We start from the raw sequence: 57671 nt of genomic DNA, 5'->3' as shown, positions 1-57671 counted from the left end.
CCTCAAGCACATAGCCCAGTCCGCGCAGCGTGCGTATGGCCGCGCCGCTGCCCGCTATCTTGCGCCGCAGGCGCGAGAACGAGGCCTCCAGTGCGTTTTCGCCCACCACCTCTCCGCCGTCCGAAAGGCGCAAAGACAAGTCGCCCTTGCTCAGCACGCGGCCGGGCGGGGTCATCAGCTCCCACAGCAGGTCGAACTCGCGCGCGGGCAACTCCAGCGGCTGCCCAGCCACATTGACGCGGCGCGCCTGGCGGTCCAGCACCAACTGGCCCACGGTGACGATGTCGGCGGTGCCGCTGGCGCGCCGCTGCAGGGCGCGCAGGCGGGCTTCCACCTCTTTCAGCTCGTAGGGCTTGCCCAGGTAGTCGTCAGCGCCAGCGTCCAGCCCGGCAATGCGCTCCTCGGTGCTGTCGCGGGCGCTCAGCACCAGCACGGGGGTGCGGTCGCCGCGCGCGCGGGCGCTGCGCAGGGCCGTGAGGCCACTGCCCAGGCCGCTGCGCGCGTGCACGGCATGGGGCAGGTTCAGGTCCAGCAGCACGGCGTCGAAGGACTGCACGGCCCACCAGTGCTGGGCCTCTTCCACGGTATGTGCCAGCTCGACGCGGTGGCCCGCGTTTTCGAGTCCCTGGGCCATGGTGCGGCTGAGCACGGGGTCGTCTTCCACCAGGAGGAGGCGCATGGAGGTTGGGGTTCTACGTGAAATTACGCATGGCCTAGATCAGCCTGCGATCAGGTTCGATAGGGATAGTCCGCTCGTCAGCATACCCCAGCCCTGCGCGCCGTTTGCACAGACGAATGGGGTCGTCCAGCCTTTCAGGAGACAACCTTTTCATGATCAACCGCAATCTACTCAGAGGCTTTGCCCTCATGGCTCTGGCGCTGGGCTTTGGCCTGCCGTCCATGGGCTATTCGCTGGGGACGCTCGGCCGCGCCGGGCCGGGCATGTTCCCGTTCATTGTCAGCTGCATGCTGTTTGCCATAGGGGTCATCACCGTGGTGCGCGCGCGCCTGGTGGCACCGGTGCCCATGGATTTTCAGGTGCGCAACATCGCCATCATCCTGGGCAGCCTGTGCGGTTTTGCCGCGCTGTCGCACTTTGTGAACATGATCGCGGGCATCGTGTTTTTGGTGTTCTGCTCGGGTTTTGCTGGCACGTCGTACTCGTGGAAGCGCAACCTCAAGATCGCTGCGGTGCTGGTTGGCATTGCGTTTGCATTCCAAAAGCTGCTGGGCGTGAGCCTGCCGCTGTACTGAGGTCGCCGCTATGGAAGTTTTGAACAACCTCGCGTTTGGCTTCAGCCACGCACTGACGCTGCAGAACCTGATGTTCTGCGCCTTGGGCTGCACCGTGGGCACCCTGGTGGGCTTGCTGCCGGGCCTGGGCCCGCTGGCCACCATCAGCCTGTTGCTGCCGCTGACCTACTCCATCGACACCACCGGCGCACTCATCATGCTGGCCGGCATCTACTATGGTGCGCAATACGGTGACAGCGTGAGCGCCATCACCATGAAGATCCCGCACGCCAGCAGCATCGTGGCGTGTATCGACGGGTATGCGATGACGCTCAAGGGCAAGACCGGGCTGGCGTTGTTTACCGCCGGGTTCTCTAGCTTCATTGGCGGCACGGTGGCCATCGTGGTGCTGGCGTTCCTGGCGCCCAGCCTGGGCGAGGTGGCCTTTTTGTTCGGCCCTGCCGACTACTGCGCGCTGATGCTGGTGGGTTTTGTGTGCGTGAGCTTTGTGACCACGGGCAGCCTGCTCAATGGCCTGGCCATGTGCATGGTGGGCGTGCTGCTGGGTTCCATTGGTACCGACGTGAACAGCGGTCTGGCCCGCTTCACCTGGGACGCACCGTTCCTGGCCGACGGTGTGGGCATCGTGAGCATTGCGCTGGGCTGCTTCGGCATTGCCGAGATCGCCAAGAACCTCGACTCGCGTGAAGAGCGCTCGCCCTTCAACGGCAAGATCAAACTCATGCCCACCTGGCCCGAGTTCAAGCGCATCATCCCCAGCGCGCTGCGTGGCAGCGTGGTGGGCTCCATCCTGGGCATTCTGCCCGGCGGCGGCCCCGTGATCGCCCAGTTTGCGGCCTATGCGCTGGACAAGAAGGTCAGCAAGTACCGCCACGAGATCGGCACCGGCTGCATCGAAGGCGTGGCCGGCCAGGCTGCAGCTGACGAAGCGGCTGCACGCACCAGCTTCATCCCGCTGATGAGCATTGGCATCCCCGAGAACGCCGTGATGGCGCTGATGATGGCCGCGTTCATCATCAAGGGCATCCAGCCCGGCCCCAACATGATCGCCGGTCACCCCGAACTCTTCTGGGGCCTGGTGGCCAGCATGTGGATCGGCAACTGCTTCCTGCTGGTGTTGAACGTGCCGCTGGTGCGCTACTGGCTGTCGGTGTTCAAGATTCCGTACAACGTGTTGTTCCCGGCGATTTTGTTCTTCTGCTGCATCGGCACCTACAGCATCAACAACAACCTGGACGATGTGTTCATCACCGTGGCGTTTGGTGCGCTGGGTTATCTGTTCATGCGGCTGGAGATGGACCCGTCACCGCTGATGCTGGGTTTCATCCTGGGCCCCATGCTGGAAGAGAACTTCCGCCGCTCTATGCTGCTGTCGCGCGGCAGCTTTGAAGTGTTCATCAACCGCCCCATCAGCGGTACGCTGATCAGCCTGATCGCTGCGTTCATCCTGTGGCAGACCTTTGTGTTCTTTCGCCAGCGGGGCAAGGCCAAGGAGCTGGTGGTGACAGAGCCCGTTGCGTCCTGACGATTGACTCTCTGTGTGCCGCTTTGGCGGCCTTTTTTTATAGGTTAATCCACTCTCCACCAAGGTGGCAGCAGCTTACGCACCTGGGCCTGCGCAAACCGGTCGTCCATCAGGTGCACCACGCCCTCGTCTCTGGGCGTGCGGATCACGCGGCCTGCGGCCTGCACCACCTTTTGCAGGCCCGGATAAAGGTAGGTGTAGTCATAACCTGCACCAAACAGCGCCTGCATGCGTTCGCGGATCTGTTCGTTGACGGGGTTGACCTGCGGCAGTCCCAGCGTGGCCAGAAAGGCGCCGATGAGCCGCTTGCCCGGCAGATCGATGCCCTCGGCAAACGCGCCGCCCAGCACGGCAAAGGCAATGCCTTGGCTGCTGTCCGTAAAGCGCGCCAAAAAATCGCGCTGCTCGCCCTCCAACATGCGGCGCGACTGGCACCAGTGCGGCACATCGGGGTGCTGCTGCGCGAACAGGGCTGCGGCCTGTTGCAGGTAGTCATAGCTGCTGAAAAACGCCAGGTAGTTGCCGGGCCGCGCACGGAACTGCTGCGCTATCAGTGTTGCGATGGGGGCCAGCGATGCCGCGCGGTGCGGGTAGCGCGTGGAGATGTGGTGCGCCACTTGCACCTGCAATTGGTGCGCGGCAAAGGGCGATTCCACATCCACCCACACATGGTCATCAGGCAAGCCCAGCAGGTCGGCGTAGTAGCGCGCGGGCTGCAGCGTGGCCGAGAACAAGGTGCTGGTGTGCGCAGCGGCCAGCCGGGGTTGCAGGAAGGGCGCGGGCACCACGTTGCGGATGCAGACCACGGAATCGCCGGGCTTGAAGGTGCGGCGGTGGGTGGCAGAAGCCTGGGTGATGTCCACCATCGAATGCGCATCCAGCAGGTCGGCCATGCGCTGCAGGTGCAGGGCGTCGAAGTAGAACGTTTGCAGCGCGCCGTCTGGCTCGGTGGGATGGTCTGTGAAGTGCTCGGTGAGCGTTGTGGTGCACTGCTGCAGCGCGGCCAGCAGCTTGTCGGGGAAGGCTTCGAGCACCGTGTACGGGGCCGGGTGCGCCTTGTCCAGCGCCACCCAGGTGCGGCGTACCTTGTCCAGTGCCTTTTTCACCGGCGCGTGCTGCGCAGCGGTGGGGCTGCTGCGGGCCTGGGCGAGGGTGGCGGGGTGCAGCTCGGCGGTGAACATCTTGCGTCCGCGCTCCACCAGGTTGTGCGCCTCGTCCACCAGCAGCGCCGTGCGCCACTGGTTGGCCTGGGCCAAGCCGTGCAGCAGGCCGCCTTGGTCAAAGTAGTAGTTGTAGTCGCCCACCACCACGTCGGCCCAGCGGGCCAGCTCCTGGCTCAGGTAGTAGGGGCAGACCTCGTGCTGCAGGGCTACCTCACGCACGCGGGTTTGCAGCAGGGCAGGGGCGGGTTTGCCTTCGAGGGTGGAGGCGACAGCAGCGGCGCGCGCGGCGGGCAGCCGGTCGTAAAAGCCCCAGGCCAGCGGGCAGGACTCGCCGTGGCAGGCCTTGTCCGGGTGTTCACACGCCTTGTCGCGCGCCACCAGCTCCAGCACGCGCAGGGGGAGGGCCGGTGCGCTGTGCGACAGGCGCGCCAGTGCATCCAGCGCTGTCTGCCGCCCCGAGGTTTTGGCGGCCAGAAAGAACACCTTGTCGATGTGCTGTGCGGGCGCGGCCTTGAGCAGCGGGAACAGCGTGCCCATGGTCTTGCCAATGCCTGTGGGCGCCTGGGCCAGCAGGCAGCGCCCAGCCACCGCCGCCTTGTACACGGCCTCGGCCAGCGGGCGCTGGCCGGTGCGAAAGCCGCCAAATGGGAAGGCCAATGTTATCAATGCCGCATCTCGTTTAGCTCGGTGGGCCACCTGCTGTTCTGCCCAGGCGATAAAGCGCTGGCATTGCGCTTCAAAGTGCTGGCGCAGGTCGTCGGCGCTGCAGCGTTCGGTGAACACAGTCTCTTGCTGCGTGCCCACGTCCAGGTACACCAGCGCCACGTCGATGTGCGCCAACTGCTCTTGCTCGCACAGCAGCCAGCCATACACCTTGGCCTGTGCCCAGTGCAGGTGGCGGTGTGATGCGGGCTGCCGGTCCAGCCGACCCTTGAAGGTCTTGACCTCGTCGATGCGTTGCTGCGTGGGGTCATAGCCATCGGCCCGGCCCCGCACCTGCAAGCTCTGGTAGCTGCCGCTCAGCGCCACTTCGGCCCGGTAGCCCGTGCCCCGGCGCGATGCGGCCACTGCATGGCCTGCGATGCCTTCCAGTGCGGTGGGTGCGGGCGTGAAGCGCAGGTCCAGGTCGCCCTGCTTGGCGGTGAAATCGCACAGCTCGCGCACCGCCACGGTGTAGGTCATGGCGTGTCGGTGTGGGGTGTGCTGGGGGCCGTGCTCTGCGCCATGTCGGGTGCAGCGGGTGCGGGCGCTTCGCCCAGATGCGCCTGGGCCCGTTCCTCCTCGCTGCGCAGCGGCGTGGCCTTGCACAGGGCCATCCACACCGCAAAGGGCAGGGTGCAGCGGTTGTGCCGCGCGGGGCGCAGCAGCTCAAAGCGCCCGTCGTCCACGCTGCCGTGCAGCACCCAGATGCCGAAGTGTTCAGGGATCTCGTCGGGCTCGGCAATGCCCGCCGGGAACACGTAGTAGCACTCCTCGCACAGCCACTGGTAGGCCTGCCGCTTGGCGTCGTGCCGCAGGTCCGACAGCAAGTCAGCCCGGCTCGCCTTGACCTCGTGCACCATGGGCTGCAGGTAGGCGGGTACCGAGGTGTTGCGCACCGAGAAAAGGTCGGGCCGAGCCATGCGCCACACGTTGGCGGCAGTGCGGGCAGCGGGGGCGTGGTCGTCGTCGGCCCACAGCGGCGCCATGGCAGGCGCAGCGTTGGCGGGCGCATCGGGTGCGGCAGCAGGCGGCGCAACAGCCCCCACTGGCACGCTGTCGATCACCGCACGCAGCGACAGCTCGGCCCACACAATGCGGCCCGCTGCCAGCAACTGCGCCGCAAACTTCTGGCCCAGCCGGTCGTGCAAGCTCAGCGCGCGCACGCCGCGCTGGCGGGCCTGGGCCAGCGTGCGGATGCCTTCGTCGGTGAGGCGCAAGGTCTCGCAACCATCGGGCGCAATGTGCAGACTGATGAGGCCTGCAGCCAGCAGGTCAATCTCCAGCCCATCCTTGCACGGCCAGCCCGCCGAGCGCCAGATCTGCATCAGGCGGGTGCGGTGAAAGCGGGTGATGGGGATGGTGGGTGGGGAGTCCGAAGTGGAGGAGGGCAGCACCGTCATGACGGGGTGGGTGGGCTGGCGTGACACTGATTTTAATCACAGTGTCTGGCGGGTGCTGCTTTTTGGATAGGAGGATAAGGGGTCGTAGAGAAATTTTGGATCAAATTGGCCTCTACCGCCCAATAGTTATGCGCTGATAGCTATTGAAATATGAGCGTTTTCGCAGTGACATTGAGAGGGAAAAGAAATGGGTCCTCCGGGGCTTCAATGAGGATACCCATCGCAGTACCTACTGGAGTCGTGGAGCAGAAAACGATAGCCCGGACGCGCGTGCCGACGTTCCGTGTCCGCCTGACAGTTTGAAGAACGCTACGGCACCGACAAGTTCTGCGGCCTGATTGTTCAAGCTGCCTGCTGCGGCTGCCATCTCTTCAACCAGCGCGGCATTCTGCTGAGTGACCTGGTCCATCTGCGTCACCGCTTCACCCACCTGGGCCACCCCCTGGCTCTGCTCTTCACTGGCGGCGCTGATCTCACCCATGAGGTCCGTCACTCGCTTGATGGAGCTAACCACCTCTGTCATCGTCGTACCCGCCTGGTCCACCAGCGTCGTTCCCTGGCTCACTCGCGAAACGCTGTCATCAATCAACGTCTTGATCTCTTTGGCCGCTTCTGCACTGCGCTGCGCCAGGTTACGCACCTCGGTGGCCACCACGGCAAACCCACGTCCCTGCTCGCCTGCCCGTGCTGCCTCGACGGCTGCGTTCAGCGCCAGGATGTTCGTCTGGAAGGCTATGCCATCGATCACACTGATGATGTCTGCAATCCTCTTGCTGCTGTCGTTGATGCCCTTCATGGTCTCAACGACCTGGCTGACTACTTCTCCTCCATGCACGGCCACTGTCGAGGCGCTCATGGCCAACTGGTTGGCTTGGCGTGCGTTGTCCGCGTTCTGCCGTACGGTGGAGTTGAGCTCTTCCATAGAGGCCGCCGTCTCTTCCAATGCGCTGGCTTGTTGCTCTGTGCGCGCACTCAGATCGTTGTTGCCTTGGGCAATCTCGGAGGATGCCGTGGACACGTTTTCAGAGTTTTGCCGCACCATGCTCACGGTGTTGACCAGACTTTGCTGCATGCGGTCCAACGCAGCCATGAGCTGGCCAGTTTCGTCCGTGCTGGTGATATCGATGGTCGTACTCAGGTCGCCGTCAGCGACATGCTCTGCCAGTTGAACGGCTTGTGCCAGAGGGCGCGTGATAGAGCGCACCAGCCAGAGCGCAGCAACAACTGCCAAGGCGATAGCAATAGTCGAAATCGCAAGCAGAACCGCTCGTGCGTTGGAGTAAGTAGACGCAGCCATGGCGCGGGAAGCGTCCGAGCCATCACTGTTGATCTTGACCAGTTGATCGAGAGTCTCCATGGATGCCTCGAAGAACTTCTTGGAGTCGCCTTCCAACAAAGCACGGGCTTGGTCGTTTTCATTCTTGCGTGAGAGGGCAAGAACTCGATCATCCACTTCGAGGACGGAATTTCTCTGTTTTGAGAAGAGTTCGTAGGTTTTGCGTTCCTGATCGCTGCTGATCAGTTTTTCATAGTCAGTGCGCATCTTGGCCAGTTTTGCGCGATGTGCTGTCACCTGTTTGTCGATGGCCTCCATGACCGCCGGGTCCGTGTTCTGGACATGACTCATGATCGTCACGCGCAATTTGAGAACTTGGGCGTCCATTTCGTTGACAGCACGCACACTCGGAAGCCAGTTGTCGGCAATTTCATCCGTCGCAGCGTTGAGGGCGGAAAGCTGCAGCGCAGCAGCCCCTGCAAGCCCTAACAGCAGAAACACGAGTAAGGCAAAGGCCCCGTAGAGGCGGGTCGAGATTTTCAGATTCTTCATGTCGGCATCTTTCGTGAGGAGCGCGTTTCGACGGTATCTCTTGAACCGATCAAGCCAGGCCAGTCAAGGTTGGTTCTTGCTGGGGCACCTTCAATTTTGCGGCTTTCACCGGGTTGATGTGATATTGACTTGATGATTTGATCAAATGTATCACATTGATCATATTTTGCAAGGGCTTTGATGATGTCTTTTGCATCACTACGGCATCCAGACAAATGCGTGTAGCTCTTGCTGCCCCGGGATGTGTTGTAGGGGGCGACGCCAAGGCCTGTCGCACACGACAGCATGAAGTGAAAGAATTAACTTGGCCTTAAGGATCTTGTGGGTTGCCTACGCTGCCGCTGGCAGCTAGTGCAATGCCCCGTCCGGGGGACTAAGCAAGGGCTCCAGATCACAGCCGTGCTTGGCCCGCAAGATGGCTGAGCTGCGTCAATAGGCCCTGCCACAATGGTGGCGCAGGAGGAAACACACATGAACACAGGATTCCAGCACACGCGACGCTGCGCGCTCGTTTCCGCGGTGGCCGCAGTCTTGTCCGCATGCGGTGGCGGAGACTCCGGCGAGAGTCCTGCGCCTGCGGGGGGAGGCCAGGTGATCAACTCTACGATCAAGTCGGCGTCCAATGGCAACACCTACCCAATTCAGGTTTTCTTGCCAGAGTCATACGCTACGAGTACCGCGACTCTGCCAGTCATCTACGCGACCGAAGGTGATGCTCAGTACGGAGGCCCCAATCGCTCGCGATTCGACACCTTCAAGGAGGTGATGCAGCGACGCGGTACCCAGGCCGTGCTGGTCGGCATTGGTGGTACCGCATGGCGGGGCACAGACTTCCTCATGCCGGGCGCAGTCAAGTACCTCGACTTTCTTGTGAAAGAACTGGCGCCAGCCATTGAACGCCAGTACCGCGCAGACCCCAAACGAAGGGCGTTGTCGGGCTTGTCCCATGGCGGTTATTTTGTGCTGGCGGCGCTGATACTGGAGGCGCGTGCAGATGTACCGCCCAGCTTTTCATACTATCTATCGACAGAGTGCAGCGTGGGTGAGCACACCAGCCCTGCCGGAGTCTTGGCGTTTGAGAAGCAGATCGACGGCAAGACCTTGCCTGTGACCTTGTTCCTCGCGGGTGCGAGTGGTGGCAACCACCCACTGATAGGCATCCCTCTATTCGACCAAATTGCCTCGCAGAACCTACCGGGCCTGGTGACGCTCAAGGCCGAGTACAACACCTCGCACGTGGGGGCAGATGTGCCTGCATTTGAAGATGCGTTGAAGCGGTTCTTTTCTTGAACGTCTGGGTGCGATGCAATGGTCAAAGTCTGTGATCGGCTAGGAGCAGTCGTTGGTAGGAAATAGAAGCAGAAATTCAACGCTGATCGCTTCCGGAGGGCTAACAGGCTAGATTTCATGTTCGTGGTCATCCACGTAGTAAAAGTCTAGATCCAGCGCTAACCCCAGTTGAGCAGCTTTACGGACCTGCTCGCGGTCGAAGTGCATCCCATGCCCGCTTGGCGGAAAGTAGCCTACGCACTGCAAAGTAAGGTCATGCTCAACCCATAGTTGTCGGAGATCCGATGCTTTCGGCCGCAGCCAATGTAAAAGGGCGCCGATGTGCTCCGCGAGAGGACTGGTGTCGTCAAGGCCGCTACCCATACGCCAGCTCATTGACTTTCGTGGCCTTCCATTGCGCGGATTGGTGTCCCCAACATTCCATGCTTCTGAAGGTCTCAGACCGAGCAACGCTGTCACGTCCTCATGCGTGCCTGGCCCCGTGACATGAAAGTAGGCGTACTCACGGGTTGTAAGTGGTGGGGATGTCATGAGCGATGTGTGCGCAGGTGGAAAAATCCGCAAAACCCGGCTAACTTCAAGTAGGCAAACTATAGCCAGGAACTGGCTGGGTTCGGGCTGCGAGCCACCCGGTTGTAAATCGATGATCGCTTTGCGGTACTCTGACCTACTGTCGCCTTGGGGCCAACAGCAGCCCAGTCCGCTGAATCGGTTAACAAGGCGCTCAACCCCCTCACCACTCCGCAAAACTCCCATCCCGGTGCCGCCACACCGGGTTCCTCCACCGGTGCCCCTCCTGCGCCCGCTCGCGCACATAGTCCTCGTTCACTTCAATCCCCAGCCCCGGCCCGGTGGGGATGGCGACCATGCCGTCCTGGTACGCAAACACCCGGGGGTTGGACACATAGTCCATCAGGTCATTGGCCTGGTTGTAGTGGATGCCCAGGCTTTGCTCCTGGATGAAGGCGTTGTAGCAAACGGCGTCCAGCTGCAGGTTGGCGGCCAGAGCAATGGGGCCCAGCGGGCAGTGCAGGGCCAGGGCCACGTCGTAGGCCTCGGCCATGCTGGCGATCTTGCGGGTTTCGGTGATGCCGCCTGCATGCGAGGGGTCGGGCTGGATGATGTCCGCATAGCCGCCTTGCAGCACGCGCTTGAAGTCCCAGCGCGAGTACAGGCGCTCGCCCAGGGCGATGGGGGTGGACGAGATGCGGGCGATCTCCTTCAGCGCCTCTTCGTGTTCGCTCAGTACCGGCTCTTCGATGAACATGAGCTTGTAGGGCTCCAGCTCCTTGACCAGCACCTTGGCCATGGGCCGGTGCACACGGCCGTGGAAGTCCACGCCGATACCCACATTGGGGCCCACAGCCTCGCGCACGGCGGCCACGTTCTGCAGGCAGCGCTCCACCTTGTCGTAGCTGTCCACGTACTGCATTTCTTCGGTGCCGTTCATCTTGACGGCCGTGAAACCGCGCGCCACGGCGGCCTGGGCGGCGGCGGCTGTCTCGCTGGGGCGGTCGCCGCCGATCCAGCTGTAGACCTTGATGTGGCTGCGTACATTGCCACCCAGCAGCTCGGAAACGGGCACGCCCAGCGCCTTGCCCTTGATGTCCCACAGCGCCTGGTCGATGCCGGCCAGCGCGCTCATGTGTACTCCGCCGCCCCGGTAGAAGCCGCCCCGGTACAGCACTGTCCAGTGGTCTTCGATGTGGCGCGGGTCTTTGCCGACGAGGTAGTCGGCTAGCTCATCGACCGCAGCGGCCACGGTGTGCGCGCGGCCCTCCAGCACGGGCTCACCCCAGCCGGTGATGCCTTCGTCGGTTTCTATTTTGAGGAAGCACCAGCGCGGCGGGACGATGAACGTGGTGAGTCGGGTGATCTTCATGGGGGATGGGCAGTCGGTTCAGAAGTGCTGGGTTGTCTGGAACGAGTAGGGGGGCGGTTCAGGCCGTGGCGGGCGCTGTGCCAAAGGATGCCTGCCAGGCACGCGCGAACGCTGCGGCTTTGTGCGCCACCTCGGGGGCTTGGTCACCGGGCCGGTACAGGGCCGAGCCCAGGCCAAAGCCGCTGGCGCCAGCGGCGGCATAGGGCGCAATGCTCTCGGGCACGATGCCGCCCACGGGCACCAGCGCCATGGGCGGCGTGATGACGGCGCGCCAGGCCTTGAGCACATGGGGCGGCAGCGCCTCGGCCGGGAACAGCTTGAGCATGTTGGCCCCGGCGGCCAGCGCGGCATAGGCCTCGGTCAGCGTGGCCACGCCGGGCGCGCAGGCCATGCCGGCGGCGCGTGCGGCGCGGATCACGTCGGGGTCGCTGTGGGGCATGACGATGATCTGCCCACCGGCTGCGGCCACATCGGCCACGGCATCGATGGAGAGCACCGTGCCTGCACCCACGAGGCAGTCGGCGGGCAGCGCATCGCGCAGTGCGCGGATGCTGGCCAGCGGCTCGGGCGAGTTGAGCGGCACTTCGATGATGCGAAACCCTGCGTCGTACAGCGCGTGGCCGATGGCCACCACCTCATGCGGCTGCACGCCGCGCAGGATGGCGATGAGCCCGCAGCGCTGCAGGATGTGGAACAGGGCTTTGTCGATGGGGTTCATGCAGCCAGACTCCCGGCGGTGAAGGGGTGTGAGGAGGAGGGTGCTGGCGCAACGACCAGCCCTGCCGCCAGCGCGATCTGCCACAGCCCGGTGGCCGTGGCCTGCGTGGCGATGGTGGGTGTGGCAAAGCCATGGGTCTGCAGCGCGACGACGTAGCGGCGGCACAGGTCGGGCTCGCCGCACAGCACCAGCGTTTGTGGTGTTGTTGGGGTTTGATCCTGTGCGCGGCTCAGGCTCGCCACCTCGTGCCCGATCAGCAGGCCGGAGAGGTAGTCCGCTTGCGCGGTAGGCGCCAGCGCGCCGGTCAGCCCCAGCGTGCGGGTGCTGAAGATGTGCGAGAGCAGTCCCAGCGCGGCATCGCTGCCCCGCGCCACCTCCAGCCCGCGCGCAAAGGCATCGTCGTCGGGTGCCGCTGCGGCCTGCATGGTCTTGCCCAGAATCGTGTGGTCGCGCAGTGCGGCAAACACCTCGCCGGTCATGAAGGTGTGGAACTGTTCGATGGCGCCCCGGCGTGCCAGCACCCATTTGCTGTGGGTGCCGGGCAGGCCGATGAGCACGGGCGCATCCGCAGGCAGCGCAAGGCCCGCCAGCACGCCCAGCACCTGGGTTTCTTCGCCGCGCATCACGTTGGGCAGCGCGCCCTGCTGCAACAGGCCCGGCACGATGTGCAGCGGCGGGCCGTCGCGCCGCTCCACCAGCGTCAGGCCCCGCGCCAGTGCATCGAGCGAGGTGGGCGTGTGCAGGTACTTGGCCTCGCGCCAGCCTTGGGCGCTGCCCACCATGCCGCAGGCCAGCAGGGGCAGGCCGGGTGCGGCGGTCAGCCAGTCGCCGCAGGTGTCTTGCAGTGCGCTTTCAAACGCGGCGCCAGGCTCGCTGTCTGCTGCGCTCGCGGTGGCGGGGGGCAGGTTCATGATGCCCCAGGGGCGGTGCCGTGTCTCCAGCACCTCGCCATGCGCGCCCATGCGGAAGACTCGCAATGCGCTGGTGCCCCAGTCCAGGGCGATAAGGCCCGCTTCGGCGGGCACCAGAAAACGTGCGGGCACCATGCGTGTCCTGCTTAACGCGCCCAGCGCAGAACGAGCGGGTCCAGCCGCCGTGCGACGTCGATCAGGCCGCGCCGCACTTCGGGGTGCATGGCCGGGAAGGGGTGGCGACCCGCCTCGCAGGTGATCACACCGCCTTCCTTCATCAGCGCCTTGGCCGTGAGGATGCCGCCCTGGCGGTTCTCGTGGTTGATGAGCGGCAACCAGCGCTGGTACAGCGCAAAGGCCAGGTCGGCATCGCCCTGGCGGTGCGCCTCGATGATGGGGCGGATGCCATCGGGGAAGGCGCCGCCCGTCATCGCGCCTGTCGCACCGGCATCCAGGTCGGCCAGCAGGGTGATGGCTTCTTCGCCGTCCCACGGGCCTTCGATGGCGTCGCCGCCCAGGCGGATCAGCTCGCGTAGCTTGCTGGCGGCGCCGGGCACTTCGATCTTGAAGTAGGCCAGGTTCTCGATCTCTTGCGCCATGCGGGCCAGGAAGGGGGCCGACAGCACGGTGCCGCTGGCGGGCGCGTCCTGCACCATGATCGGGATGCCGATCGCATCGGACACGCGGGCATAGAACTCGTAAATCTGCGCCTCGGGCACGCGGAAAGTAGCGCCGTGGTAGGGCGGCATGATCATCACCATGGCGGCGCCCATGTCCTGCGCGGCGCGGCTGCGCTCGGCGCACACGCGGGTGCCGTAGTGGGTGGTGGTGACGATGACCGGTACACGGCCTGCCACATGCTCCAGCGATGTGCGGGTGATGACTTCGCGCTCGGCGTCGGACAGCGAGAACTGCTCGGAGAAGTTGGCCAGGATGCAGACGCCGTCCACACCGGCATCGATCATGAAGTCAAGGCAGCGCTTCTGGCTGTCGAGGTCGAGCGTGCCGTCTTCGTGGAAGGTGGTGGGCACCACGGGGAAGATGCCTCGGTAGCGAGGGTTCTGGAGGGAATGGGTGGCTGGCATGGCGGAGGAAAGGTGGAAATTGGAGTGGAATACGGCTCTGGCGCTTGTCTATCAAGCGCTAATAGCTATGAAATATGTAGCATTCCAACGAGCTGGTTAGCCGCCGACATCAGTGAGAGTGGCGAGGGACGGCGGCGCCACGGCAGCCGACGAGGAAGTCAAAGTCGCAGCCATCGTCGGCCTGCAGTACATGGTCCACATACAGGCGCTGGTAACCGCCGCGCCCGCCGTTGTCGGTGCCCGCCAATGCGGCCAGGCGCGCGGCCAGTTCCTCGTCGCTGATATCGAGGTGCAGGCGGCCCTGCTCGCAGTCGAGCTCGATGTAGTCGCCGTCGCGCACGGCGGCCAGCGGGCCGCCCGCGGCGGCCTCGGGTGCCACGTGCAGCACCACCGTGCCGTAGGCCGTGCCGCTCATGCGCGCGTCCGAAATGCGCACCATGTCCTTCACGCCCTGGCGCAGCAGCTTGGGCGGCAGGCCCATGTTGCCCACCTCGGCCATGCCGGGGTAGCCCTTGGGGCCGCAGTTCTTCATCACCATCACGCAGCTGGCGTCGATGTCCAGGTCCTCGTCGACGATGCGTTCCTTGTAGTGCTCCAGGTTCTCGAACACCACGGCGCGGCCCCGGTGCTTGAGCAGCTCGGGCGAGGCGGCCGAGGGCTTGAGTACCGCGCCGCGCGGCGACAGGTTGCCGCGCAGGATGCAGATGCCGCCATCGGCGATCAGTGGCTTGTCGATCGGGCGTATCACCTCGTCGTTGTACTGCGGCGCCTCGCGCACGTTGTCCCACAGGCTCTTGCCGTTGACGGTGAGGGCGTCGGGGTGCGGCAGCAGCCCGTTCTCCCCCAGGCGGCGCAGCACGGCGGGCAGGCCACCGGCGTAGTAGAACTCTTCCATCAGGAAGCGGCCCGAGGGCTGCAGGTCCACCAGGGTGGGCGTGCCGCGGCCGATGCGTGTCCAGTCCTCCAGGTCCAGCTGCACGCCGATGCGGCCGGCAATCGCCTTCAGGTGGATCACCGCGTTGGTCGAGCCGCCGATGGCGGCGTTGGTGCGGATGGCGTTCTCGAAGGCCTCGCGCGTGAGGATCTTGGAGAGCGTGAGCCCCTCGTGCGCCATCTCCACGATGCGCCGCCCCGACATGTGGGCCAGCACATAGCGGCGCGAGTCCACGGCCGGGATGGCTGCGTTGTGCGGCAGCGAGGTGCCCAGCGACTCGGCCATGCAGGCCATGGTGCTGGCCGTGCCCATGGTGTTGCAGGTGCCGGCCGAGCGCGACATGCCCGCTTCCGCCGCGAAGAACTGGTGCTCGTTGATCTCGCCCGCCTTCAGCGATTCGTGCAGCCGCCACACGGCCGTGCCCGAGCCGATGTCCTTGCCGTCGAGCTTGCCGTTGAGCATGGGCCCGCCCGTGACCACGATGGCCGGCACGTCGCAGCTGGCCGCGCCCATCAGCAGAGCCGGGGTGGTCTTGTCGCAGCCGACGAGCAGCACCACCGCGTCGATGGGGTTGCCGCGGATGGCTTCCTCCACGTCCATGCTGGCCAGGTTGCGCGTGAGCATGGCCGTGGGGCGCAGGTTGGATTCGCCGTTGGAGAACACCGGGAACTCGACCGGAAAGCCCCCGGCTTCGTAGATGCCGCGCTTGACGTGCTCGGCGATCTTGCGGAAGTGGGCGTTGCACGGGGTCAGCTCGGACCAGGTGTTGCAGATGCCGATCACCGGGCGGCCGTCAAAGACATGGTCGGGAAGGCCCTGGTTCTTCATCCAGCTGCGGTACATGAAGCCGTTCTTGTCGGCCGTGCCGAACCATTCGGCGGAGCGGAGTTTGCGCTTGGGGGTGGTCATGGTGGGGTGCGAGAGAAAGAGGAGAAATGAAGAGTCAATGGGCCTTGCCCGAGCGGCGCGAAAGCAGCCGCTGCAGCAGACAGAAAGCGAACAGCAGCACACCAACGACGATGCGTGTCCACCAGGAGCTGAGCGTGCCGTCGAAGGAAATCAGGGTCTGGATGATTCCGAGCATGAGCACGCCAAACAGCGTGCCCGCCACATAGCCCACACCACCGGTGAGCAGCGTGCCGCCAATGACCACGGCGGCAATCGCGTCCAGCTCCATGCCCACGGCATGCAGGCCATAGCCCGACAGCATGTAGAACGTGAACACCACCCCCGCCAGCGCAGAGCAAAAGCCCGAGAGCGTGTACACGCCAATCAGCGTGCGGCGCACCGGCAGGCCCATGAGCACAGCCGAGTGCTCGCTGCCGCCCACCGCATACACGCTGCGGCCAAACGGCGTGCAGTGCGCGACAAACAGGGCCACCAGCAGCACGACGATGGCGATGAGCGCGCCCAGCGAGAGCGATGCGCCTTCCCACAGCGGCAGTCGCCACTGGGCCAACTCCGAGTAGCCTTCGTGTGTGATGCTGATCGAGTCGATGCTGATCAGGTAGCAAAGCCCCCGCGCGAGGAACATGCCGGCCAGCGTCACGATGAAGGGCTGCAGTCGAAAGCGCTCGATGAGGAAACCCATGAACGCGCCAAACGCCGTGCCCATCAGCAGTACCAGCGGGATGGCGACCATCGGGTTCCAGCCCCGGTGTTCCACCAGCGCGGCCAGCACCATGGTGGTCAGCGCCACCACCGAGCCCACCGAGAGGTCGATGCCGCCCGACAGGATCACGAACGTCATGCCCACCGCCACGATGATGAGGAAGGCGTTGTCGATCAGCAGGTTGAGGAACACCTGGGCCGAGAAGAACCCGGTGTACAGCACCGAACCCAGCGTGGCCATGGCCACGAACAGCGAGATGGTGGCCGCCAGCGGCAGGTACTTGGGGTTGAACCGGGCGCGTGCAGCGGTGGCCTGTGGGGCAGGGCGGCTCACGCTGCTGAAGCCTGCGGTCTTGGGCACGGCGCTCATTGCAAGGCTCCCGCGCCGGGGCGGCGTGCCAGGGCGCCCAATTGCGCCCGAAACTCGGGCGACTGCAGCAGCATCACGATGAACACCACCACAGCTTTCACCACCAGGTTGATCTCGGGCGGCACGCCCAGCGAGTAGATGGCGTAGGTCAGCGTCTGGATGATGAGCGCACCAATCACGCTGCCCACCAGGCTGAAGCGGCCTCCGGTGAGGGCGGTGCCACCCAGCGTGACGGCCAGGATGGCGTCCAGCTCCAGCAGCTGCCCGGCGTTGTTGCCGTCTGCGCTCTTCACGTTGGAGCTGATGAGCAGCCCCGCAATGCCCGCGCACACACCGCAGAACACATAGGCCGCCACGATAAGCCGCCCCGCCTGCACGCCCGCAACCCGCGCCGCCGTAGGGTTGATACCCACTGCCTGGATGAACAGGCCCAGCGCCGTGCGCGTGATGGCCAGGTACAGCACGGCAAAGACCACGGCCACCACAAACAGCGAGAACGGCAGACCCGCCAGGTACCCGCCGCCCATGAAGAAGTAGGGCGTGTAGTAGATGGTGATGATCTGCCCATCGGTGATGAGCTGGGCAATGCCCCGGCCCGCCACCATGAGGATCAGCGTGGCAATGATGGGCTGCATGCCCACCTTGGCCACCAGCACGCCGTTCCACAGCCCGCACAGCAGTGCGATGCCGATGGCACCCAGAATGGCGACCGGCAGGGGAAACCGGCTTTCGGTGCCCGACACCGAGCCGCCGATCAGCCACGCTGCCACGGCCGCTGCAATGGCCACCGTCGCACCCACTGAGATGTCGATACCCCGAGTGGCGATCACCAGCGTCATGCCCAGCGATACCAGCACCAGCGGTGCGGCGCGGTTCAGGATGTCGATGAGGCTGCCGTACAGGTGGCCGTCGCGCCATTCGATGTGCAAGAAGCTCGCGTTGAAGGCCGTGTTGATGCCCAGCAACAACAGCAGCGTGATGATGGGCCAAGCCAATCGATGGTGCAGCAGCGCGGTAATGGGGGAGGGGGTATTGCGTTCTTCAGGCATGTTGTTCTGCGGCGATGAGTTCGTAGACGGCGTCTTCGCTGCTGCCCGCTGGCAGTTCGCCGACCTTTTTGCGGTCGCGGAGCACCACGATGCGGTGCGCCACGCGCACCACCTCGCTCATTTCGGAAGAGATGAACAACACGGCCATACCGGCCTGCGCCAGCTGCAGGATCTGCTCCATGATTTCTTGCTTGGCTGCGACATCGATGCCGCGCGTGGGTTCGTCCAGGATGAGCAGGCGCGGCTCGATGGCCATCCAGCGGGCGAGGATCGCCTTTTGCTGGTTACCGCCCGAGAGCAGGCCGATGGGCTTGTCCACACTCTCGGTCTTGATGCCCAGCAGCTTCACATAGCGCTCGGACAGCGCCGTTTGTTCGGCGCGTGAGAGAAATTTGCCCACGCCCATGCGGGCCTGCAGCGCCAGCGCAATGTTCTCGCGCACCGAGAGTTCGGCCACGATGCCGTCGGTCTTGCGCTCCTCGGGGCACAGGGCCAGGCCATGGCGGATCGCGTCCTTGGGGTTGGCAAACTTCACCACCTGCCCGTCGATGCGCAGCGCGCCCCGGTCGGGCTGCTCCAGGCCGAACAGCAGGCGCGCCAGCTCGGTGCGGCCCGAGCCCAGCAAGCCCGCCAGGCCTACCACCTCGCCAGCGCGGATCTGCAGGTCCAGCGGCTGCAGTTGCGTGTCTTGCCCCAGGCCCTCGGTTTGCAGCAGCGTGGCTTGACGGCTGTCCACGGTGGGCGCTGGTGCGGGTTGCTCCGACGCCGCGGCCAGGTCGCGGCCCAGCATGGCGGCGATCAGCGCTTGTGACCCCAGGTCTTTGGCCAGCCACTCGCCCACCCAGCTGCCGTTGCGCAGCACGGTGATGCGGTCGGACACGGCATACACCTGGTTCAGGAAATGCGTCACAAAGACGATAGACAGCCCCTCGCTGCGCAGGCGCCGCAGCACCTCGAAGAGCTTTTGCACTTCGTCGTCGTCCAGGCTGGAGGTGGGCTCATCCAGGATCAGCACACGCGATTCGATGCTGAGCGCCCGGGCAATCGCCACCAGCTGCTGCACGGCCACGGGGTAGTCCGACAGCAGGCGCGTCACGTCGATCTGAAGCCCGATGCGCGCCACCAGGTCGCGCGCGCGCTGGTGCAGCGTGGCCCAGTCGATGCGAAAGCCCTGCGCGATGCCGCAGCGCGGGTAGCGGCCCGCAAAGATGTTCTCGGCCACCGAGAGGTTGGGGCAGAGGTTGACCTCCTGGTACACCGTGCTGATGCCCAGGCGCTGCGCGGCCAGCGGCGAGTCAGGCCACACGGCTTCATTGCCCAGCCGCATCTGGCCGCCGCTGGCTTCCAGCACGCCCGTCAGCACCTTGATCAGTGTGGACTTGCCCGCACCGTTTTGCCCCATGAGCGCATGGATCTCGCCAGGGTAGAGGTTGAGCTGCACGTCGCGCAGCACGGGGATGCCCGCAAACTGTTTGTGGATGCCCGAAAGCTGCAGCACAGGCGCGGCAGCGGGGGCGTGAACGGTGGATGCGTCCATGGAAACCGTCATGCCTTGTTCTTGTTGTAGACATCCACGAGCACGGCTGCCAGCAGCACCACGCCCTTGATGACCTGCTGGTAGTCGATGCCGATGCCCAGGATGGACATGCCGTTGTTCATCACGCCCATCACAAAGGCGCCGATGACCGCGCCCATCACCTTGCCCACGCCGCCCGATGCCGATGCGCCGCCGATGAAGCAGGCCGCAATCACGTCCAGCTCAAAACCCAGGCCCGCCTTGGGCGTGGCGGTGTTCAGCCGCGCCGCAAACACCAGCCCGGCCAGGGCTGCCAACACGCCCATGTTGATGAAGGCATACAGCGTGAGCCGCTCGGTCTTGATGCCCGAGAGTTTGGCCGCCTTCTCATTGCCGCCCATGGCATAGATGCGGCGGCCGACGGTGGTGCGGCTGGTGACAAAGTCGAACAGCACGATCAGCAGCGCCATCACGATGAGTACGTTGGGCAGGCCCTTGTATGAGGCCAGGAGGTAGCTGAAGTACACCAGCAGCCCGCCAAAAACGATGGTGCGGGCGATGAACAGACCCGCAGGCTCTGTCTGCACGCCGTGGCGCAGCCGGTTGGCGCGCTGGCGCAGGCCGCCCACGGCCAGGGCCGCTGCCACGGCCGCGCCCAGCAGCAGCGAGGTGAGGCGCAGCCCCTCCACACTGAACAGGTCGGGGATAAAACCCGAGCTGAGCATCTGGAACGCCGAGGGGAACGGCCCCACCGACTGACCCGCCAGCAGCGCCAGCGCCAGGCCCTTGAACACCAGCATGCCCGCCAACGTGACGATGAACGAGGGGATGCGCGAGAAGGCCACAAACCCGCCTTGAATGGCGCCGATGAGCCCGCCGCACAGCAGGCACAGCAGCGTGGCGGGCACAAAGTGCCAGTTGTATTCGACCATCAGCACCGCAGCCAGTGCGCCGATGAAGCCACACACCGAGCCCACCGACAGGTCGATGTGCCCGGCCACGATGACCAGCAGCATGCCCAGCGCCATGATGACGATGTAGCTGTTCTGCAGCACCAGGTTGGTCAGGTTCAAGGGCTGCATCAGCGTGCCCTCGGTCATGTACTGGAAGAAGCCCATGATGGCCACCAGCGTGATCAACATGCCGTATTCGCGCAGGTTGTGCTGCAGGTGCTGCAGCAGCGACTTGTCGTGCCGCGCCGCTGCTGTCGGGTTTCCGTCTGCCAGCGTGCTGGCGGGGGGATGGGTGGTCTGGCTCATATCAACTGGCTTTCACAATCGCTCGCATGATCTTTTCTTGCGAGGCATCTGAAGTTGGCATCTCGGCCACAAAGCGGCCTTCGTTCATCACATAGATGCGGTCCGTGATGCCCAGCAGCTCAGGCATTTCGGAGGAGATCACGATCACGCATTTGCCCTCGGCCGCCAACTGGGCGATGAGGGTGTAGATCTCGTACTTGGCGCCCACGTCGATGCCGCGCGTGGGCTCGTCGAGGATGAGCACTTCGGGGCTGGTGAACAGCCATTTGCTCAGCACCACTTTTTGCTGGTTGCCGCCCGAGAGGTTCAGCGTCTTCTGGTCCACGCCCGAGCAGCGGATGCGCAGCTTCTCGCGGTAGTCCTGTGCCACGCGGTGTTCCTGGCCGCTGTCGATCACGCTGGCGAACGACACGCCCGGCAGGTTGGCCAGCGAGGTGTTGAACTGGATGTCTTCGTTCAGCACCAGGCCATTGCCCTTACGGTCTTCGGTCACATAGGCCAGGCCTTGGCGCACGGCCTTTTCCACCGTGCTCACATCGATGGGCTGGCCGTGCAGCCGCACTTCGCCGCTGATGCGCTGGCCCCAGGAGCGGCCGAAGATGCTCATGGCCAGCTCGGTGCGGCCTGCGCCCATCAGGCCCGCAATGCCCACGATCTCGCCGCGCCGCACATTCAGGTCGATGCCCTTGAGGTGCTCGCGGTCGCTGCGCTGCGGGTGGTGGGCGCGCCAGTTGCGCACCTCAAAAACAATGTCACCCACTTGCGGCTGGCGCTGCGGGTAGCGGTCGCTCATCTCGCGGCCCACCATGGCCTGGATCACGCGGTCTTCGCTCACCGGGCCTTCGCGGCAGTCCAGCATCTGCACGGTGCTGCCATCGCGCAGCACGGTGATGGCATCGGCCACACGCGAGATTTCGTTGAGCTTGTGCGAGATCAGGATGCAGGTGATGCCCTGGGCTTTCAGCTCCAGCAGCAGGTCCAGCAGGGCTTGGCTGTCGTTCTCGTTGAGGCTGGCAGTGGGCTCGTCCAGGATCAGCAGGCGCACCTTGCGCGACAGCGCCTTGGCAATCTCCACCAGTTGCTGCTTGCCCACGCCCAGCTGGCCCACCGGTGTGTCGGGCGATTCGCGCAGGCCCACTTTGTGCAGCAGCGCTTGGGCGCGGCTGTGGGCAGCCATCCAGTCGATGACGCCGTGCCGCGCGGTTTCGTTGCCCAGGAAGATGTTCTCGGCAATCGACAGGAGCGGCACCAGCGCCAGCTCCTGGTGAATGATGATGATGCCCAGGTGCTCGCTGTCGCGGATGCCCGCGAACTCGCGCTCCTGCCCGTCGAACAGTATCTGGCCGCTGTAGCTGCCGTGTGGGTACACACCCGAAAGCACCTTCATCAGCGTGGATTTGCCCGCCCCGTTTTCGCCGACGATGGCATGAATCTCCCCGGCCCGCACCTGCAGGTTGACCTGGTTCAGCGCCACCACGCCGGGGAAGGTTTTGCGGATGTTCCGCATTTCAAGAAGCATGGTCTCTCAGTCTGTTGGTGGGGCCTCTGGCCCCATCCCGGTTGCGTGCCGCCTGCGCTGCCCCAGAGGCATTCGCAAGCGGCGGCTTTAGATGCAGAAGCCGCTCGTGCTCACTTGATCTGAGACTCTTTGTAATACCCGCTGCCCACCAGCACAGAGTTCCAGTTGGAGGCATCCACCGACACGGGCTTGAGCAGGTACGAGGGCACCACCTTCACGCCGTTGTTGTAGGTTTTGGTGTCGTTGATCTCGGGCTGCTTGCCCGTCAGCACGGCGTCCACCATGTTGGCGGCCACCTTGGCCAGCTCGCGGGTGTCCTTGAACACCGTGGAAGACTGCTCGCCCTTGAGGATGGACTTGATGGAAGGCACCTCAGCGTCTTGGCCGCTGACCACGGGGCAGGGCTGCTGGGCGGTGCAGTAGCCCACGCCCTTGAGGGAGGACAGAATGCCGATGGAGATGCCGTCATAGGGCGACAGCACCGCATGCACCTTGTCCTTGCCGTAGTAGGCCGACAGCAGGTTGTCCATGCGCGCCTGGGCCACCGAGCCGTCCCAGCGCAGCGTGCCCACCTTGTTCATGCCGGTCTGCTTGCTGCGCACCACCAGCTTGCCGCTGTCGATGTAGGGCTGCAGCACGCTCATGGCGCCGTCGTAGAAGAAAAAGGCGTTGTTGTCGTCGGGCGAGCCGCCGAACAGTTCCATGTTGAACGGACCCTTGCCTTGCTTCAAGCCCAGCTTGTCCACGATGGACGTGGCCTGCAGCACACCCACCTGGAAGTTGTCGAACGTGGCGTAGTAGTCCACGTTCTTCGATCCCTTGATGAGGCGGTCGTACGCGATGACCTTCACGCCCTTGTCTGCCGCGCTTTGCAGCACGCGCGACAGTGTGGTGCCGTCAATGGATGCGATCACCAGCACCTTGGCGCCCTTGGTGATCATGTTCTCGATCTGCGCGAGCTGGTTGGGGATGTCGTCTTCGGCGTACTGCAGGTCGGTCTTGTAGCCCCGGTCCTTGAGCACCTTGACCATGTTGTCGCCATCGGCAATCCAGCGCGCCGAGGACTTGGTGGGCATCGAGATGCCGATGGTGCCCTTGTCCTGGGCCGATGCCACGGACGTGGCGCCAATGGCAGCCAGTGCCACGGTGGCCAACACGGCCTTGAAAATTGCACGCTTCATGGGTTTCTGTCTCCTGGTTTGAATTTGTTGTTTTGACGGTCGCCTAAAGCTCGCCAAAGGCTGACGCAACTGGCACGGTCTAAGGCCAGTGCCACCGCGCAAGGGCCGCCCCGCCGCGCCGGTGGCGTCCCCCTTCCCGCATCGCGCAGCGATGCGAGAGAAAGGGGGAAGGCGCGCAGCGCCTCAGGGGGTTAATACTTCCTGTTAGGCATTTCCTTCGCCGCCACTTCCATCGGGAAGATGCCTTCTTCCGTCACGATGCGCTTGGGCACGGCTTTGCCGGCCTTGATGTCCTTGACGGCACTCATCAGCTGTGGGCCCAGCAGAGGACTGCACTCCACGCTCACATTGAGCTTGCCGGCGATCATGGCTTCAAAGGCGCCCTTCACTGCGTCGATGGAGATGATGGTGATGTCCTTGGCGGGCTTCATACCGGCCTCTTCGATGGCCTGGATGGCGCCAATCGCCATGTCGTCGTTGTGCGCGTACAGCACATTGATCTTCTTGCCCTCGGCCTTCAGGAAGGCTTCCATCACTTCCTTGCCCTTGGCACGGGTGAAGTCGCCGGTCTGGCTGCGGATGATCTTGAACTTGGGGTCGGCCTTGATGACTTCTTCAAAGCCCTTCTTGCGGTCGATGGCAGGGGCGGAGCCCACGGTGCCTTGCAGCTCGACGATGTTGACCTCGCCCTTCTGGTCCTTCATCTTCTCCACCAGCCAGCGGCCGGCCTTGCGGCCTTCTTCCACAAAGTCCGAGCCCATGAAGGTCACGTACAGCGACGTGTCCTTGGTGTTCACCGCGCGGTCGGTCAGCACCACGGGGATCTTGGCGGCCTTGGCCTCGCGCAGCACGGGCTCCCAGCCGGACTCCACCACGGGCGAGAACGCAATCACGTCCACCTTCTGCGCGATGAACGAGCGGATGGCCTTGATCTGGTTCTCCTGCTTTTGCTGCGCGTCCGAGAACTTCAGCTCGATGCCCGCCTCCTTGGCGGCCGACTTGATGGACTCGGTGTTGGCGGTGCGCCATTCACTCTCGGCCCCCACCTGGCTGAAGCCCAGCACGAGGGGCTTTTGCGCCCAGGCCGTGCCGGGCAGCAAGGCGGCCACGGGCACGCTGGCCAAGGCGGCAGCAACGGTGCGGCGGTTCATTTTCATCATCTTGTCTCCTGTCTGTAATGGTTGGTTGACGATGGTTGCGGGAAGAGAACGGGAAGGAAGAATGAGGCTCAGGCGAGCATGTAGCCGGTCTTGACCGTGGTGTAGAACTCGGCGGCGTAGCGCCCCTGCTCGCGGGCGCCGTAGCTCGATTCCTTGCGACCACCAAAAGGCACATGAAAGTCCACGCCCGCCGTGGGCAGGTTCACCATGGTCATGCCCACGGCCGCGTGGCGCTTGAAGTGCATGGCGCGCTTGAGCGATGTGGTGCAAATGCCCGCGCACAGCCCAAAGGGCGTGTCGTTGGCCAAGGCCAGTGCGTGCTCGTAGTCGTCAGCCCGCAGCACGCAGGCCACGGGGCCAAAGATTTCCTCGCGCGCCACGCGGTGCTCGGGGCGGGCCAGAAAGAGGGCGGGGCTCATGTAATGGCCTGGGGTGGGGCGCTCCAGGCGCTCGCCACCCCAGACATGCTCCGCCCCCTCATTGCGCGCAATGTCGATGTAGCCCAGGTTCTGGGCCAGCTGGTTGTCGTCCACCACCGGGCCCATCTCGGTGCCGCGCTCCAGCGCGTGGCCCACCTTCAGGCTGGCCAGTCGGTTGCGCAGGCGCGCCACAAAGGCGTCGTGCACTTCGGCCTCGACGATGAGGCGACTCGACGCCGTGCAGCGCTGGCCGGTGGAGAAGTACGAGCCCTGCAGCGCGCAGTCCACCGCCTGGTCCAGGTCGGCGTCGGCCAGCACGATGAGCGGGTTCTTGCCTCCCATCTCCAGCTGCACCTTGGCGCGGCGCTGGCTGGCGGCGCGCAGGATGCGGTCGCCGGTGGAAACAGAGCCGGTAAAGCTCAGCGCGTTGACCAGCGGGTGGTCCACCAGCGTCTGCCCCACCTCGCGGCCGCTGCCCATGACGAGGTTGAAGGCACCGGCGGGCAGGCCGCTGCGGCTGATGATTTCGGCCAGCGCCCAGCCGCAGGCGGGCACCAGTTCGGCGGGCTTGAACACCACGGTGTTGCCGTAGGCCAGGGCCGGGGCGATCTTCCAGGCCGGGATGGCGAACGGGAAGTTCCACGGCGCGATGATGCCCACCACGCCCACGGGCTCGCGGGTCACGTCCACCTGCACGCCCTGGCGCACCGAGGCCAGCAGCTCGCCCTGGATGCGCAGCGCCTCGCCCGCAAAAAACTTGAAGATTTGCCCGCTGCGCGCCACTTCGGCGATGCCTTCGGGCAGCGTCTTGCCTTCTTCACGCGCCAGCAGCGCGCCCAGCTCGTCCTTGCGTGCCAGCAGCTCGCTGCCGATCATGTCCAGCACGTCGGCGCGGCGTTGGGGTGTGCTCTGGCTCCAGGTGGGCAGGGCGTCGGCTGCAGCGCGCACGGCCAGCTCGGTCTGGTTGCGGTCGGCGCGGGCGTATTCGGCCACCACCTCGCGGGTGTCTGACGGGTTGGTGCTGGTGCCGGTGGTGGTGCCGATTTCCCACCGGCCGTTGATCAGGTGCCGGGGGCTGAGCTGGAGGTCGCCGAGCTTCATGGAGAGAGGCCTTTGTTGCAGTTGCGGCGAAGTCTAGGCAAGGTTTTGATATCAATCCAATCGTTTTTTAGACAAAATACATATCGTTCTTTGCATTCTGGAAAACCCCTCCCTTTTGCGTCCTCCGCCATCCATGAGCACCTACAACCACTGGTTCATCCGCGCCCGCCTCAAGACGCGCCAACTGCTGCTGCTGGTGGCCCTGGCCGAAGAGGGCAACATCCACCGCGCCGCCCAGGTGCTCAGCATGACCCAGCCTGCTGCGTCCAAGCTGCTCAAGGACCTGGAGGACGTGCTGGAGGTGTCGCTGTTTGACCGCCTGCCGCGTGGCATGCGACCCACCTGGTATGGCGAGACCATGATTCGCCACGCGCGCATGGCCCTGGCCAACCTGAACCAGGCGCACGACGAGATCGGTGCGCTCAAGCGCGGGCACTACGGCCAGGTGGGCATTGGCGCCATCACCTCGCCCGGCCTGAGCCTGCTGCCCGCCGCCGTGGCGCAGGTCAAGCAGGAGCACCCCAGCCTGCGCATTTCGCTGGACATCGAAACCAGCCCGGTGCTGCTGGAGCGGCTTGAGCAGGGCAAGCTCGACATCGTGGTGGGCCGCCTGTACGAAGAGCACGACAAGGAGAACCTGCGCTATGAGTCGCTGACGGAGGAGTTGGTCTGCGCCATGACCCGCCCGGGCCACCCGCTGTCGAGCATGAGCGGGCTGACGCTGCGCGATGTGGTGTCGGCCAGCTGGATCGTGCCACCTGCGGGCAGCGTGCTGCGGCACCGGTTTGACCTGATGTTCCAGCAGGACGGGCTGGCGCCGCCGCTGCACACGGTGGAGACATCGGCGCTGTTGTTCATCACGCGCATGCTGCAGCAGAGCGACATGATTGCGGTGGTGGCGGAGGATGTGGCGCGCTATTACGCTGCGCATGGGATCGTGACGGTGTTGCCGCTGGCGATGCCGTGCCATATGGATGCGTTCGGGATCATCACGCGGTCAGACAGGCTGTTGTCGCCGGCGGCGAAGGTGATGATGAAGGCGTTGAAGCAGACGAGCCTGGTGCAGTATGGGCGGCGGTTGGATGTGGGGGATTGATGGCTTTGGGTGTTATTGGCTGGATGCGCTAGTGGAATATGCGCGGGTAGCTATTGATTTTGTAGTGTTTGTTTTCGTGCGCTGAATGAGCCGCATGCCTTTGCTGGGGACGGAGGCCGGGAGTCGCCCGGCGTGCGAGTAACTTTCTTTTGCTTCGCCAAAAGAAAGTCACCAAAGAAAAGGCGCCCCCCAGTCTGCGACCCCTTCGCGGTGCGAAGGGGCAAACCTGCGTCGTGTCGGTTGTGGGGTGCGCCGTGGAACTCACTGCGCTGCGGTGCAGCTTCGTTCAGACATCCACGGCGAGTCAGTTCACGAGGCATGGGCGCTTCGACGCCCATGCTCACCCCACAACCGCCCCGCCGCAGGCGCAGCCAGCAGGGGGTGGACAGCCGAACATCCAAACAGCCAACATCCATTCGGGCCATCGCTGCGCTCGGCCCAGCGTCCGCAGCGCGTGGCGCTTGCGCCCGCGAGTTGGGGCCGAGCGCAGCGCAGCGAAGCAATGGCCCGTGTGGATGTCCGCTCCCTGGGTTCCCTTCTGGATGCGCCTGGGGCGCGCAGGGCGCGGGGTGGCATGTGTGCCGAAGGACACACATGCTTCGTGAACTGACTCACCGCAGTTGTTCGAACGAAGCGCCGTAGGCGCGCAGCGAGTTCTGCGGTGCACCCCGTGACCGAGCACCCCAGGTTGCCCCGTAGCGAAGCGAAGGGGTCGCAGACAGTAGGGCCGCCCTTTCTTTGGTGACTTTCTTTCGGCGACGCGAAAGAAAGTTACTCGCACGCCGGGCGACTCCCGGCCTCCGCCCTGAATCCAAGCATGCCTCTCAAACCAGCGCGCGCCGGCTCAGACGGGCTCAGCTCGAACGCTCGTAGATCACCAGAAACTACAAAAACAATAGCTACCGGCGCTTAATGGATAAGCGCCAGAGCCCAAAAAGACTTCACAAAATCAAACCCATCCCGCATCCACCTTGAACTCCTGCGCCGTACACATAGCCGCATCATCCGACGCCAAAAACAACACCATCCGCGCAATGTCATGCGGCCGCAGCTTGTCCGGTAAGCACTGGTTGCGCGCCAGCTCCTTCTCGCCTTCGGCGTCCAGCCACAGCTTGATCTGCCGCTCCGTCATCACCCAGCCCGGGGACACCGTGTTGATGCGGATCCGGTCCTGCCCCAGCGTCTTGGCCAGCCCGCGCGTGAGGCCGTTGACCGACGACTTGGCAATGGCATAGCAGGGGTAGCCCGTGCCCTTGCCCTGCCAGCCCGTGGAGCCCAGGTTGATGACCGAGCCCGCTCCCAGCCTGCGCATGCCCGGCACCACGGCCTGGATGGCGAAGAAGGCGGGGCGCTCGTTGATGGCCATGCGCTCGTCGTAGTACGCGGGGGTCACAGATTCGAGCGTGTGCCGGTCGTCGCTGGCCACGTTGTTCACCAGCGCCGCAAAGTCGCAGCCCAGCTCGGCCGCCGCTTCGGCCACGCAGGCTTGCAGGGCGTGCACGTCGCGCACGTCGCACACACGCCACCAGGGGCGGGGCAGGCCCGCGTCGGCAATGTGCTGGGCCAGGGCCTCGCTCGCGTTGCGCGCCACGTCCACAAAGGCCACGCGGGCGCCTTGTTCAGCAAACGCGGCCACGATGGCCGCGCCAATGCCGCTGCCGCCGCCGGTCACAAACACGGCGCGGCCTTGCAGGCTGGGGAATTTCGCCAGGCCCTGGGGGGCACCCGTGGCGTCGGTCGAGGAAGAAGAGGGAGTAAAAAGTTGTGACATATCAATATTGCAATCAATCAATGGCAAAAAAATTCATTTCAAGCATCAATTGGCGTTGATAAGATGCCGCTCGTCAAGTGCCTGGCGGCAGGCCGATGCAAAAAAACGACCGGAGACAACCAACGTGCGCCCTTTGCTGGATACCCCCATCCCACCGCCCGCAGGCGCGTCCGCTTCTGTTCCAACAACAACCGGCGCCGTGCGCTGCGTGATCACACTGGGCAACGCACTGGGCGAAGGCGTGTTGTGGTCGGTGCGCGAGCAGGCCGTGTATTGGGTGGACATCCTGCAGCGCGAGCTGCACCGGTGGAGCCCGGCCACCGGCGCCCGCCAGCGCTGGACGTTTGATGAAGAAATCTCCGCCATCGCCGAGCGCGCCCACGCACCGGGCTTCATCGTTACGCTGCGCCGGGGTTTTGCACTGTTCGACCCGGCTGTCGATATCGCCCCGCGCTACCTGCACCAGCCCGAGCCGGAGCGCACGGGCAACCGCTTCAACGACGGCAAGTGCGACGCCCAAGGGCGCTTTTGGAGCGGCAGCATGGACTTTGCGTGCGAGGCCCCTACAGGCGCGCTTTACAGCTACACCGCCAGCGGCGCATGCGTGCGGCACGACGATGGTTTTGCCGTGACCAATGGCCCCACCTGGGCCACCACTGCGCAGGGCCCGGCCATGTTTTTCAACGACACGGTGCAGGGCACCACCTACCGCTACCGCTGCGACCCGGCCACCGGCACCGTGAGCGACAAAACGCTGTGGAAGCACTGGCCCGCTGCCGACGGCGTGCCCGACGGCATGACCACCGACGCGCAAGGCCGCCTGTGGGTGGCGCACTGGGGCAGTGGCTGCATCACCTGCCACGATGCCGACACGGCCGAAGAGCTGGCCCGCATCACCCTGCCCGTGAGCCAGGTCACCAACTGCGCCTTTGGCGGTGCAGATTTGCGCACGCTGTACATCACCTCGGCCCGCACCGGCCTCACGCCCGAGCAGATCGCGGCCGAGCCACTGGCCGGTGCACTGTTTGCCGTGGACATCAGCACGCCCGGCCTGCCTGCGCATCTTTTTGGTGGCTGACGCTGGCCCCACGCGCAGCGGCGGGGCCCGTGGCTCCGCCTCCTTTTCTCTCCACCCCGCAGAAAGCACACCGCCCATGACCGAGGCCACTTCATCCCACCCCATCGTCTGGCTTCACCGCGCGGGGCAGCACCTGGGCCTGGTGCCCACACTGGGCGGCAGCGTGGCGGCCTGGCAGATCGATGACCCGCAAGACGCATCGGCGCGCATCGACCTGTGGCGGCCGTGGGATGGCACCACGCCCGACCTGTACCAGCTTGCGTCCTTCGCCATGGTGCCCTGGTCCAACCGCATCAGCGGCGACGGGTTTGAGCATGCGGGGCAGTTCCACCCCATGCGGCCCAACCGGGTGGGCGAGCCGTACCCCATCCACGGCGATGGCTGGCTGCAGGCCTGGCAGCTGACCCAGCCCGCGCCCGACACGCTGCAGATGCAGCTGCGCTCCGAGCGCTTTGACGGCAACCCCTACGACTACGAATGTGTGCAGACCTTCCGGCTGGTGGACGGCGGCCTGGACCAATCGGTGCAAGTGCGCCACCTGGGCGCGCAGCCGTTGCCCTACGGCCTGGGCCTGCACCCCTGGTTTCCGCGCACGCCCGGCACGCGCATCACGGCGCCGGTGCAGGGCGTGTGGCTGTGTGGCGACGACCCCTTGCCCACAGAGCACACGCACCACTTCCCGCCCGGCTGGGACTTGAACACCGGCGCGCCCGCACACGGCGGCCTGATCGACAACGCCTACACCGGCTGGGGCGGCACGGCCCACATCGACTGGCCCGAGCGCGGCCTGCGCCTCACGGCCCAGATGCCAGACTTTGAAAAGGATGGCGGCACGGCCCACCACTACTGCCTGGTCTACCGCTCACCGCAGGGCCCGGCGTTCTGCTTCGAGCCCATCACCCAGCCCATCGACGCCTTTCACCAACCAGGCCAGCCCGGCCTGCGCACGCTGGCGCAGGGGGAGGTGATGGTGATGAATGTGCAGTGGCGCTACTCGGCGCTGCGCGGTTGAGGATGGAGGGCGAAGAGCGGAGTTCAACGCGGCCTGGGTTGAAAGCCGCAGGTAGCGCGCCGCGCTCAGCTTGCTCTCTGCCTTGCGCCCTTGCTGCGGCTGCCCATCGCGTTCAGCTCTACCGCCGCGCGGATCAGCGCGCGAAACGCATCCGCATCCAGCGCATCGCCCTCGTGAATATCGATGGCCCGGCGTGCGTTGCCGTCCAGGCTGGCGTTGAACAACCGGGCCGGATCGGGCAGGGACGCGCCCTTCAAGAACGTCAGCTTGACGGCGGCCTTGTAGCTTTCGCCCGTGCACAAGATGCCGCCCAGCGACCACACCGGCGTGCCGCGCCACTTCCACTCTTCCACCACACCCGGCGCTGCCTCGTGAATCAGTTGGCGCACCTGCGCCAGCACCTCCCCCCGCCAGCCGCCCAGATCGGCAATGCGCTGGTCAATCAGTGCCGATGCCGCAGGGCCTGAAGGTGTCGCGGCTTCTGCCGAAGAGGCCTGCTGCGGCGCAGCGGAAGCCGGCTTGCGCGGTGCCGGGGCCACAGCGGGAGAGGGGAGTTTTTTGACAACAGCCACAGCGGGGTCCTTGGTGGAGTTGGGGGGGGCAGCGGCGCGCAGGGCGGGGCGAAAGGTTTGCCATTGTTGCCGCCGCCTGTGCTTTGGCAAGCCCCAAGGCTTGGCGAGAAGCATCCCTCACGGATGCGCATACGTGCCTGGTCGAATTCTTAATGAAATAGGCATCCACCGCCCTTCCAGTAAGCGCTGGCAGCTATCAATTTTGATTTCTGGCGTTTATCCCTGCAAGGATGGAAAGAGGTCAGCGCAGCCCATTCGTGGTTGCGCAGGCTCAGCTTCCCTTACTCATCTATTCTTTTATCTATTCAATTTTCAATTCAACCGGCGTATGCTTGAGCCATGCCCTCCGCCGCCCAGACCCACGCCAACGCCATCCGCACCCTGCTGCGCCCTGGCCCCACTAAGGCGCAAACGCTGGCCCAGGCGCTCCGGGTCAGCCAGCCCACCGTCTCCAGAGCCCTCAGCGCGCTGGAGGGCGATGTGGTGCCTTTTGGCGCTGCGCGATCTATTCAATACACGCTCCGCGATCCACTCCGCGCAGACCTGGATGCCACTGTGTACCGCGTCACCCCCCAGGGCGCGCTCGAAACCCTGGGCACCCTGGTCCCGGTGTGCCCACAGGGCTTTGTGATGGTCGAAGCGGGCGGGGCCCGGCTGCACAGCGACGGCCTGCCGTGGTGGATTTTTGACATGCGCCCGCAGGGCTACCTGGGTCGCGCCTACTGCCAGCGGCACGGCCAGCGCCTGGGCCTGCCCGAGCGGCTGGGCGACTGGAGCGACACCCACGCACTGCGCGCCATCCTGGACCAGGGCGACGACATGCCCGGCAACCTGCTCATCGGCCCCACCGCGCGCGACCAGTTTGTCAACGCGCCCGACCCCGTGCCGATTGCAGCAGCGCAAAAGCTGCACACCTACGCCCAGCTTGCCGACATGGCCGTGCGCGGCGAAGTGGCGGGCTCGTCAGCCGCCGGAGAGCAGCCCAAGTTCACCACCTACGCAGAGCAAGCCGATGGCACCGCCGCGCATGTGATGGTCAAGTTCACCGCAGAACTCGACACCCCCGTGAGCGCCCGCTGGCGCGACCTGCTGCTGGCCGAACACATCGCCTTGCAGGTGCTGCGGGACCATGGCGTGGCGGCGGCGCAGTCGATGACCTGGATGCACGGCACCCAGCGATTTCTGGAAGTGCAACGGTTTGACCGGCTGGGTGCGCGCGGGCGAAGGGCGCTCCATTCGTTCGCGACGCTGGACGCCGAGTTTGTCGGCAGCGGCGGCAACTGGCCGGTGATCGCCAGGGCGTTGTTGAAGGCCGGGGTCATCACCCCCAAGGCCTTTGATACGGCCTGCCTGCTGTGGGCGTTTGGCACCCTGATCGGCAACACTGATATGCATAGCGGCAATCTGTCGTGCTTGTCAGAGGGGGGCAGGCCTTACGCGCTGGCGCCTGCCTATGACATGACGCCCATGGCGTTTGCACCCACGGCGGGGGGAGGCTTGCCGGATCGGGCGCTGGAACTGATGGTGGGGGAGCAGGTCAGCGCGGTGGCGTGGAGGGAGGCGCTTGCGATGGCGCAGGTGTTCGTTCGCCGGTTGGAGGACGAGGAAGGATTCAGCGCGGGGTTCGACGCGTGCAAGGCCGAGTTGGTGCGCCATGTGACGGTGGCGGCGGAGCGTGTTGGGCGGCTGGCTGTTTAGGTGGGATATCGGCGGGTCACGCGGCAAGGGCTGGCGGCTATGGCGTTTGCAGAGACCAGATCCGTCGGGGCAAGAGCGCGCTTTGAAAACGGATTCAATGCCAAACATGCCGATAGCGCTTGTTCTATATGCGTTATCAGCTATGAAGTTGAGAGCGAATGTTGTTGCGCTCTTTTTCTTTGAATTTCGAAGTGAATGCGAGAGGATTGGCCGCTTAGGGCCCACAGCGGTCTTTGGCATTTCTCCAAACCAGTCGTTCGCAGCCGGCAAAAAAGGTGGCGCCGCTGGCTCTATCGGCTGGTTCAGCCGGCGTACGGTGGCCAGCGTGACGGTTCATTCTTCGAGCAAAACTCAACTGCTTTCATCAACCTGTGTCGCGTGAGATGTTGGCTGTAGGGCGTTTGCACGCCGAGCGAATTTCCTGTTTGTACGGACAGCCACCGAACGAACGAATCAGTGTCTGCAAACTCTTTTCGCTCTTTGTCGGCCCACTGCCAAGCGACCGCCTCAGAAGGAGTCGGAAGCTCGCCATCGCTGACCGAGCCATAGATGAAGGCCCCCTCTGCATACCGCAGACCCATACCGCATCCGTCCCGATGGCGATACGCAACCACGAGCCCACGCTGAAGAAAACCAGCCACAGCCGTCGCAAGTTCTTCACCGAATGGCGCGGTTTGCTCTACCTCCCATTCGCGGGCTCGATTGGCTTGAATTTTTCGCTTGAGGGCGATTGGTGCTAGCACAACCGCCAACACGGCGACGGTTGACAGGGCGACACCGATGAAATCCTGCACGGTTTCTCCTGAGACTATTGGACGGTATGCGAACGACCGGTCGTGGCCGATTGCCGACTTAGATCGGGGTCAGTACAACGTGAAATTATTGGCGAGTGATCGCAATGTTTAGCGAGTGAAGATGGGCTAATTTATTGAAAAATAAGGGTTTTTAGATCCCTTTTAATCCGTTGGTCACAAGTTCGAATCTTGTACGTCCTACCACCCGATTCAAAACGCCTCACAAGTGCGTTTGCAGCCAAAAGCCTCCCTTGGGAGGCTTTTGTTTTTTGCGCAATGAGTTGAGGGTTGGTCGCGTGGCCTGCATGCCAGCTCGCCGGGGTTGGCATGCATGGCCAAGGCCGTACGGGTGTCGCTAGGTTGGCGAGTCTGTGGCTGGCGGGGGGGCGAAAAGGTCCCAGCTAGCCATGAACAGTGCAGCTATCACCGGGCCAATCACAAACCCTGTGAGGCCGAACAAGGCCATCCCACCCAGGGTTGAGATCAGCACAATGTAGTCGGGCATTTTGGTGTCTTTGCCCACCAGAATGGGGCGCAGGATGTTGTCTACGAGTCCGATCACGCAGATGCCGAACGCAGTCAACACCACGCCTTGCCACACAGCGCCCGTGGCTAGAAAGTAGATGGCCACCGGCACCCAAATCAGCCCTGCACCCACAGCCGGCAAGAGCGACAGGAAGGCCATGAGAACTCCCCACAGCACCGGACCCTGGATACCCAGGGTCCAGAAGATCATGCCGCCCAGCGCGCCTTGAGAGGCTGCTACCACGATGTTGCCTTTGACCGTGGCCCGAATCACGGTGGTGAACTTGCTGACCAACTGGCGCTTGTGGGTGTCTTCCAGGGGCGTGGCCTGACCGATACGCACCGCCAGGCTGGCGCCGTCTCGTAGCAGGAAGAACAGCAAATACAGCATGATGCCGAAACTGACGATGAACTCCAGGGTGTTTTGGCCGACGCTCAGCGCCTGTGTGGCAACAAATTGACTGGCCTGTACTGCAAAGGATGAAAGCTTCTGTTGCAGTTCGCTCACGCTGGTCAGTTGCAGGCGGTCGAGCAGATCTGTGGTCCAGACGGGCAATGCGGCAATGACCTGCTGCAGGTACAGCCCGAAATTGATTTGGCCGGAGCGCACCCGTTCATAGATTGCTGTGGCTTCTTGAACCAGCGAGACGGTGATAGCCGCCATGGGCAAGATCACCACCACAAGACACAAGCCGAGTGTGCACAGCGCGGCGAGCGTGGGCCGCTTGGGCATTTTTCTCAGCAGTTTGCGGTGTAGTGGGGCAAAAAGAATGGCGAGGATGACGCCCCAAAAAACGGCACCATGAAACTGCCACAGGATCGCACCGAACGCGATGGTGACAAGGGCGAGCAGCAGCAAAAAGGCTTTGTCCTGAAGTTGGTGATGCAGCATGGAGTGGGGGTTGCAATGGGATACCCGGAATGTACGCGAGGCGCAGATCGGCACAGCTTTTTGCGCAGTGCGGCAATGATCTGGATCCCCGTTTTGGGGGTGGACTTCGGTTCGGTGGCACAATGTCGGCCGTACCAAGGCCCTTCCCTAGCCACAGTCGCATCCGCCAACCGGTTCAGCCGTGTCGCGGAAGGTTTCTCAACCAGCTAATGCTTTCCCAAGGAAAGCGGAGGTCAGCGGAATATGAGCGATACGACATCCGTCTATCAAGCCTACCAAGGCAACACTTACCTCTTCGGCGGCAATGCGCCCTATGTCGAAGAGATGTACGAGAACTATCTCGCCAATCCCGGTAGCGTGCCTGATACGTGGCGCGAGTATTTTGATGCGCTGCAGCATGTCCCCGCCGTGGATGGCAGCAACGCCAAAGACGTTCCTCACCTGCCCGTCATCAACGCCTTTGCCGAGCGCGCCAAGCAAGGTGGCACCAAGGTGGTGGTTGCTACTGGCGCCGACTCTGAACTGGGCCGCAAGCGCACCGCCGTGCAGCAGTTGATCGCTGCCTACCGCAACGTGGGTCAGCGCTGGGCCGATCTGGACCCGCTCAAGCGCACAGAGCGTCCCGCGATTCCTGAACTGGAGCCCTCGTTCTACGGTTTCAGCGACGCCGATCAGGAAACGGTGTTCAACACCAGCAATACGTTCTTCGGCAAAGAGTCGATGACGCTGCGGGAACTGATCAATGCGCTGCGTGAGACCTACTGCGGTTCTGTCGGCGCCGAATACATGTATGCGACCGACCAGAACCAGAAGCGCTGGTGGCAGGAAAAGCTGGAAAAGATTCGCAGCAAGCCCAGCTTTGGTTCCGACAAGAAAAAGCAAATCCTTGATCGCCTGACGGCTGCTGAGGGCCTGGAGCGCTTCCTGCACACCAAGTACGTGGGGCAAAAGCGTTTCTCGCTGGAAGGTGGCGAGAGTTTCATCGCTGCGATGGATGAGCTCATCCAGTCTGCCGGCGCGAAGGGCGTGCAAGAAATCGTGATCGGCATGGCCCACCGCGGCCGCCTGAACGTGCTGGTCAACTCGCTGGGCAAGATGCCCAAGGATCTGTTCGCCGAGTTCGATCACACGGCCCCTGAAGACCTGCCTGCGGGTGACGTGAAGTACCACCAGGGTTTCAGCTCGGACGTGACCACCCCTGGTGGCCCTGTCCATCTGTCGCTGGCGTTCAACCCCTCGCACCTGGAAATCGTGAACCCCGTGGTCGAAGGTTCCGTGCGCGCTCGCATGGACCGCCGTGCCGACCCCCATGGCAAGCAGGTGCTGCCCGTGCTGGTGCATGGTGATGCAGCCTTTGCGGGCCAAGGTGTCAATCAGGAAACGCTGGCGCTGGCCCAGACCCGTGGCTACTACACGGGTGGCACGGTACACATCATCATCAACAACCAGATCGGGTTTACCACGTCCGATCCACGTGACACACGCTCCACGCTGTATTGCACCGACATCGTCAAGATGATCGAGTCGCCTGTGCTGCATGTGAACGGAGACGATCCAGAGGCCGTGGTATTGGCCACCCAGCTTGCCCTTGAGTTCCGCATGGAGTTCAAGAAAGACGTGGTGGTGGACATCATCTGCTTCCGCAAGCTGGGCCACAACGAGCAGGACACCCCGGCTCTGACCCAGCCTCTGATGTACAAGAAGATCGCCGCGCACCCAGGCACCCGCAAACTGTACGCCGACAAGCTGGCTGCACAGGGCCTGGGCGAGTCGTTGGGCGATGACATGGTCAAGGCCTATCGTGCTGCCATGGATGCTGGCAAGCACACCGTCGATCCGGTGCTGACCAACTTCAAGAGCAAGTATGCAGTGGACTGGAGCCCGTTCCTGGGCAAGAAGTGGACGGACGCTGGTGACACGGCCATTCCTCTGGCCGAGTGGAAGCGCCTGGCCGAGAAGATCACGACCATCCCTGAGAGCGTGACGCCGCACCAACTGGTCAAGAAGGTGTATGACGACCGTGCCGCCATGGGGCGTGGCGACATCCCTGTGGACTGGGGCATGGGCGAGCACATGGCATTTGCCTCGCTGGTGGCCAGTGGCTATCCCGTGCGTTTGTCTGGTGAAGATTGCGGCCGTGGCACGTTCACACACCGCCACTCCGTGGTCCATGACCAAAAGCGCGAGAAGTGGGACATTGGTACCTACGTGCCACTGCAGAACGTGGCCGAGAATCAGGCACCCTTCGTGGTTATCGACTCCATCTTGTCCGAAGAAGCCGTGCTGGGCTTCGAGTACGGCTATGCATCGAACGACCCCAACACCCTGGTGATCTGGGAAGCTCAATTTGGCGACTTCGCCAATGGCGCCCAGGTGGTGATCGACCAGTTCATTGCTTCGGGCGAAGTGAAGTGGGGCCGTGTGAACGGCATCACGCTGATGTTGCCGCACGGCTATGAAGGCCAAGGCCCCGAGCACAGCTCGGCCCGTCTGGAGCGCTTCATGCAACTCGCCGCTGACGCCAACATGCAGATCGTGCAGCCCACCACGGCCAGCCAGATCTTCCATGTGCTGCGTCGCCAGATGGTGCGTGATCTGCGCAAGCCGCTGATCATCATGACCCCCAAGTCGCTGCTGCGTAACAAGGATGCGACTTCGCCACTGTCCGAATTCACCAAGGGCAGCTTCCAGACGGTGATTCCTGAACAGGATGAAGCCATTGTCAAGAAGGCTGCCAAGGTCAAGCGCGTGGTCGCATGCTCAGGCAAGGTGCACTACGACCTTGTGAAGAAGCGCGCCGAGAAGGAAGCCGACGACGTGGTGATCCTGCGTGTCGAGCAGTTGTACCCCTTCCCGCACAAGGCGTTTGCTACCGAGCTGAAGAAGTACCCCAACGCGACTGACGTGGTCTGGTGCCAGGACGAGCCGCAGAACCAGGGTGCCTGGTTCTTCGTGCAGCACTACATTCACGAGAACATGCTTGAAGGCCAGAAGCTGGGTTACTCCGGCCGTGCAGCTTCGGCATCGCCAGCCGTGGGTTATTCGCACCTGCACCAGGAACAACAAAAGGCGCTGGTGGACGGCGCGTTTGCCAAGCTCAAGGGTTTTGTCCTGACCAAGTAAGGCCAGTTGCGACCCGACAACAGAACAAAACCCCATTCAGAAAGAATTGATATGGCTATCGTAGAAGTCAAAGTACCCCAGCTGTCCGAATCCGTGGCCGAAGCCACCATGTTGACCTGGAAGAAGAAGGCCGGTGAGGCCGTGGCCGTGGATGAAATCCTGATCGAGATCGAAACCGATAAGGTTGTGCTGGAAGTGCCAGCACCCGCAGCGGGTGTGTTGGCAGAAATCGTGCAAGGTGATGGCGCTACGGTGGTGGCTGAGCAGCTCATCGCCAAGATCGATACCGAAGGCAAGGCCGGAGCGGCTGCTCCTGCTGCCGCTGCTGCTGCCCCCGCTGCTGCTACGGCATCGACTCCTGCACCCGCACCTGCGGCTGTTGGTGGCTCCAAGGGCGACGTGGCGATGCCCGCTGCTGCCAAGCTGTTGGCCGAGAACAACCTTTCCGCATCGGCTGTGGCTGGTAGCGGCAAGGATGGCCGCGTGACCAAGGGCGACGTGCTCAGCGCCGTGGCGGGGGGTGCAGTCAAGGCTGCCGTGGCTGCCCCAAGCGCCATCCCCACGGGCGTGCCCACCAAGGCGCTGCCCCAGGTGTCGGCCCCTGCCGCCAAGGAAGACCTGGGCGATCGTCCTGAGCAGCGCGTGCCCATGAGCCGCCTGCGCGCCCGCGTGGCCGAGCGTCTGCTGCAATCGCAGTCCACCAACGCCATCCTGACCACGTTCAATGAAGTGAACATGGCGCCAGTGATGGACATGCGCAAGAAGTTCCAGGACGCGTTCACCAAGGAACACGGCGTGAAGATCGGCTTCATGAGCTTCTTCGTGAAGGCTGCGGTGCATGCCCTGAAGAAGTTCCCCGTGCTGAACGCCTCGGTCGATGGCAACGACATCGTCTACCACGGCTATTTCGACATCGGTATCGCCGTGGGCTCGCCCCGTGGCCTGGTGGTGCCCATCCTGCGTAATGCCGACCAGATGAGCTTTGCCGACATCGAGAAGAAGATCGCCGAGTTCGGCAAAAAGGCTGCGGAAGGTAAGCTGGGCATTGAAGAAATGACCGGCGGCACGTTCTCGATCTCCAACGGTGGCACCTTCGGCTCGATGATGTCCACGCCCATCATCAACCCGCCCCAGTCGGCCATCTTGGGCGTGCACGCCACCAAGGACCGCGCCGTGGTGGAAAACGGCCAGATCGTTGTGCGTCCGATGAACTACCTGGCCATGTCTTACGACCACCGCATCATCGACGGCCGCGAAGCCGTGCTGGGCCTGGTGGCGATGAAGGATGCGCTGGAAGACCCATCGCGTCTGCTGTTCGACATCTAATCCGCTGACTGCATTGACCCACCCGCGTGGCCCGGCCTCTGGTCCTGCCCGCCGGTGGGTCTTTCTCCAACTGACTGAACGAGATTTCTTATGAGCAAACAATTTGATGTGATCGTCATCGGTGGTGGCCCTGGTGGCTACATCGCCGCTATCCGCGCTGCCCAGCTGGGCTTCAACGTCGCCTGTATCGACGAGTGGAAGAACGAGAAGGGCGGCCCCGCACCCGGCGGCACCTGTACCAATGTGGGTTGCATCCCCTCCAAGGCGCTGCTGCAATCGTCCGAGCATTTCGAGCATGCCAACAAGCACTTTGCCGAGCACGGCATCACGGCGACCGGCGTCAAGATGGACGTGGCCAAGATGATTGCCCGCAAGGACACCGTCGTGAAGCAGAACAACGACGGCATCCTGTACCTGTTCAAGAAGAACAAGGTCAGCTTCTTCCATGGCCGTGGCTCGTTCGTGAAGGCCGCCGAAGGTGGCTACGAGATCAAGGTGGCTGGCGCCGCCGAAGAGACGCTCACCGGCAAGCAGATCGTCATCGCCACGGGCTCCAACGCCCGTGCGCTGCCCGGCACGCCGTTCGACGAAGAACTGGTGCTGTCCAACGACGGCGCGTTGCGCGTCGGCGCGGTGCCCAAGAAGCTCGGCCTCATTGGCTCGGGCGTGATCGGCCTCGAAATGGGTTCAGTGTGGCGCCGCCTAGGTGCCGAGGTCACCATCCTGGAAGGCCTGCCCACGTTCCTGGGGGCCGTGGACGAACAGATCGCCAAGGAAGCCAAGAAGGCTTTCGACAAGCAGGGCCTGAAGATCGAGCTGGGCGTGAAGGTCGGCGAGATCAAGACCGGCAAGAAGGGTGTGAGCATCGCCTACACCAACGCCAAGGGCGAAGCACAGTCGCTGGATGTGGACAAGCTCATCGTCTCCATCGGTCGCGTGCCCAACACGATTGGCCTGAACACCGAAGCCGTGGGCCTGGCCCTGGACGAGCGTGGCGCCGTTGTGGTCGATGCCGACTGCAAGACCAACCTGCCCGGCGTGTGGGCGGTGGGCGACGTGGTGCGCGGCCCGATGCTGGCGCACAAGGCCGAGGAAGAAGGCGTTGCCGTGGCCGAGCGCATTGCCGGTCAGCATGGCCATGTCAACTTCAACACCATTCCCTGGGTCATCTACACCAGCCCTGAGATTGCGTGGGTGGGCCGCACCGAGCAGCAGCTCAAGGCCGACGGCGTCAAGTACAAGGCGGGCAGCTTCCCGTTCCTGGCTAACGGCCGTGCACGTGCGCTGGGCGACACCACCGGCATGGTCAAGATGTTGGCCGATGCGGACACCGATGAAATCCTGGGCGTGCACATCGTGGGCCCGATGGCCAGCGAACTGATCTCTGAAGCCGTGGTGGCCATGGAGTTCAAGGCCAGCAGCGAAGACATCGCCCGCATCTGCCATGCACACCCCAGCTTGAGCGAAGCCACCAAGGAAGCGGCGCTGGCCGTGGACAAGCGCACGCTGAATTTCTGATATTTGGATGTCAATCGGCTGCTAGTGTATGTATTACATGTGCTGGCAGCTATCAATTTTGTAGTATCAGAGCATCCGTAAAGTGACCGTCAAACAGGCTTACCTGGTAGAGCTGGCCGCCAAAGGCTACCAAAGCGACCCCGCCCAGCTGCGTGCAGTAGATGCCCTGCAACGCTGCGCAGAGGAGTGGGCCCAGTACAAGGCACGGCGCTCCAACGCGATCAAAAAGCTGATCAACCGCCCTGAGATACCTCGGGGCGTTTATATGTATGGTGGAGTAGGGCGGGGCAAAAGCTTCCTGATGGAATGCTTTTTTGATGCCGTGCCTCTTAGGCGCAAGGTTCGCCTGCACTTTCACGAATTCATGCGTGAAGTGCATCGGGAACTGGCAGCCCTTCAGGGCACCGTGAACCCGCTGGACGTGTTGGGTGAGCGCATTGCCAAGCGTTACAAGCTCATCTGCTTTGATGAGTTTCACGTCGCTGACATCACTGACGCGATGATCCTGCATCGGCTGCTGGTGGCGTTGTTCGACAACGGTGTGGGTTTTGTGACCACTTCCAATTTCAAGCCCGACGACCTGTACCCCGGTGGCTTGCATCGTGACCGCATCCTGCCCGCCATTGCCCTGCTCAACGAGCGGCTGGAAGTGGTCAACGTGGACAACGGCACCGACTACCGTCGGCGCACGTTGGAACACGTGAAGCTCTATCACACGCCACTGGGCCCCGAGGCTGACGCCGAGATGAACCAGGCGTTTGATCAACTCGCCGAAGTGCATGACGAAGACCCCGTGCTGCACATCGAGGCGCGCGAGATCCGCGCCCGCCGCAAGGCGGGAGGGGTGGTGTGGTTTGACTTCAAGACCCTGTGTGGCGGCCCTCGGTCGCAAAACGACTACCTGGAAATTGCGACGCAGTTCCACACGGTTTTGCTGTCTGACGTGCCCTATATGCCAGTGAGCATGGCGTCGCCTGCGCGGCGCTTTACCTGGTTGGTGGACGTGTTGTATGACCGCCGGGTCAAACTCATCCTGTCGGCAGCTGTGCCGCCCGAGCAGCTGTATACCGAAGGGCCTCTGGCTCACGAATTTCCGCGCACGGTGTCTCGGCTCAACGAGATGCAGTCCAAGGAGTTTCTGGCGCTGGAGCGTCGCACTGTGGATACGGGGCTGACATGAACAAGACCGATGAGCGGTTGGTTGCGGCTGTGCTGATGTTGGCGTGCGCAATGGCGCCCGTGCTGGTGGCTCCGGCGTGGGCAGCAACGGAGTCTGATGGGGCTCCCGCGTCCTCGACGGCCGCCGCGCACCGCAAGGTGGAGCGCGACCGCATTGCACGCGAGCGCGAGGTGCTGACGGCTCGGCGGCAGCAAGACGAGGCGGTGTGCTACCAGCGCTTCGCGGTGGAGGATTGTCTGCGCGGCGTGCGCGCCAAGGCGCGGGAGGCCCACGACCGGTTGCGTGCGCAGGAAATTGAACTCAACGATGCCGAGCGCCGGGAGAAAGCCGCAGAGCGCCTGCGTGCCATCGAGGACAAGCAAACGGCTGTGCCGCCTGCAGGCAAACGCGCCGATGCGCAGGTTCGCAAGTCCACCACCGATCCGGAAGTTGTCAAAACGCAGCGGGAGCAGGACGCACACCAACGCGCGCAGCAACAAAACAGCCGCGCCCAGACCCAGGCCAGTGAACAGGCGGCCCGCGCTGCCGCGACCGCTGATCGCGCTGCGCAGTCGCGCGCAAAACACGCCCAGGCGCTCCAGGCGGCGGAGGAGCGCCGCGTGCGAGTCGAAAGATCCAAAGCCGATGCCCTGGCTCAGGGTCGCAAGCCTGCGGCGTCCTTGCCAGCGCCCGCCGCCTCTGCACCAGTGCGCTGAGTTCAGAAAGACCGTCAGGCGCGGCGATCAATGACTGGCTTGCCGCCGATGGGGTGGGCGGGGTTATCTACTGATCTACTGCTTGCCCGATAGAGCGGTGCACGCTCACGCTCATCGGTGTTTACGATGGGTGATGTGGGCAAGGCCCTCAGGGGCGGCCCATGTCCAGCGGCGTCAGGCGTGCGATTTTTTTCTCTTCAGCCAGCGCTTCGATTTTGACAACGACCAGCGACAGGTTGTCGCCGCCTCCACGTGCCCGGGAACGAGCCTTTTCAATCAAAAACTCCGTGGCTTCGCGGGGTGACAGCGAATCGACCACCGACGCCAGTTCGGTGGGGGAAAAGTAATGCCACACCCCGTCGCTACAGGCCAGCAAGACATCGCCTGGCTGAAGCTGCGGAATGACATGGGTGGTGATGGGCGGGTCGCTCTCGGTGCCCAGGCAGCCCACCAGAATGTTGGAATGAGGATGGTTGTTGGCCTCAGCCTCCGTCAACTCACCCCGATCCACCAGCGCTTGCACGTAGGAGTGGTCGCTGCTGCGAAACGCCAGCCGGGAGCCCTGAAAGTGGTAGATGCGTGAGTCGCCCGCATGGACCCAATGGCAGTCGCCCCGGGGGTTGATGAGAAACGCAGCGATGGTGCTGTGGGGTTCCTGCTCTGCCGAGATCGCCGTCAGCCGGATGACGATGTGGGCTTCTTCGACCATGTTCTTGAGCATTGCCACCGGGTCGTCGGTGTCGGGCGAATAGCGCTCGAACAATTGACGGGCTGTCATCATGACTTGGTCAGAAGCCTTGCGCCCACCGCTTCTGCCGCCCATTCCGTCTGCCACAACGCCCAACACGCAACCGTTGTGCCGCGCGTGGGAGATCAGGGCCACCTGGTCTTGTTGGTATTCGCGGTCACCCTTGTGGATGCCGGTGGAGGCGATGAGGCGAAACGCTTTGGTCATGCTGCAGATTGTGGGGGCGCCCACGCGGACGCCTGTCGTGGAAAGCGGGCCAAGCGCGTATTATCCGCTCGCCTGTGGCATTTTTGCCATGCCGATGGCCTCCTGCCTTGAACCCCAGCCTCCACTCCCCCCACCGTCAATTGATCGAGCTACGCATGGAGCATGCCGATCTCGACGCGCTGATCGACCGGTGTACACCCGACGCGGCGCCCGACGAAATCACCCTGCGCCGTCTTAAAAAGCGCCGACTCGTGCTGCGTGATGCCATGGAGCGGCTGGAACGGCAACTGCAACCCCAAGAGCCTGCCTGATGTCGCTGATGGCCATGGCGCCGGAGGTCTTTGCCCCCGATGGCGTGCTGGCGCGGGCGGATGGGCATTTTCAACCGCGCGACGGTCAGACCCAGATGGCCGTTGCGGTGGCACAAACCATTGCAGAGGGTGGTGCGCTAGTGGTGGAGGCGGGCACGGGAGTGGGCAAGACCTATGCGTACCTGGTTCCAGCCCTGCTCAGTGGCGAGCGGGTGCTGTTGTCCACGGCGACCAAGGCCTTGCAAGACCAACTGTTTGCCCGAGACCTGCCGCGCTTGGCGCAAATCCTGGGGCTGCCCGTTCGCATGGCCCTGCTCAAGGGGCGCGCCAGCTATCTGTGTCTGTACCGCGTGGAGCAGGCGCGGCAAGATGCCCAGGCCCTGGACCTCGGGGTTGCGCGTGTGCTGGCCAAGGTGGAAGACTGGTCGCACCACACCGTGTCCGGCGATTTGGCGGAGCTGACAGGACTGGATGAACGTTCGCCAGTGATCCCGCTGGTCACCTCGACGCGTGAAAACTGCCTGGGCTCGCCGTGCCCCCGGTTTCGCGAATGCCATGTCCATCGTGCGCGGCGCGAGGCGCTGGCGGCCGATATCGTGGTCATTAACCACCATCTGTTCTTTGCGGATGTGGCGGTGCGTGAATCGGGCATGGCCGAGTTGCTGCCCACGGTGCGTGTGGTGGTCTTCGATGAGGCCCACCAGATCAATGAGACGGGCGTGCAGTTTTTGGGCACGCAGGTGTCTACGGGGCAATGGATGGACTTTGCCCGTGACCTGCTGATCGCGGGGTTGCAACATGCCCGAGGCCTGGCTGACTGGACAGGTCTCGCTCAGCTCGTGGAGTTATCTGCGCGGGATCTGCGTTTGGCAGTGGGCGCTACAGCACTGATGGGCGGAAGCGGCGTTTCAGGGGGCAGCAGACTGCGCTGGACGGACGAGACGCCCGAAGGGGTCTCGGGCGCTGCATGGCAGGCCGCGCTGCGCTCCCTGGCATCTGCGTGTACACAGACCCTGGAGGCACTGGACGCCGTGAGCGAAATAGCGCCTGATCTGGAGCGCCTGTACGAACGTGGCAGTGCATTGTTAGCCAGGTTGGCAAGGTTCTCGGGTCCCTGCCAAGCCGATGGGGTACGCTGGCTGGATGTGGGCACCCAGCTGCGCCTGATCGAGTCCCCGCTGGATATTGCCGACGCTATGCGCACCCGGATTCTGGCGTCGCCCGCAGAGACCTCGCAGGGGGATGCCTGGCCTGAGGACACTTCCGCAAGCGCTGGCCGGGCGTGGATTTTTACCTCGGCAACCCTGGGTGACGACGAGGCTCTGACCTGGTTCACCGAACGCACTGGGTTGCAGGATGCACGCACCCTGCGGGTGGCGAGTCCGTTTGACTATGCACGGCAGGCCGCCCTATATGTTCCGCGTCAGCTCCCGTCACCTGTCGATCCGTCGCACAGCCGCGCTGTTGCCGATTGGGTCGCATCTACCGCCGAGCCGTTGGAGGGGCGCACGCTGGTGCTCACGACCACGCTCAAGGCCTTGCGCTCCATCGGCGATGCGCTCAAAGCCCGGTGGCAGGGCTCGGGCACGTTGGAGGTGCTGGTGCAGGGCGAGTGGCCTAAGCGGCGCCTGATGGAGCGCTTTCGCGAAGGGGCATCGCACGGCCGTCCGGGTTGTGTGTTGGTGGCGTCGGCCTCGTTCTGGGAGGGTTTTGACGTGCCAGGGGATGCTCTTCAACTGGTGGTGATCGACAAGCTGCCGTTTCCGCCACCGGGCGATCCGCTGGTGGAGGCCCGCACACAACGCATCGAAAGGGCTGGCGGCAAAGCGTTCAAATCCTACGCCTTGCCTGAGGCGGCTGTGGCCCTCAAGCAAGGCGCCGGGCGTCTGATCCGGCATGAAACAGACCGAGGCATTCTGGTGGTGGGCGACACACGCCTCGTCACCATGGGTTATGGCAAGCGTCTGCTGGCCGCTTTGCCTCCGATGCGGAGGCTGGAGTCGCCTGAGGAATTTGAGGCTGCGCTGCTGGCGCTTACCAGACCTTCCACCACGGATCCGACTTGCCCTTGACGCCACCGCTGAGGTAGGCGCTCTGCGGATAGGATTTGTCCATCACACGGCGTGCATCGTCCCGCAGCTGGGTCATTCCCAGTGCGTCGTACGACTGAATCAGGATGTACAGCGCTTCTTCGAGGGCGGGCACGCCCTGGTAGTCGGCCAGTGCCACCTGCGCGCGGCCAATGGCCGCTACATAGGCGCCGCGCTGAAAGTAGTACCGTGCCACATGCACTTCGTACTGGGCCAGCGAGTTGACGATATAGGTCATGCGCTGGCGCGAGTCCTGCGCATAGCGGGATTCAGGAAAGCGCGTGGCCAGTTCGCTGAACGCTTCAAACGAGTCTTTGGCGGCTTTTTGGTCGCGTTCGGACAGGTCCTGGCGTGAGATGAACGAGAAAAGGCCTAAGTTGTCGTTGAAGTTGACCAGGCCCTTCAGGTACAGCGCATAGTCCAGTGCGGGGCTGGCTGGGTGCAGCTTCATGAAGCGGTCCAGCGTGGCGACGGCTTGCGCCTTTTCGCCAGCCTTGTAATGGGCGTACGCCTTGTCGATCTGGGCCTGCTGGGCCAGTGGGGTGCCTGCCGCGCGGCCTTCCAGCTTTTCTAGCAGCGGAACGGCCTTGTCATACGCCCCACTGTTCATTTCGTCCTGGGCTTCCGAGTGGATGCGGTTGGGGCTCCACCCCGCCGTTTTATCGACCGTGGCGCTGGAGCAGCCAGCCAGCAGACCAGCCAGCAGCAAGGCGGAAACAAGGGGCAGTGGGGCACGCAGCATCGCAAGCAGCTTTCAGCAAAGAAGGAAGAAGGTGCGCAAGAAACGCGTCAAGGGTTCTGGAGTGGGGGCGTGCGCTCTGCACGTTCGCCACAGCCGCCTTCGCGGTCATTCCGGGCACGAAAAAGCATTGTACTGGTGGCGCCCGCAGCGCCAAGGCGTTGTGAACGGGAGTGCTGCAGGTGCGCCGCCGGGGTTTCTACAATGCCTGTATGTTTGTTCATTTGCGCCTGCACACCGAGTTCTCCGTCGTTGACGGTACCAATCGTATCGACGAGGTGGCCAAAGCGGCTGCCAAAGACGGCCAGCCCGCTCTGGCCATCACCGACCTCAACAATCTCTTCGGGGCGATCAAGTTCTATAAGGAAGCGCGGGGTAAGGGGGTCAAGCCCATCTTGGGGGCAGAGATTTTTCTCGAAGGCGAAGCGGGCGGCGTCCCATCGCGACTCATCGTCCTGGTGCAAAGCCGCCAGGGTTACCTGAATCTGTCAGAGCTGCTGGCCCGGGCCTGGACGCGCAATATCGTTAAAAACCTCGCGCTGAGCACCTGGGCGTGGCTGGAAGAGCTGTCGGATGGGTTGATTGCCCTGTCTGGCGCCCAGGCGGGCCCGGTGGGGCAAGCGCTGATGAAGGGGGATGATTCGGGCGCTGCCGACATTGCGCTGCGCCTGGCGGGCATTTTTCCACACCGGTTTTATGTCGAGCTACAGCGGGCTGGTCGAAACGATGACGAAGCCCATGTGGTGGCGGCTGCGCAGCTCGCCGCGAGGTTGAACTTGCCGGTGGTGGCGACCCACCCCGTTCAGTTTGCCGAGTTTGATGACTACGAGGCGCACGAGGCGCGCATCTGTATCGCCGAGGGTGAAATTCTGGCCAATCCGCGCCGCGTGCGCAAATTCACCCGCGACCAGTATTTCAAGTCATCGGCTGAAATGGAAGCCTTGTTTGCCGATCTGCCATCGGCCATCGCCAATACGGTCGAGATCGCGCAGCGCTGCAACCTGACCTTGGTACTTGGCAAGCCGCAGCTGCCGAATTTTCCGACGCCCAACGGCATGCCCATCGACGAGTATTTCCGCTTTGCGTCGTTCGAAGGGCTGGAGGTCCGCCTGAGGCACCTTTTCTCCAGCGAGGTAGAGCGCGAAAAGCAGCGTCCACGTTATGTGGAGCGTCTGGAGTTCGAACTGGGCACCATTCTCAAGATGGGGTTCCCTGGCTACTTTCTGATCGTGGGTGACTTCATCCAGTGGGCGAAGCTGAACGGCTGCCCTGTGGGGCCGGGGCGTGGCTCTGGCGCCGGTTCGTTGGTTGCGTATGCGCTGAAGATCACCGACCTGGACCCGCTGCAATACAACCTGCTGTTCGAGCGCTTCCTGAATCCCGAGCGTGTGTCGATGCCCGACTTCGACATCGATTTTTGTCAGTCCAACCGCGACCGGGTGATTGACTACGTCAAGGACAAGTACGGCAAGAACGCCGTGAGCCAGATTGCCACCTTTGGCACGATGGCGGCCAAGGCGGCGATCCGCGACGTCGGCCGGGTGATGGACATGAGCTACACCTTCTGTGACGGCATCTCCAAGCTCGTGCCCGGCAAACCCGGCATGTCCTACACCCTGGCCTATCCGCCCGAGGCGAAGAAGGAAGGCGACAAGAACAACTACGCGCTGGAGCTGGAGCCTATGCTCTACGAGCGCGTGCGCAAGGAAGAGGACGTCAAGACCGTCATTGAGATGGCGCAGAAGCTCGAAGGCATGACGCGCAACATTGGCATGCATGCCGGGGGCGTGCTGATTGCGCCAGGCAAGCTCACCGATTTTTGTCCGCTCTACCAGCAGCCCGGCAGCGAATCGGCCGTGAGCCAGTATGACAAGGACGACGTGGAAGCCATCGGCTTGGTGAAGTTCGACTTCTTGGGCCTGGCCACGCTCACCATCCTGGAGATTGCGCGCGAGTTCATCATGAAGCGCCACAAGGGTCAGGAGAACTTTGCGTTCGAGAACATTCCGCTCGACGATGGGCCCACCTACCGGCTGTTTTCCGATGGCAAGACCGAAGCGGTGTTCCAGTTTGAAAGCCGCGGCATGCAGGGCATGTTGAAAGAGGCGCGTCCGAGTCGGCTGGAGGACTTGATTGCCCTGAATGCGCTGTACCGGCCGGGGCCCATGGACCTGATCCCCAGCTTTGTGAACCGCAAGCATGGCAAGGAAGAGGTGATCTATCCGCACCCATTGGTAGAGCCCGTGCTGGCCGAGACCTACGGCATCATGGTGTACCAGGAGCAGGTGATGCAGACCGCCCAGGTGCTGGGCGGCTACAGCCTTGGCGGCGCCGACATGCTGCGCCGGGCCATGGGCAAGAAGAAGGCCGAGGAGATGGCCGAACACCGCGCCATCTTCCGCAAGGGGGCTGCCGAAAAAGGCATCAACCAGGAGAAGGCCGACGAGGTGTTCGACCTGATGGAGAAGTTTGCGGGCTATGGCTTCAACAAGTCACATGCTGCCGCTTACTCTTTGCTGGCCTATCACACGGGCTGGCTCAAGGTGCACTACACGGCTGAGTTCTTTTGCGCCAACATGACGGTGGAAATGGATGACACCGACAAGCTCAAGGTGTTGTTCGAAGACGCGCACAAGATGGGGCTGTCGTTCGAGCCACCGGATGTGAACCGGGGTTTCTATCGGTTTGAGCCGGTCACCGACAAGATCATCCGATATGGCCTGGGGGCCGTAAAAGGCACTGGTCAGCAGGCGATTGAGGCCATCGTTGCCGCCCGTGAAGGGCGTGGCGAAGGACCCCAGGGCTCGACCAAGGGGCCCTTTAAGAGCCTGTTTGATTTCTGTGTGCGTGTGGACAAGGCCCGCGCTAACAAGCGCACGGTTGAGGCCCTGATCAAGGCAGGGGCCTTTGATGCAATCCATCTCAACCGGGCGGCCCTGGTGGCATCCATTGACCGGGCCTTTGACTTTGCCGCAGCAACACTGGCCAACGTGAACCAGGGGGGGTTGTTCGACATGATGGGCGAAGATGCCCATGGCTCCAGCACCCAGGAGCCCGATCTGGTGGATGCAACGCCCTGGGGCATCAAGGAGAGGCTCACGCTGGAAAAAACCGCCGTCGGGTTCTACCTGTCCGGCCATCTGTTTGACGAAGTGGCTACTGAGGTGCGCCGCTTTGTGCGCACCCAGATCGACGAGCTGCTCGACAGCCGCGAGCCCCAGGTCCTGGCCGGCATCATCAGCGACTTTCGGGTGATCAACGGGCAACGCGGCCGGCTGGGTCTCTTCAAGCTGGACGACAAGTCTGCCGTGATCGAGGCTTCTGCCGACGAGGCGTTGCTCAACACCTACCGCAACCAGCTCAAGGAAGATGAGTTTGTTGTGATGATGGGGCGGTTGCAGCTGGACCACTTCAGTGGTGGCCTGCGCGTTAAGGTGCAGCAGGTGTGGGACCTGGCGGGTGCGCGCTGCCGGTTTGGAAAATACCTGCATGTGGCTGTGGGTGACAAGGCGCCAGATGTGCCGCGCCTGGTGCGTGAGTTTCCGCCGGTGCGCGAAGAGGTCGCTGAGGGGGAATTGGTGCACGGACTGCGTGTGCGCATGGGTGTGCGCTGCCAGGCGGACGACGCTGCCGCAGTGGCAGAGTTGCAGCTGGGCGAGAGCGCACGTTTCTACCCCAGCGACGCGGCCCTGGCGGCATGGACAGCTCAAGTGGGCGCCGGTGCCGCCAATGTGGTTTACGAGTGATGGATTGTCCTGCGGAAGTTTCTGCAGGCCACGGGTTGAAAAATACCTGGTCAACAACCAGTTTCTCCTGCAGCAGCCCCCCGTTCGGGTCGCTAGAATGATTTTCATGGCAACAAAACCACCTTCACCCCCCACCGCGCCGCCCGTGACACGGCCAGCGCGGGATGATGGCGGTTCGGTCGTGCTCGAAAGACGCACCCAAAAGACCCAGCCGCCCCAGATGTACCAGGTGGTCATGCTCAATGATGACTACACCCCCATGGAGTTCGTCATCGTGGTGCTGCAGGAGTTTTTCAGCAAGGACCGCGAACAAGCGACCCAGATCATGTTGAAGATCCACCTGGACGGCAAAGGCGTTTGCGGCGTTTATTCGCGCGACGTTGCAGCCACCAAGGTAGAACAAGTGCTTGGCGCCGCCCTCAAGGCGGGCCATCCACTGCAATGTGTCAGTGAGCCTGTTGAATAACAGGTCTTTTGTCCCGATCTAAAGTTATCCCTTCCACGCAAGCACAAAGGAGTTCACATGATTGCCCAGGAACTGGAAGTCAGCTTGCACATGGCCTTTGTTGAGGCCCGCCAGCAGCGCCACGAGTTCATCACCGTGGAGCATCTGTTGCTTGCATTGCTCGATAACCCCAGCGCAGCGGAAGTGCTGCGCGCATGTTCGGCCAATATCGATGATCTGCGTTCATCGCTGGCGAACTTCATCAAGGACAACACCCCTCAGGTCGCGGGTACCGACGAGGTGGATACGCAACCCACGCTGGGATTCCAGCGCGTGATCCAGCGCGCCATCATGCACGTGCAGTCCACGGGCAATGGCAAAAAAGAGGTGACGGGTGCCAATGTGCTCGTGGCTATCTTTGGCGAAAAGGACTCGCACGCCGTGTACTACCTGCACCAGCAGGGTGTGACGCGTCTGGACGTGGTCAATTTCATTGCCCACGGCATCAAGAAGGGCGAGCCCCCAGAACCGGCCAAGGCCGAGAACCAGGCCGAGGGCGAAGAGGGTGCATCAGCAGAGCGCAACGAGAAGGCCTCGCCGCTGGAGCAGTTCACCCAGAACCTGAACCAGGCGGCCAAGGAAGGCAAGATTGATCCGCTGATCGGGCGCCATTACGAGGTCGAGCGCACGATCCAGATCCTGTGCCGCCGCCGCAAGAACAACCCGCTGCTGGTGGGTGAAGCCGGCGTGGGCAAGACCGCGATTGCCGAGGGCCTGGCCTGGCGCATCACGCAGAACGACGTGCCCGAGATTCTGGCCGAGGCGGTGGTGTATTCACTCGACATGGGCGCGCTGTTGGCGGGCACCAAGTACCGGGGGGACTTCGAGCAGCGCCTCAAGGGCGTGCTCAAGTCGCTCAAGGACAAGCCCAACGCGATTTTGTTCATCGACGAGATCCACACCCTGATCGGTGCGGGCGCCGCGTCCGGCGGCACGCTCGATGCCTCGAACTTGCTCAAGCCAGCGCTTTCCAGCGGCCAGCTCAAGTGCATTGGCGCGACGACCTTCACGGAATACCGTGGCATCTTCGAAAAAGACGCGGCGCTGTCGCGCCGCTTCCAGAAGGTGGACGTGGTTGAGCCCAGCGTGGCCGAAACCATCGACATCCTCAAGGGCCTGAAGTCGCGCTTCGAAGAGCACCACAGCGTGAAGTACGCCGCCGCCGCCCTGCAGGCCGCGGCCGAGCTGAGCGCCAAGTACATCAACGACCGCCATCTGCCTGACAAGGCGATCGACGTCATTGATGAAGCGGGTGCTGCGCAGCGCATCATGGTGCCGAGCAAGCGCAAGAAGACCATTGGCAAGGCCGAGATCGAGGAGATCGTGGCCAAGATCGCGCGTATTCCGCCGGCCAACGTGTCCAACGACGACCGTGGCAAGCTGCAGACGTTGGAGCGCGACCTCAAGAGCGTGGTGTTTGGCCAGGACAAGGCGCTGGAAGTGCTCGCTAGCGCCGTCAAGATGGCGCGCTCCGGTTTGGGCAAGGGAGACAAGCCAATCGGCTCGTTCCTGTTCAGCGGCCCCACAGGCGTCGGCAAGACCGAGGCGGCCAAGCAGTTGGCCTACATCATGGGCATCGAGCTGATCCGGTTCGACATGTCCGAGTACATGGAGCGCCATGCCGTGAGTCGCCTGATCGGCGCCCCCCCGGGCTACGTCGGTTTCGACCAGGGCGGCCTCTTGACCGAAGCCATCACGAAGAAGCCGCACGCGGTGCTGCTGCTCGACGAAATCGAGAAGGCACACCCGGACATCTTCAACGTGCTGCTGCAGGTCATGGACCATGGCACGCTGACGGACAACAACGGTCGCAAGGCTGACTTCCGCAACGTGCTCATCATCATGACCACGAACGCGGGTGCCGAGACGATGAACAAGGCGACCATTGGCTTCACCAATCCGCGCCAGGCGGGCGACGAGATGGGCGACATCAAGCGTCTGTTCACGCCCGAGTTCCGCAACCGGCTGGACGCCATCGTCAACTTCAAGGCACTCGACGAGCAGATCATCTTGCGCGTGGTGGACAAGTTCTTGCTCCAGTTGGAGACGCAATTGGCGGAGAAGAAGGTGGAAGTCACCTTCACCGACACGCTGCGCAAGCACCTGGCCAAGAAGGGGTTCGATCCGCTGATGGGCGCGCGCCCGATGCAGCGCTTGATTCAGGACACCATCCGCCGTGCGCTGGCCGACGAACTGCTGTTTGGTCGCCTGACTGAAGGGGGCCGCCTGACGGTGGACATCGAGATGAAGAAGGACGACAAGGGCGTGGAAACGCCTGAGGTGCAGTTGGACATCCAGCCCTTGCCCAAGAAGGAGCGTTCAGCGAAGTCCGAGCCTGCAGAGCCAGAAGAGGCTACCGCCGACTGATCTTGGATTGTTCGCAAACCAACAAAAAGCCCACGGTTCAGTCCGTGGGCTTTTTTGTTTGCAACGTTGTCGGGGTTCTGCGAATCGCTAAGAACGTGTTTGCGATCTGGCAGGGCGCGTGTTGGAGCGCAATCCCCCTAGAATTTGCACGCCATGCACAACCCTCGTCATCCCCATGCACTGCCTGTGCGCGATGGGGTGAGCCCCAGTTGTGTGGCGCTGCCTGCGCGTGGGCAGGGCAGCATGCTGGATTTTTTGGCGGAGCGATTGCCCGCAGTGTCTCGTGGCGGGTGGTGTGAACGCATGGAGGCGGGTGACGTGGTGGATGAGCGCGGGCAGGCCGTGTTGCCCGGCCGACCGTTCGAGGGGGGGCTGCGCCTTTACTACTACCGCAGCCTGCCAGCCGAGCCCGAGTTTCCGTTCAGCGAAACCGTGGTGTACCAGGACGAGCACCTGGTGGTGGCAGACAAGCCGCATTTCATGCCGGTAACGCCCTCAGGCCGGTACTTGCACAACACGCTTCTGGTGCGCCTCAAACGTCGGCTGGGGTTGCCTGAGCTTTCGCCCCTGCACCGTATTGATCGCGACACGGCTGGTTTGGTGATGCTGTCGGTGCACCAGTCCACGCGCGGGGCATATCAGGCGCTGTTCCGTGACCGGCAGATCATCAAGCGTTACGAGGCCGTTGCACCTTGGCGCACCGACCTGGCCTTCCCGCGCGTCCATCGCAGCCGTTTGGAGGAGAGCCCGCAGTTCTTTCGCATGCAGGAGGTGTCGGGTGAGCCCAACAGCTACACCCATATGCAGGTGCTGGAGGTCGATGGCGACTGGGCACGGTACCTGCTGTCGCCGGTCACCGGTAAGCGCCACCAATTGCGGGTGCACATGGCTGCCCTGAGTCTTCCACTGCGCAACGACCCTTTCTATCCCGTCGTCAACGACCCGCCCGAAGGCGACTACTCGCGGCCTCTGCAATTATTGGCGCAGTCCCTGGAGTTTGTGGACCCAGTCACCGGGGCGCAGCGGGTGTTTGAAAGCAGGCAGGCGTTGCACCTGCCCTGAGCACGCGGGTGATTCCGGCGTTACGGGTGCAATCTTTACCGCTTTACCTTCGTGCCATGAAGGCTTGGCTTGTTGGGGGTGTCCATATACGGTTCTCAGATCCGCAGCCCGCACTTGCTGCTCGATTCGTACAAGGCTCTCAGGTTGGCGCGGGTTGTATGAGGGTATCCACCCATGAAAAAAACCTGCCAGGTGTTACTGCCTGGCAGGTTTTGAATTTGGAGCGGGTGAAGGGAATCGAACCCTCGTATGAAGCTTGGGAAGCTGCCGTTCTACCATTGAACTACACCCGCGACGGTGTGGATTATAGGCAGCATCCGCCAGTCTTCTGGCGGGCGCTCTTTTGAAAATGCGCAAAACGCGCGGCCTTGAGGCTGTTGCAGGCTAAGCAACGCAGGGCTGCGGTCCCGCAAAAGAGGCCGTCCGATACACTGCGGCCGCATGGAAGACTTCGAAAAAACGATGGCCAAATTTATTGGATTGTGCTTGGTAGCCCTTGCCGTCGGATTGGGTGGCTGTGCCTACGCGCCGCCAGCGCCTTTCATCGTCATCGGAAATGGGAAAACTGTGTCGATCCAATGGGAAAACTCTACCCTGGGTTCGGATGGAGCCCTCAACGCGGCAGAGAAACACTGCGCGAGGTATGGCCTTAAGGCGGAGTTCGCCACCCAGGTCAGTCGCTTCGAGGTCATCTACCATTGCGTCTAAGACGCCTGTTGACGATCCCTCGCGAGATCGTCAACACGTTCCAGGCAACTGGGCGTCGCCTGTGGTGGCATGCCGTACCACGAGGAAATTTCTATTCCAATGCAGTCCTGGCGCTTGATTTATATGCGCTGGCAGCTATCAAAATAGTAGCATTTTGCTGTGAGGCTTACTTGCTGCTCAGAACGTCTCCCACGCACAGGTACTTGATCTCCACATAGTCGTCCATGCCGTAGTGCGAGCCTTCGCGGCCCAGGCCCGACTGCTTGACGCCGCCAAAGGGCACGTGCTCGGTGGCCAGGATGCCCACGTTGGCGCCGACCATGCCGTATTCCAGCGCCTCGGTCACGCGGAAGATGCGGCCCACGTCGCGGCTGTAGAAATAGCTGGCCAGGCCAAACTCGGTGTTGTTGGCAGCGTCGATGGCTTCTTGTTCGGTCTTGAACTTGAAGACCGGGGCGAAGGGGCCAAAGGTTTCCTCGCGCGCACACAGCATGTCGGCCGAGGCATTGGCCACCACCGTGGGCTCAAAGAACTGGCCTGAGCCCAGGCTGGTCAGGCGCTGGCCACCGGCCACCACCTGGCCGCCCTTGGCCAGTGCGTCATCCACATGGCGCTGCACCTTGGTCAGTGCCGCTTCCTCGATCAGCGGGCCCTGGTTCACCCCGGCTTCAAAACCGTTGCCCACCTTGGCCGTCTTGACCTTGGCGGCGAACTTGGCCACAAACTCGTCGTACACACCTTCCTGCACGTAAAAGCGGTTGGTGCACACGCAGGTCTGGCCCGCGTTGCGGTACTTGCTGGCAAAGGCGCCTTCCACGGCGCTGTCCACATCGGCGTCGTCGAACACGATGAAGGGGGCGTTGCCGCCCAGCTCCAGCGACATCTTCTTGACCGTGGGGGCCGACTGTGCCATCAGGATGCGGCCCACTTCGGTGCTGCCCGTGAAGCTGATGTGGCGCACCACGTCGCTCGCGCACAGCACCTTGCCGATGGCAATCGAGTTGTCGCTGTCGGCGGGCAGGATGTTGAACACGCCAGCCGGGATGCCCGCACGCAGGGCCAGCTCGGCGGCAGCCAGGGCTGTGAGCGGCGTCAGCTCGGCGGGCTTGATGACCACGGGGCAGCCTGCGGCCAGGGCAGGCGCGACCTTGCGTGTGATCATGGCCAGCGGGAAGTTCCACGGCGTGATGGCCGCGCACACGCCAATGGGCTGCTTGAGCACCAGCAGGCGGCGGTTGTTGTCGAACTGGGGCAGGGTCTCGCCGTTGATGCGCTTGGCCTCTTCGGCAAACCATTCCACAAAACTCGCGCCGTAGGCGACCTCGCCCTTGGCTTCGGCCAGGGGCTTGCCCTGCTCGGCCGTCATGATGCGGCCCAGGTCATCCTGGTTGGCCATCAGCAGGTCAAACCACTTGCGCAGGATGATGCTGCGCTCCTTGGCGGTCTTGGTCTTCCAGGGGCCCCAGGCGGCGTTGGCGGCGGCAATGGCGGCCTCGGCATCGGCCGGGCCCAGGTTGGCCACGTCGACCAGCTTGAGGCCGGTGGCCGGGTCGTTCACGTCAAAGCGGCTGCTGCCCGCCACCCACTGGCCGTTGATGAGGCCGTCGGTCTTGAGCAGCGTGGGGTCGTTCAGCAGTGCAAGGGGGGATGTCTTCATGTCCATGGGAGTGCTTCCGGGAGAGGTGGCGAAACAGAGGGCAGGGGGCGAATAGAAATAAGAAGGTGAGCGAGGCGAACGGCAGAGAGCTGGCGTGCGTCTAGCCAAAGGCTAGCATGGGCGGGTCTGCGCCATGGGTCGCCAAGGTGGCACTGGCGACAGGGTCAACGCGCGGGCGCATGCACGGATGAACACGCCCTGCGTTGTCATGCGCGCCGGCCCCGCAGCCACTCCAGCACCAGCAGCAGGCTGGTGGTGAACAGGATGAGCAGCGTGGCCACCGCTGCAATGGTGGGCGAGATGTTTTCGCGGATGCCGGTGAACATCTGGCGCGGCAGTGTGGCCTGCTCCGCACCCGCCAGAAACAGCGTGAC

The 57671-nt window shown here is 63.4% G+C and carries 45 protein-coding genes and 1 tRNA gene (2 of these 46 cut by a window edge); 19 read left to right on the top strand and 27 right to left on the bottom strand.

The annotated features are described in order from the left end of the window. Window positions 1–679: the 5' portion of a response regulator transcription factor gene (locus OIN59_RS08905; protein WP_274109365.1), read on the bottom strand. It extends 8 nt beyond the left edge of the window; 679 of the gene's 687 nt are visible here — the first part of the coding sequence; its start codon is at window positions 677–679; its stop codon lies off the left edge, out of view. Between the two features lie 152 nt (window positions 680–831). On the opposite strand from OIN59_RS08905, the gene OIN59_RS08900 reads away from it, so the two are divergent. Both OIN59_RS08900 and OIN59_RS08895 read left to right on the top strand, forming a co-directional pair. Then, entirely contained in the window at window positions 832–1254 is a 423-nt protein-coding gene (locus tag OIN59_RS08900; protein WP_274109364.1) for a tripartite tricarboxylate transporter TctB family protein, read from the top strand. 10 nt (window positions 1255–1264) lie between these two features. Then, a complete protein-coding gene (locus OIN59_RS08895; RefSeq protein ID WP_274109362.1) occupies window positions 1265–2779 on the top strand; it encodes a tripartite tricarboxylate transporter permease in 1515 nt (504 codons plus the stop codon). A gap of 44 nt (window positions 2780–2823) precedes the next feature. Here the strand turns inward: OIN59_RS08895 and OIN59_RS08890 are convergent, their stop codons facing one another. The 3 genes from OIN59_RS08890 to OIN59_RS08880 form a co-directional block, all read right to left on the bottom strand. Beyond that, a complete protein-coding gene (locus OIN59_RS08890; RefSeq protein WP_274109360.1) occupies window positions 2824–5124 on the bottom strand; it encodes an ATP-dependent DNA helicase in 2301 nt (766 codons plus the stop codon). Further along, window positions 5121–6044: a hypothetical protein gene (locus OIN59_RS08885; protein ID WP_274109358.1), complete on the bottom strand. Its 924-nt coding sequence runs from the start codon at window positions 6042–6044 to the stop codon at window positions 5121–5123. The genes OIN59_RS08890 and OIN59_RS08885 overlap by 4 nt, the downstream gene beginning before the upstream one ends. Before the next feature lie 229 nt (window positions 6045–6273). Then, window positions 6274–7872 (bottom strand): methyl-accepting chemotaxis protein, encoded by a 1599-nt coding sequence (locus OIN59_RS08880; RefSeq protein ID WP_274109356.1) that lies wholly within the window; start codon window positions 7870–7872, stop codon window positions 6274–6276. A gap of 471 nt (window positions 7873–8343) precedes the next feature. Between OIN59_RS08880 and OIN59_RS08875 the strand changes: the two genes are divergently transcribed. Further along, a complete protein-coding gene (locus tag OIN59_RS08875; RefSeq protein ID WP_274109354.1) occupies window positions 8344–9162 on the top strand; it encodes an alpha/beta hydrolase in 819 nt (272 codons plus the stop codon). A gap of 108 nt (window positions 9163–9270) precedes the next feature. On the opposite strand, the gene OIN59_RS25340 is transcribed toward OIN59_RS08875, so the two are convergent. The 14 genes from OIN59_RS25340 to OIN59_RS08810 form a co-directional block, all read right to left on the bottom strand. Beyond that, on the bottom strand, window positions 9271–9693 hold the full coding sequence (locus OIN59_RS25340; RefSeq protein ID WP_407655073.1) for a DUF4279 domain-containing protein: 423 nt from the start codon (window positions 9691–9693) through the stop codon (window positions 9271–9273). Between the two features lie 202 nt (window positions 9694–9895). After that, complete coding sequence (gene dgoD, locus OIN59_RS08870; RefSeq protein WP_274109352.1) at window positions 9896–11044, bottom strand: galactonate dehydratase; 1149 nt, start codon at window positions 11042–11044, stop codon at window positions 9896–9898. Window positions 11045–11102: 58 nt separating this feature from the next. Beyond that, window positions 11103–11762: a 2-dehydro-3-deoxy-6-phosphogalactonate aldolase gene (locus OIN59_RS08865; RefSeq protein WP_116749616.1), complete on the bottom strand. Its 660-nt coding sequence runs from the start codon at window positions 11760–11762 to the stop codon at window positions 11103–11105. Further along, on the bottom strand, window positions 11759–12808 hold the full coding sequence (locus OIN59_RS08860; protein WP_274109349.1) for a 2-dehydro-3-deoxygalactonokinase: 1050 nt from the start codon (window positions 12806–12808) through the stop codon (window positions 11759–11761). Before OIN59_RS08860 ends, OIN59_RS08865 begins: the two co-directional genes overlap by 4 nt. Window positions 12809–12819: 11 nt before the next feature. Then, window positions 12820–13758, bottom strand: coding sequence for a dihydrodipicolinate synthase family protein (locus tag OIN59_RS08855; protein ID WP_274109347.1), 939 nt, complete (start codon window positions 13756–13758; stop codon window positions 12820–12822). A gap of 109 nt (window positions 13759–13867) precedes the next feature. Continuing rightward, on the bottom strand, window positions 13868–15601 hold the full coding sequence (locus OIN59_RS08850; RefSeq protein ID WP_274109345.1) for an IlvD/Edd family dehydratase: 1734 nt from the start codon (window positions 15599–15601) through the stop codon (window positions 13868–13870). A gap of 34 nt (window positions 15602–15635) precedes the next feature. Beyond that, entirely contained in the window at window positions 15636–16673 is a 1038-nt protein-coding gene (gene yjfF / locus OIN59_RS08845; protein ID WP_274109344.1) for a galactofuranose ABC transporter, permease protein YjfF, read from the bottom strand. Further along, the gene (locus OIN59_RS08840; protein ID WP_274109342.1) at window positions 16670–17722 is read right to left on the bottom strand and encodes an ABC transporter permease; all 1053 of its coding nucleotides are present in this window, start codon (window positions 17720–17722) and stop codon (window positions 16670–16672) included. Before OIN59_RS08840 ends, yjfF begins: the two co-directional genes overlap by 4 nt. Then, window positions 17715–19271, bottom strand: a complete 1557-nt coding sequence (locus OIN59_RS08835; protein WP_274109340.1) for a sugar ABC transporter ATP-binding protein — start codon at window positions 19269–19271, stop codon at window positions 17715–17717. The genes OIN59_RS08840 and OIN59_RS08835 overlap by 8 nt, the downstream gene beginning before the upstream one ends. After that, window positions 19268–20497, bottom strand: a complete 1230-nt coding sequence (gene mmsB / locus OIN59_RS08830; protein WP_274109338.1) for a multiple monosaccharide ABC transporter permease — start codon at window positions 20495–20497, stop codon at window positions 19268–19270. Before mmsB ends, OIN59_RS08835 begins: the two co-directional genes overlap by 4 nt. Before the next feature lies 1 nt (window position 20498). Next, entirely contained in the window at window positions 20499–22016 is a 1518-nt protein-coding gene (gene mmsA, locus OIN59_RS08825; RefSeq protein WP_274109336.1) for a multiple monosaccharide ABC transporter ATP-binding protein, read from the bottom strand. A gap of 110 nt (window positions 22017–22126) precedes the next feature. Continuing rightward, entirely contained in the window at window positions 22127–23197 is a 1071-nt protein-coding gene (chvE, locus tag OIN59_RS08820; protein ID WP_274109334.1) for a multiple monosaccharide ABC transporter substrate-binding protein, read from the bottom strand. 191 nt (window positions 23198–23388) lie between these two features. Beyond that, complete coding sequence (locus OIN59_RS08815; protein ID WP_274109332.1) at window positions 23389–24354, bottom strand: ABC transporter substrate-binding protein; 966 nt, start codon at window positions 24352–24354, stop codon at window positions 23389–23391. 71 nt (window positions 24355–24425) lie between these two features. Then, a complete protein-coding gene (locus OIN59_RS08810; RefSeq protein WP_274109330.1) occupies window positions 24426–25877 on the bottom strand; it encodes an aldehyde dehydrogenase family protein in 1452 nt (483 codons plus the stop codon). 133 nt (window positions 25878–26010) lie between these two features. Between OIN59_RS08810 and OIN59_RS08805 the strand changes: the two genes are divergently transcribed. Then, window positions 26011–26973 (top strand): LysR substrate-binding domain-containing protein, encoded by a 963-nt coding sequence (locus OIN59_RS08805; protein ID WP_274109328.1) that lies wholly within the window; start codon window positions 26011–26013, stop codon window positions 26971–26973. 949 nt (window positions 26974–27922) lie between these two features. Here the strand turns inward: OIN59_RS08805 and OIN59_RS08800 are convergent. Further along, window positions 27923–28744 (bottom strand): SDR family NAD(P)-dependent oxidoreductase, encoded by an 822-nt coding sequence (locus OIN59_RS08800; protein ID WP_274109326.1) that lies wholly within the window; start codon window positions 28742–28744, stop codon window positions 27923–27925. Window positions 28745–28877: 133 nt separating this feature from the next. Between OIN59_RS08800 and OIN59_RS08795 the strand changes: the two genes are divergently transcribed. Together OIN59_RS08795 and OIN59_RS08790 are read left to right on the top strand one after the other, a co-directional pair. Beyond that, complete coding sequence (locus OIN59_RS08795) at window positions 28878–29822, top strand: SMP-30/gluconolactonase/LRE family protein (RefSeq protein ID WP_274109882.1); 945 nt, start codon at window positions 28878–28880, stop codon at window positions 29820–29822. 76 nt (window positions 29823–29898) lie between these two features. Beyond that, a complete protein-coding gene (locus OIN59_RS08790) occupies window positions 29899–30834 on the top strand; it encodes an aldose 1-epimerase (protein ID WP_274109324.1) in 936 nt (311 codons plus the stop codon). A gap of 65 nt (window positions 30835–30899) precedes the next feature. Here the strand turns inward: OIN59_RS08790 and OIN59_RS08785 are convergent, their stop codons facing one another. Then, complete coding sequence (locus tag OIN59_RS08785) at window positions 30900–31280, bottom strand: DUF1801 domain-containing protein (protein WP_274109880.1); 381 nt, start codon at window positions 31278–31280, stop codon at window positions 30900–30902. Window positions 31281–31745: 465 nt separating this feature from the next. On the opposite strand from OIN59_RS08785, the gene yjjJ reads away from it, so the two are divergent. After that, complete coding sequence (gene yjjJ / locus OIN59_RS08780) at window positions 31746–33104, top strand: type II toxin-antitoxin system HipA family toxin YjjJ (protein WP_274109322.1); 1359 nt, start codon at window positions 31746–31748, stop codon at window positions 33102–33104. Window positions 33105–33406: 302 nt separating this feature from the next. Here the strand turns inward: yjjJ and OIN59_RS08775 are convergent, their stop codons facing one another. Together OIN59_RS08775 and OIN59_RS08770 are read right to left on the bottom strand one after the other, a co-directional pair. After that, complete coding sequence (locus tag OIN59_RS08775) at window positions 33407–33898, bottom strand: hypothetical protein (protein WP_274109320.1); 492 nt, start codon at window positions 33896–33898, stop codon at window positions 33407–33409. 355 nt (window positions 33899–34253) lie between these two features. After that, complete coding sequence (locus OIN59_RS08770; protein ID WP_274109318.1) at window positions 34254–35315, bottom strand: AI-2E family transporter; 1062 nt, start codon at window positions 35313–35315, stop codon at window positions 34254–34256. Window positions 35316–35558: 243 nt separating this feature from the next. Here OIN59_RS08770 and OIN59_RS08765 point away from each other — a divergent pair, with 243 nt between their 5' ends. From OIN59_RS08765 to OIN59_RS08745, 5 genes are all read left to right on the top strand, one after another. Beyond that, window positions 35559–38438 (top strand): 2-oxoglutarate dehydrogenase E1 component, encoded by a 2880-nt coding sequence (locus OIN59_RS08765; protein WP_274109316.1) that lies wholly within the window; start codon window positions 35559–35561, stop codon window positions 38436–38438. Between the two features lie 51 nt (window positions 38439–38489). Next, the gene (gene odhB / locus OIN59_RS08760; RefSeq protein ID WP_274109314.1) at window positions 38490–39764 is read left to right on the top strand and encodes a 2-oxoglutarate dehydrogenase complex dihydrolipoyllysine-residue succinyltransferase; all 1275 of its coding nucleotides are present in this window, start codon (window positions 38490–38492) and stop codon (window positions 39762–39764) included. A gap of 90 nt (window positions 39765–39854) precedes the next feature. Continuing rightward, entirely contained in the window at window positions 39855–41282 is a 1428-nt protein-coding gene (gene lpdA, locus OIN59_RS08755) for a dihydrolipoyl dehydrogenase (RefSeq protein WP_274109312.1), read from the top strand. Between the two features lie 82 nt (window positions 41283–41364). After that, window positions 41365–42462: a cell division protein ZapE gene (zapE, locus tag OIN59_RS08750; protein ID WP_274109310.1), complete on the top strand. Its 1098-nt coding sequence runs from the start codon at window positions 41365–41367 to the stop codon at window positions 42460–42462. Next, complete coding sequence (locus tag OIN59_RS08745; RefSeq protein WP_274109308.1) at window positions 42459–43157, top strand: hypothetical protein; 699 nt, start codon at window positions 42459–42461, stop codon at window positions 43155–43157. The genes zapE and OIN59_RS08745 overlap by 4 nt, the downstream gene beginning before the upstream one ends. A gap of 148 nt (window positions 43158–43305) precedes the next feature. Here OIN59_RS08745 and OIN59_RS08740 read toward each other — a convergent pair whose 3' ends face one another. Next, window positions 43306–44112 carry a PP2C family protein-serine/threonine phosphatase gene (locus tag OIN59_RS08740; RefSeq protein WP_274109306.1) on the bottom strand — a complete coding sequence of 269 codons (807 nt, stop codon included), beginning with the start codon at window positions 44110–44112 and terminating at the stop codon, window positions 43306–43308. Between the two features lie 107 nt (window positions 44113–44219). Between OIN59_RS08740 and OIN59_RS08735 the strand changes: the two genes are divergently transcribed. After that, window positions 44220–44423 (top strand): YdcH family protein, encoded by a 204-nt coding sequence (locus tag OIN59_RS08735; protein WP_274109304.1) that lies wholly within the window; start codon window positions 44220–44222, stop codon window positions 44421–44423. Next, entirely contained in the window at window positions 44423–46495 is a 2073-nt protein-coding gene (locus OIN59_RS08730; protein ID WP_274109302.1) for an ATP-dependent DNA helicase, read from the top strand. The genes OIN59_RS08735 and OIN59_RS08730 overlap by 1 nt, the downstream gene beginning before the upstream one ends. Here OIN59_RS08730 and OIN59_RS08725 read toward each other — a convergent pair. After that, the gene (locus OIN59_RS08725; RefSeq protein ID WP_274109300.1) at window positions 46458–47255 is read right to left on the bottom strand and encodes an outer membrane protein assembly factor BamD; all 798 of its coding nucleotides are present in this window, start codon (window positions 47253–47255) and stop codon (window positions 46458–46460) included. The two genes, OIN59_RS08730 and OIN59_RS08725, sit on opposite strands and share 38 nt — an antisense overlap. 209 nt (window positions 47256–47464) lie before the next feature. On the opposite strand from OIN59_RS08725, the gene dnaE reads away from it, so the two are divergent. From dnaE to OIN59_RS08705, 4 genes are all read left to right on the top strand, one after another. Continuing rightward, complete coding sequence (dnaE, locus tag OIN59_RS08720; RefSeq protein WP_274109298.1) at window positions 47465–50998, top strand: DNA polymerase III subunit alpha; 3534 nt, start codon at window positions 47465–47467, stop codon at window positions 50996–50998. 97 nt (window positions 50999–51095) lie between these two features. Further along, window positions 51096–51464 carry an ATP-dependent Clp protease adapter ClpS gene (gene clpS, locus OIN59_RS08715; RefSeq protein ID WP_274109878.1) on the top strand — a complete coding sequence of 123 codons (369 nt, stop codon included), beginning with the start codon at window positions 51096–51098 and terminating at the stop codon, window positions 51462–51464. A gap of 57 nt (window positions 51465–51521) precedes the next feature. Continuing rightward, complete coding sequence (clpA, locus tag OIN59_RS08710; protein WP_274109296.1) at window positions 51522–53870, top strand: ATP-dependent Clp protease ATP-binding subunit ClpA; 2349 nt, start codon at window positions 51522–51524, stop codon at window positions 53868–53870. A gap of 153 nt (window positions 53871–54023) precedes the next feature. Next, window positions 54024–54932 carry a pseudouridine synthase gene (locus tag OIN59_RS08705; RefSeq protein ID WP_274109294.1) on the top strand — a complete coding sequence of 303 codons (909 nt, stop codon included), beginning with the start codon at window positions 54024–54026 and terminating at the stop codon, window positions 54930–54932. A gap of 219 nt (window positions 54933–55151) precedes the next feature. On the opposite strand, the gene OIN59_RS08700 is transcribed toward OIN59_RS08705, so the two are convergent. Continuing rightward, window positions 55152–55225, bottom strand: a tRNA-Gly gene (locus OIN59_RS08700). Between the two features lie 148 nt (window positions 55226–55373). On the opposite strand from OIN59_RS08700, the gene OIN59_RS08695 reads away from it, so the two are divergent. Further along, window positions 55374–55640: a hypothetical protein gene (locus OIN59_RS08695; RefSeq protein WP_274109292.1), complete on the top strand. Its 267-nt coding sequence runs from the start codon at window positions 55374–55376 to the stop codon at window positions 55638–55640. Between the two features lie 166 nt (window positions 55641–55806). On the opposite strand, the gene OIN59_RS08690 is transcribed toward OIN59_RS08695, so the two are convergent. Together OIN59_RS08690 and OIN59_RS08685 are read right to left on the bottom strand one after the other, a co-directional pair. Then, on the bottom strand, window positions 55807–57303 hold the full coding sequence (locus tag OIN59_RS08690) for an NAD-dependent succinate-semialdehyde dehydrogenase (protein ID WP_274109290.1): 1497 nt from the start codon (window positions 57301–57303) through the stop codon (window positions 55807–55809). 200 nt (window positions 57304–57503) lie between these two features. Continuing rightward, on the bottom strand, window positions 57504–57671 hold the 3' end of the coding sequence (locus OIN59_RS08685; protein WP_274109288.1) for an ABC transporter permease. It continues 651 nt past the right edge of the window; only the last 168 of its 819 coding nucleotides appear in the window; its start codon lies beyond the right edge, outside the window; it ends in the stop codon at window positions 57504–57506.

Source organism: Acidovorax benzenivorans (assembly GCF_028680575.1).
GTDB lineage: Bacteria > Pseudomonadota > Gammaproteobacteria > Burkholderiales > Burkholderiaceae_C > Acidovorax > Acidovorax benzenivorans.
Note: the sequence above shows the minus strand (reverse complement) of the source record. Positions and strands in the feature narration are given on the sequence as shown.

What these genes read in the sequence shown, in the direction of transcription:
- OIN59_RS08900 (WP_274109364.1), top strand. Translation starts at nt 832, where the DNA reads ATGATCAACCGCAATCTACTCAGAGGCTTTGCCCTCATGGCTCTGGCG.
- OIN59_RS08895 (WP_274109362.1), top strand. Translation starts at nt 1,265, where the DNA reads ATGGAAGTTTTGAACAACCTCGCGTTTGGCTTCAGCCACGCACTGACG.
- OIN59_RS08890 (WP_274109360.1), bottom strand. Translation starts at nt 5,124, where the DNA reads ATGACCTACACCGTGGCGGTGCGCGAGCTGTGCGATTTCACCGCCAAG.
- OIN59_RS08885 (WP_274109358.1), bottom strand. Translation starts at nt 6,044, where the DNA reads ATGACGGTGCTGCCCTCCTCCACTTCGGACTCCCCACCCACCATCCCC.
- OIN59_RS08880 (WP_274109356.1), bottom strand. Translation starts at nt 7,872, where the DNA reads ATGAAGAATCTGAAAATCTCGACCCGCCTCTACGGGGCCTTTGCCTTA.
- OIN59_RS08875 (WP_274109354.1), top strand. Translation starts at nt 8,344, where the DNA reads ATGAACACAGGATTCCAGCACACGCGACGCTGCGCGCTCGTTTCCGCG.
- OIN59_RS25340 (WP_407655073.1), bottom strand. Translation starts at nt 9,693, where the DNA reads ATGACATCCCCACCACTTACAACCCGTGAGTACGCCTACTTTCATGTC.
- dgoD (WP_274109352.1), bottom strand. Translation starts at nt 11,044, where the DNA reads ATGAAGATCACCCGACTCACCACGTTCATCGTCCCGCCGCGCTGGTGC.
- OIN59_RS08865 (WP_116749616.1), bottom strand. Translation starts at nt 11,762, where the DNA reads ATGAACCCCATCGACAAAGCCCTGTTCCACATCCTGCAGCGCTGCGGG.
- OIN59_RS08860 (WP_274109349.1), bottom strand. Translation starts at nt 12,808, where the DNA reads ATGGTGCCCGCACGTTTTCTGGTGCCCGCCGAAGCGGGCCTTATCGCC.
- OIN59_RS08855 (WP_274109347.1), bottom strand. Translation starts at nt 13,758, where the DNA reads ATGCCAGCCACCCATTCCCTCCAGAACCCTCGCTACCGAGGCATCTTC.
- OIN59_RS08850 (WP_274109345.1), bottom strand. Translation starts at nt 15,601, where the DNA reads ATGACCACCCCCAAGCGCAAACTCCGCTCCGCCGAATGGTTCGGCACG.
- yjfF (WP_274109344.1), bottom strand. Translation starts at nt 16,673, where the DNA reads ATGAGCGCCGTGCCCAAGACCGCAGGCTTCAGCAGCGTGAGCCGCCCT.
- OIN59_RS08840 (WP_274109342.1), bottom strand. Translation starts at nt 17,722, where the DNA reads ATGCCTGAAGAACGCAATACCCCCTCCCCCATTACCGCGCTGCTGCAC.
- OIN59_RS08835 (WP_274109340.1), bottom strand. Translation starts at nt 19,271, where the DNA reads ATGACGGTTTCCATGGACGCATCCACCGTTCACGCCCCCGCTGCCGCG.
- mmsB (WP_274109338.1), bottom strand. Translation starts at nt 20,497, where the DNA reads ATGAGCCAGACCACCCATCCCCCCGCCAGCACGCTGGCAGACGGAAAC.
- mmsA (WP_274109336.1), bottom strand. Translation starts at nt 22,016, where the DNA reads ATGCTTCTTGAAATGCGGAACATCCGCAAAACCTTCCCCGGCGTGGTG.
- chvE (WP_274109334.1), bottom strand. Translation starts at nt 23,197, where the DNA reads ATGAAGCGTGCAATTTTCAAGGCCGTGTTGGCCACCGTGGCACTGGCT.
- OIN59_RS08815 (WP_274109332.1), bottom strand. Translation starts at nt 24,354, where the DNA reads ATGAAAATGAACCGCCGCACCGTTGCTGCCGCCTTGGCCAGCGTGCCC.
- OIN59_RS08810 (WP_274109330.1), bottom strand. Translation starts at nt 25,877, where the DNA reads ATGAAGCTCGGCGACCTCCAGCTCAGCCCCCGGCACCTGATCAACGGC.
- OIN59_RS08805 (WP_274109328.1), top strand. Translation starts at nt 26,011, where the DNA reads ATGAGCACCTACAACCACTGGTTCATCCGCGCCCGCCTCAAGACGCGC.
- OIN59_RS08800 (WP_274109326.1), bottom strand. Translation starts at nt 28,744, where the DNA reads ATGTCACAACTTTTTACTCCCTCTTCTTCCTCGACCGACGCCACGGGT.
- OIN59_RS08790 (WP_274109324.1), top strand. Translation starts at nt 29,899, where the DNA reads ATGACCGAGGCCACTTCATCCCACCCCATCGTCTGGCTTCACCGCGCG.
- yjjJ (WP_274109322.1), top strand. Translation starts at nt 31,746, where the DNA reads ATGCCCTCCGCCGCCCAGACCCACGCCAACGCCATCCGCACCCTGCTG.
- OIN59_RS08770 (WP_274109318.1), bottom strand. Translation starts at nt 35,315, where the DNA reads ATGCTGCATCACCAACTTCAGGACAAAGCCTTTTTGCTGCTGCTCGCC.
- OIN59_RS08765 (WP_274109316.1), top strand. Translation starts at nt 35,559, where the DNA reads ATGAGCGATACGACATCCGTCTATCAAGCCTACCAAGGCAACACTTAC.
- odhB (WP_274109314.1), top strand. Translation starts at nt 38,490, where the DNA reads ATGGCTATCGTAGAAGTCAAAGTACCCCAGCTGTCCGAATCCGTGGCC.
- lpdA (WP_274109312.1), top strand. Translation starts at nt 39,855, where the DNA reads ATGAGCAAACAATTTGATGTGATCGTCATCGGTGGTGGCCCTGGTGGC.
- OIN59_RS08745 (WP_274109308.1), top strand. Translation starts at nt 42,459, where the DNA reads ATGAACAAGACCGATGAGCGGTTGGTTGCGGCTGTGCTGATGTTGGCG.
- OIN59_RS08740 (WP_274109306.1), bottom strand. Translation starts at nt 44,112, where the DNA reads ATGACCAAAGCGTTTCGCCTCATCGCCTCCACCGGCATCCACAAGGGT.
- OIN59_RS08730 (WP_274109302.1), top strand. Translation starts at nt 44,423, where the DNA reads ATGTCGCTGATGGCCATGGCGCCGGAGGTCTTTGCCCCCGATGGCGTG.
- OIN59_RS08725 (WP_274109300.1), bottom strand. Translation starts at nt 47,255, where the DNA reads ATGCTGCGTGCCCCACTGCCCCTTGTTTCCGCCTTGCTGCTGGCTGGT.
- dnaE (WP_274109298.1), top strand. Translation starts at nt 47,465, where the DNA reads ATGTTTGTTCATTTGCGCCTGCACACCGAGTTCTCCGTCGTTGACGGT.
- clpS (WP_274109878.1), top strand. Translation starts at nt 51,096, where the DNA reads ATGATTTTCATGGCAACAAAACCACCTTCACCCCCCACCGCGCCGCCC.
- clpA (WP_274109296.1), top strand. Translation starts at nt 51,522, where the DNA reads ATGATTGCCCAGGAACTGGAAGTCAGCTTGCACATGGCCTTTGTTGAG.
- OIN59_RS08705 (WP_274109294.1), top strand. Translation starts at nt 54,024, where the DNA reads ATGCACAACCCTCGTCATCCCCATGCACTGCCTGTGCGCGATGGGGTG.
- OIN59_RS08695 (WP_274109292.1), top strand. Translation starts at nt 55,374, where the DNA reads ATGGAAGACTTCGAAAAAACGATGGCCAAATTTATTGGATTGTGCTTG.
- OIN59_RS08690 (WP_274109290.1), bottom strand. Translation starts at nt 57,303, where the DNA reads ATGGACATGAAGACATCCCCCCTTGCACTGCTGAACGACCCCACGCTG.